Source organism: Pseudomonas sp. P97.38 (assembly GCF_001269745.1).
Classification (GTDB): Bacteria; Pseudomonadota; Gammaproteobacteria; order Pseudomonadales; family Pseudomonadaceae; genus Aquipseudomonas; species Aquipseudomonas chlororaphis_E.
Window position 1 is genome coordinate 169992 of sequence record NZ_LHVJ01000010.1, and the last position, 57671, is coordinate 227662.

The window sequence follows — 57671 nt, forward strand, 5'->3', positions numbered from 1 at the left end:
GGCTGCCCGCCAGCGTCTTCACCGGGCTGGCACTGGCAACGACCACCACCACCTCAGCCATCGCCAGCGTGCTGCCAGCGGACAAGACGACGCCTGCCACCGCACACCCCATGTGCCTGAGAAAGCGCATGATCGGGCCCATCAGAACACGAAATCCACGGCGACGCTGAGCAGGCTGAACGAACCACCGGGCTCGAAGTCCGGCTGGAAATTGGTCAACGGTCCGGTGGCGGTGCTGCCAAGGCGCGTGTGGTCGTACTGCAGCTTGGCGTCCATGTTCTTGGTGAAATCCCAGCGCACGCCCAGGGACAGGGTCTGCTGGCGGCTGCCTGAGCCGAGGATGCCGTTGAGCGCGCCGTTGAGCTCACCCGCCGGCCCCACGAGTTCCGGCGGCAGGTTCGAGGTGTCCAGCCCCTCGGCGGACGTTTCGCTCAGGGTCTTGGAACGTGCATAGGTGACATAGGGTGTGAACGCATTGATCCTGTAGCCGCTGCTGACGTACCAGGCGCTCATCTCGCCAAACGCCGCGTGGCTTTTGAAATGCCCCCATTCGCCCATGACGAACCAGTCGCCCGGATCGTAGATGGCGCCCACGCCGACGAAGTTGAAATGCTTGCCCTTGGTGTCATAGCGGTCGGCAATGTCGTTGCCCTGCGCGCCGAACTGCCGGAAATCATCGAACAGCGGGTTGAAGGGCTCGTAGGTCAAATGCGTCTGCTGGAAGGTGATGCGCGTGGTCAAGGCGCCGTATTCGGTCAGGTTGGAAACGCCCCACGATTCCCGGGCGCGGGTTTCACCCGTGCCATGGGGCATCTTCACCGTGCTCTGGCCCACGTTGCCCTGCACCGTGTTGGCAACATCGCCCACGTGCAGCCGGTAGCTGAGGTCCATGCCGTCGGTGCTGGTCACAGGGATCATGCTGTAGACCTCGCCCGGCGGCCGTACCCAGGGAAGCGTGTAGCCGACCTTGCGAGTGTCGGAAAACAGAAAGGCCGGCTGCACCGTGCGACCGATGCGCAGGCTGAAATCCGGCGTGACCTGGTACTTGAAGTTCGCCCACTCCAGGGAGGGCCGGTAACTGTTGTCGTAACGTTGCTCCGAAATGACCTGCACCACCGCAGAAAGCTGCGGGTTGAAACGGGCGGTCAACTGGGCCCCGATCAGGCTGTCGACATCGGCACTCCAGTCGCGGGTGTGCCCGGCACCGTTGGGCTTGTAGATGCTGGAGGTGTAGTCGGCCTTTTTCTCGTTGGAGTGAACCATCCCCACCGTGCCGAAGCTGCTCACTGAAAACGTCGGGCCCTGGGCGTCGGCGGCGTGCGCGGTGCAGGCGTACAAGGCCATCACAGCCAACGCCAGGGGGTTGAGTCGTGGCGTCATCGGTTAGTGCAGCCCTATGGCAAGGGAGATTTCATCCAGGCTCGCTGGCGCCCTGGAACGTGTAACGACATTGATTGCGCAATTGCCCGGGGAGACTGCCACCATGCGTTCTAATCCTTGTAACGTTGGCTCAGTAGGCATTCGGTGATGCCACGAACGACATTGTAGTCGACAAACCGCCACCCGCCCGGCTCATGCCCGGCCGGTCGGGCCCGAAGGCTGGGTGGGCAGTTCCAGGGTGAAGGTGGCGCCCTGCCCCGGCCCGGCACTCTGGACCTTCAATGCCCCGCCCATCTCCATGGCGGCCAGCACGCAACTGTGCAGGCCGAAACCGTGGCCATCCTTGCGGGTGGTGAAGCCGTGGGCAAAGATGCGCGTCAGGTTGTCCTCGGCGATCCCCTCGCCGTTGTCGATAACCCGGATGATCAAGGTCTGTTCCGCATTCAGCTCGCCCTGCAAGGTGATCACCGGGGGCCGATCCGCCATGTCGACCATCGCGTTGCCGGCGTTCTTGATCAGGTTGACCAGGATCATCAGCACCCGGTGCTTGTCCAACTCAACCGCCGGCAAGCCCGTGAACGCTTTCTGCACCGTGACCCGGCGGGTCGTGAGCACGCCGGCGTTCATGCGCAACGCATCCTCGATCAGTTGCTGGACCTGCACGGTCTCGCGCAGGCTGGAAGCGCCTGAATACGATTGTTGGGCCGCCACGACTTCCTTGATGTGATCGATGCTCTTGGTCAACTGCTCCAGCTCTTCGGCCATGCTTTTCTGCTCGACCGCCAAGGCCTCCACCACCTGGTTCAGGTAGCCGGGCAGCAACCTGCCTTTCTCATCCTGCGAGATGAAATGGCCGAGGTCCTCGGTGTGCTGGTTCATCAACTGCATCGCCTTGCCCAGGCCCAAGGCTTTACTGGTGCGCAGTTTTTGCGTCAGCACCTCGGCGCAAACGTTGACGCTGTTGAGGACGTTGCCCACGTTGTGCAGCACGTTGGTGGCGATCTCGGCCATGCCGGCCTGGCGGGCGACGGCCACCAACTGGGTCTGGGCTTCGGCGGTGCGCAGGCGACTCTGTGCCAGTTGCCAGCTCATGCGGCTCAGCAACACCACCAGGAACATCAACACCAGGCTGCCGGCCGCGGCCCGCCACACATAGGTTTGGGCTTGCTGGGTGACGGCCGCCAGTTGCTCCTGCTCGGACAACCCGACGATCACCGCCAGCGGCAGGTCATAAAGCTGCCGAGCGCTGGTGTAGCGCCGCACGCCGTCCCAATCGTTGGTCAGCAGCAGCGCCTGGGTGTCCTCGGTGTCCGGCACCAGCGCCGCGTAATCCACCGTATCACCGGCCTGCACCGTCTCCCCGGTGCGCCGCACCCGGAATACGCCGTCGGTGCCCAGCAACCCGAAGACGCCCTGCTCGCCGAGCTTCGAGGCATCGTAGCTGCTGACGAAATAGTTCGCGTCAACCTCGACCCTGGCGACCCCCGCGAACCCGCCATCGGCCGAACTGAGGCGCCGGCTGAAGCGCAACCGCCATTCGCCGTTGAGCGGGTTTCTCCAGGGGCGGCTGATCAATAGCGTGTCGTCGCGCCGCAACGTGCGCAGGTCGTCCGCGTCGTCGACCACTTCCGTTTCGTTGGCCCGGGTGCTGGCCACCAACCTGGCATCGGCGTCGATCACGCTCACGTCAAACAACAGCGACGGCGGCAACAATGCCCGCTCCTTCAGCCTGGGCAGCGGGTTGCGCTGGCCTTCGGCCTCGTAGGTGTACTTGACGAGCTTGAGGGTCTGGTCGATTTCATGGACCGCCCGCAGCATCTGGGCTTCATAGGTCGCGCTGACTTCCAGGCTGACTGCCGCCGCGTTATGCCGCGCCCGGGTCAGTTCGCTGGTGATGAGATACAGCGTCGTCAGCCAGATGGCCAACAACAGAAACACCGCCAGCAGCGGAAACAGGACATAGGCCTCCTTGGCATGACCGAGCCCACGCCGCAAGACGCGGCCCATGGCCTGGGAGACCGTCTCCGCGGACCTGGCGATATCAGAGGCCAACCTCAGTCCATCTGGCCGTTGAAACGACATGATGCGCTCCCTGCGTTGAACCGGCGTGTTCCTTTGCGGCGTTCGGGCAACACGATTGACTGGGGAAACTATAGATCACAAAACCGGTGCGAGCGTCGGGTGCCCAACAGCGAATGAGCGAACGAAACGCGCCCGAAAATCTCGCTGAAACCCACCCTGCCCGCTCCCACAGAGGATTGAGGGTGTAAGCCGCCTTCGCATACACCAGCAAGACCTGTGGGAGCGGGCTTGTTCGCGAAGACGGCGGCACATTCAACATCTTCATGACAGACATGCCGCTTTCGCGGGCAAGCCCGCTCCCACACGGGATTTGGGGTGTACTCAGCCTTTGCATGCACCAGCAAGACCTGTGGGAGCCGGCAAGCAAGCTTGCTCGCGATGTTCAAGCGCGCACAAAATGCTCGTCTCTTTCTGGCTGCACCTTGATCAGGACGAAAGACTCCATGCACATCAAACCGTTCTCCATCGACATCCCCGAAGACGCGCTGGCGGACCTGCGGCATCGCCTGTTGAATGCGCGGCTCCCAGAGCCGCTGGCCGGGCAAGGCTGGACTGAGGGCATGGACATCAACGTGCTACGCGACCTGCTCGCCTATTGGTCGACAACATTCGACTGGCGCGCCAAGGAAGCGGCGCTCAATCGCCTGCCGCAGTTTGTCGCCGATGTCGACGGCCAGCGCGTTCACTTCATTCATCAACGCGGTGTGGGCCCGGCTCCCATGCCATTGATCCTGACCCACGGCTGGCCCGGTTCCTTCATCGAGATGCAGCACATCATCGCGCTGTTGACCGACCCGGCCAGTCATGGCGGTGACCCGGCGGACGCCTTCGATGTGGTCGTGCCGTCCCTGCCCGGCTACACCTTTTCTGCGCCATTCCAGCAGCCCGGCAACGGCCCTTACGAAGTGGCCCGTTTGTGGGGCGAGCTGATGAGCGGGTTGGGTTATGAGCGCTTCGGTGCCCAGGGCGGAGACATCGGCGCAGGGGTTTCGACCTGGCTCGGCGTGCGGTTTCCCGAGCGGGTGAAGGGTATCCATCTCAATTACATCCCGGCTTCCTACCGCCCACCCCTTGGCGAAACCGAGCCACCGCTGACCGAAGCCGAAACCGCCTTCCTGCAACACGCCGCTGCTTTTGCCGATGCCGAAGGCGCCTACGGGCATATCCAACGCACCAAACCCCAAAGCCTTGCGGTAGGCCTGAATGACTCGCCGGCCGGTTTGCTGGCCTGGATGGGCGAGAAGATCCTGTCCTGGTGCGACACCCGCCCGGCCATTGATCACGATTGGCTGCTGACCAACGTCACGCTGTACTGGCTGACGAACTGCATCGGCTCGTCGTTCCGGCAGTACGTGGAAGGCAGCAAGCGACCGCTCGCGTTCGGCCATGAGGAGCGGGTGAGACCTGCGGTCGGCGTGGCGGTGTTTCCCAAGGAACTGCCCATGCCGCCCCGCAGTTGGGTAGAACGTTGCTGCGATGTGAAACGCTGGAGCGTGATGCCGAAGGGCGGGCATTTTGCGGCGTTGGAACAGCCGCAGTTATTGGCCGAGGACATCAGGGCGTTTTTTCGGGATTTGCGGTAATGCCACTCCGGAAAACCTTGGACTGAAGATTGGAGTTTTTAATCCGGTTCAAAAGATCGCCCCGGACTGGGCCGAACCTTTTCATCAAATGGAGGGATCCACATGAAAGTCCATACCCCGCTGCAACCTTCGCAATGCGCAAACATGGAAGATATCCGGAGCGAAATCGACGCCTTGGATCGAGCCGTTATCAAGCTCTTGGGCAAGCGCTTTCAGTACGTACTGGCGGCCTCGAAGTTCAAGACCTCCGCCACTTCGGTACGCGCGCCGGAGCGTTTCCGGGCGATGCTGGCGACGCGCCGCGAATGGGCCCAGGCCGAAGGGCTGAGTCCGGATGCGGTGGAGAAGATGTACACCGACCTGGTGAACCACTTCATTGCCGAAGAGATGAAGCACTGGTCAGCGCATCAACCTCAAAGCTGACGACAGATGTGCGCCTTTACCTACTCACAACGCAGGAATACCGCTCTTTTCCCATAGAGAAATCAACCGCACCAGAAGCGAATCAAAGCCCTGCAAGCGCTGCGTTTCGCTGTGCTTGGCCGGCGTCAAGAATTGGAAGTTTGACACTACAAAGCCATCACCTATCGTTCCTCCCCGAGACCACACCCAGGGACCGGGTGGCCCGGACGCCCTTTGAGGGTGAGGTCGTCAATGCTGTTCTATCAAGGAGCGATAAACATGTCTGGAGCAACCCAAACCATTGATGTGCTCGTCAACGTTGATGCCGATTACCTGCTCGCCCACCCCAACGATGTAGGCGGCGCAATTGCCATGCTGGTAACCCGCAGTGCCGTCGACAGCCATGCCAACATCACCAGCGGCGAAGGCGAAGGCGGTAACGAGTTGTGGTTCGATGTAAATCCCGGTGACATCATTCGCTGGCGAGCCACCACGCTGTCGCGCAATTTCGACCGCATCGCGTTGATCAAGGACGTCGAGATCGGCAACCCTCACCAGGGCGGTGATTACAAGGGCACCATTTCGAAACCGACACCCTTCAATATCCCCGGCATCCCCGTGCCTTATCTGGACAACGGTGCCCCCGGCGGTATCTCCAAGACCGATGTGACCTATACCTTCTGGCAGTCCACTGCATTGAGTCCGGGAAAGCTCTGGTACCAAATCTACTTCGTGCTGCTGGACCGCAACCTGAACCAGATTGGCCCGACCAACACGTGGGACCCCTACGTCACCGTCAATAACCAATAACCGAAAGGCAAAAAGCCCCGTGGGTGCACAGTCAGCTGTGCGCCCACGGGGCTTTGCGGACTGACGCTGCTGGCTTCCTAGGCCGCTTTTTCAAACTCCATCAATGCCGCCAATACCAACGGATGCAGGACCGCCTCGGGATGTTTCGTTTGCCAGGCCGTCAAGTCGCGACACATGGCTGGCGTCCAGAAGCTCTTGATGTGTTGGTACACGCCACGCACCGCCACCGCAGGGTCCGGTTCACTGGCGAAGTACTGACCAATCTGGTTGGCCATCTTGATCAAGTTGTCAGAACTCATCGGCGCACCTCGGCTTTCTCGGCATGACGGCGTTCCCTCAGCAGGCGGCCTTGTTCATCACTGAACGCCTGGTAGCGTTTCTGCCATTCCGAAGGCTGGCTGACCCGCACGATCTCCACCGCCGTCACTTTGTATTCCGGGCAGTTGGTGGCCCAGTCGGAGTTGTCGGTGGTGATCACGTTAGCGCCCGATTCCGGGAAATGGAACGTGGTGTAAACCACGCCCGGCGCCACCCGCTCGGTCACCTTCGCCCGCAGCACGGTCTGCCCGGCACGGCTGCCGATGCCGACCCAATCGCCATCGACGATGCCACGGTTCTCGGCGTCGGTCGGGTGGATTTCGAGGCGGTCCTCCTCGTGCCAGGCGACGTTGTCGGTGCGCCGGGTCTGGGCACCGACATTGTACTGGCTGAGGATACGGCCGGTGGTCAGCAGCAATGGATAGCGACTGTTGACCTTTTCCTCGGTGGGCACATACCCGGTGAGCATGAACCGACCCTTGCCGCGCACGAATTGCTCGATGTGCATGGTCGGCGTTCCGTCCGGCGCGGCATCGTTGCACGGCCATTGCAGGCTGCCGTGACGATCCAGCTCGGCGTAGCTGACGCGGGTGAAGGTCGGTGTCAGGCGGGCGATTTCATCCATGATCTGCGAAGGATGGCTGTAGTCCATCTTGTAGCCCAAGGCATTGGCCAGGGCGATCGTGGCCTCCCAGTCAGCCTTGCCGGCCAGCGGGTCCATGACCTTGCGCACCCGGGAGATGCGTCGTTCGGCGTTGGTGAAGGTGCCGTCCTTCTCGAGGAACGAACTGCCCGGCAGGAACACGTGGGCGAACTTGGCCGTTTCGTTGAGGAAAATGTCCTGGACGATCACGCATTCCAAGGCACTCAGCGCCGCGGTCACGTGCTGGGTGTTGGGGTCGCTCTGGGCGATGTCCTCGCCCTGGCAGTAAAGGGCCTTGAAGGTGCCATCCAGCGCGGCCTCGAACATGTTCGGGATGCGCAGGCCCGGATCGGGTTGCAGGGTCACGTTCCAGGCCTGCTCGAACTCGGCGCGGACCGTTTCGTTGGAAATGTGCCGATAGCCCGGCAACTCGTGAGGGAACGAGCCCATGTCGCAGGAGCCCTGGACGTTGTTCTGCCCACGCAGCGGGTTCACCCCGACGCCCTCGCGGCCGATGTTGCCGGTGGCCATGGCCAGGTTGGCGATGCCCATCACCGAGGTACTGCCCTGGCTGTGCTCGGTCACGCCGAGGCCATAGTAGATGGCAGCGTTGCCACCGGTGGCGTAGAGCCGTGCAGCGGCGCGGATCTGTTCGGCCGGGACGCCGCAGACCGCTTCCAAGACCTCGGGCGCGTTCTCTGGCAGGCTGACGAAATCGCTCCAGCGGGCAAAATCGGCCGCCTCGCAGCGCTGCGCGACAAACGGCTGGTCAACCAACCCTTCGGTGACGATCACATGGGCCAGCGCGTTGAGCATGGCCACGTTGGTCCCTGGACGCAGTTGCAGGTGCAGCTCGGCACGGGCGTGGGGCGAATCCACCAGGTCGATGCGACGTGGATCGATGACGATCAGCCGAGCGCCCTGGCGCAGACGACGCTTGAGCTGGGAACCAAAGACCGGGTGCGCATCGGTGGGGTTGGCGCCCATCACCAGAATCACGTCAGCCTTCATCACCGAGTCGAAATTCTGCGTGCCGGCCGATTCGCCCAAGGTTTGCTTGAGGCCATAACCGGTGGGCGAATGGCAAACACGGGCGCAGGTGTCGACGTTGTTGTTGCCGAATGCGGTACGCACCAGCTTCTGCACCAGATAGGTTTCTTCGTTGGTGCAACGGCTCGAGGTGATGCCACCGATGGAGTCGCGTCCGTACTTGAGCTGGATGCGGCGCAATTCGCTGGCGGCGTACGTCACCGCCTCGTCCCAGCTGACTTCCTGCCACGGGTCGTTGATGTGCTTGCGAATCATCGGCTTGGTGATGCGGTCCGGGTGAGTCGCGTAGCCCCAGGCGAAACGGCCCTTGACGCAGGAGTGGCCGTGGTTGGCCTGGCCGTTCTTGTCCGGGACCATGCGCACCAGTTGCTCGCCTTTCATCTCGGCACGGAAGGAACAGCCCACGCCGCAATAGGCGCAGGTGGTGATGACGCTGCGCTCCGGCTGGCCGATCTCCACCACACTCTTGTCGATCAGGGTGGCTGTCGGGCAGGCCTGCACGCACGCACCGCACGACACGCATTCGGAATCGAGGAAATTCTCACCGCCGGCCGCTTCGACCCGGGAGTCGAAACCACGCCCGCTGATCGTCAGCGCGAAGGTGCCCTGGATCTCTTCGCAAGCCCGCACGCAGCGGCTGCACACGATGCATTTGCTCGGGTCGTAGTCGAAATAGGGGTTGGAAACATCCTTGGCATCGCTCAGATGATTGGCGCCCTCGTAGCCATAGCGCACCTCGCGCAGGCCCACCTGCCCCGCCACCGTCTGCAACTCGCAATTGCCGTTGGCCGGACACGTCAGGCAATCCAGCGGGTGGTCGGAGATGTACAGTTCCATGACGTTGCGGCGCAACGTGGCGAGCTTGGACGTCTGGGTGCTGACCACCATGCCCTCGGTCACCGGGGTGGTGCAGGACGCCGGATAGCCGCGCATGCCCTCGATCTCCACCAGGCACATGCGGCAGGAGCCAAAGGCTTCCAGGCTGTCGGTGGCACAGAGTTTGGGAATGGTGGTGCCGAGCAAGGCCGCCGCGCGCATCACCGACGTACCGGAAGGTACGCTGATTTCACGTCCGTCGATGGTCAGGCTGACCTGCACCTCGCTTTCGCGCGCCGGGGTACCCAGGTCGATATCGCTGCTGGGATCGAAGATGTTGATCATTGGTCGGCCTCCGTGGTCGCCAGACCGAAGTCGGCGGGGAAGTACTTGAGGGCGCTGGCCACGGGGTAGGACGTCATCCCGCCGAGGGCACAGAGCGAGCCGTATTGCAGGGTGTCGCAGAGGTCTTGCAGCAACAGCACCTGTTCCTGGCGAACAGCGGTATCGGTACTGGCGATCAAGCGATCGACCACCTCCACTCCACGGGTGGAGCCGATCCGGCAAGGCGTGCATTTGCCGCAGGACTCTTCGGCACAGAATTGCAGGGCGAACCGGGCCATCTGGGCCATGTCGAGGCTGTCGTCAGCCACCACCACGCCGCCGTGGCCAAGCATCGCGCCCATGGCGGCGAAGGCCTCGTAATCCAGCGGGGTATCGAATTGCGAAGGCGGCACCCAAGCCCCCAGTGGTCCGCCCACCTGGGCGGCTTTCAACGGTCGACCGCTGGCAGTCCCGCCACCGTAGCCTTCCACCAGTTCCCGCAGGGTCAGGCCGAACGCGCGCTCGACCAAACCACCCTGGCGGACGTTGCCGGCCAGTTGGAACGGCATCGTGCCCAGGGAACGGCCCATGCCAAAATCGCGATAGAACTGCGCACCCTTCTCCAGGATCACCGGTATCGAGGCCAGGGTCACCACGTTGTGGACCAGCGTCGGCAGGCCGAAGAGGCCTTGCAGCGCGGGCAACGGCGGTTTCGCTCGCACTTCGCCGCGCTTGCCTTCGAGCGATTGCAGCAGCGACGTTTCTTCACCGCAGATGTAGGCCCCTGCCCCCACCCGGACTTCCAGTTCGAAGGTGCGACCGCTGCCGGCCACGTCCTTGCCCAGGTAACCGGCGGCGCGAGCGATGCCCAGGGCGTCGTTCAGCGTACTGACCGCGTCCGGGTATTCCGAACGCACATAGATGTAGCCCAGGGTGGCGCCGACCGAGATGCCGGCAATGATCATGCCTTCGATCAACAGGAACGGATCGCCCTCCATCAACATGCGGTCGGCAAACGTCCCGGAGTCGCCCTCGTCGGCGTTGCACACCACGTATTTCTGCGGCCCCACCGCATCGCGCACGGTGCGCCACTTGATGCCCGCCGGGAACGCCGCCCCGCCCCGACCGCGCAAGCCGGAATCGAGGACACTGGCGACCACGTCCCCCCCATCCATCTGGACGGCGCGGGCCAGCCCGAGGAAGCCGCCCTGGGCACGGTAATCGTCCAGGGACAAGGGCTGGGTGATGCCGGCACGCGCGAACAGCAGGCGCTGCTGGCTCTTGAGATAAGGCATGTCTTCCACCGGCCCCAGGGCCAGCGGGTGGCTGCTTGGGTCGCCGGCCAGCGCATCCAGCAGGCTCGGCACGTCCTGCGGCGTGACCGGGCCGAAGCCCAGCCGGACGCCATCGCGTTCCAGCTCCACCAGCGGTTCCAGCCAATAGAGCCCACGGGAACTGGTACGTCGCAACGCCAGCGGCTGTTGTCGGCGCTCGGCCTCCGCCGCCAGCGCTGTGGCCACCTTGTCCGCGCCCACGGCACGGGCTACCGAGTCACGAGCAATGCAGAGCGTCAGCATGCGCCATCCTCCAGGCAACCATTGACCAGTTGGCGCAGGCGTTCCGGGGTCAGGCGTGCATGCAGCTCACCGTCCAGTTCCAGGGCCGGCGAACAGACGCAGGCGCCCAGGCAATAGACCGGCCGCAGGCTGATGCGGCCATCGGCACTGGTGCCGTGGTCGTCCAGGGACAGGTGTTCGCGCAATTGCGCGGCCAGGCCCTCGGCGCCCATGCTCTTGCAGGACTCCGCGCGGCACAGGCGCAAGGTATGGCGGGCCGGCGGCGTGGTACGAAAATCGTGGTAAAAGCTGATCACCCCACGCACTTCAGCCTGGCTGAGGTTGAGGGCATGGGCGATTTCAGGGACGGCGACGTCGGGCACATACCCGCAGCCTTCCTGGATGGCGTGCAGGATTGGCAGCAAGGCACCGGGGGTGTCCTTTTCAAGCGCCAATACACTCTGAATCAAAGGCAGGTGAAGCGTCTCATCAGGCATAAACGTACCTCGGCATCTCGAACGACACCGCCGCCTGGCGGCAGCCGTCCGGAGTCTTGGCTGCGGCGTCCGGCCCACGTCACGGTAGCGTGGCAAATCCGGTCGCCATTCTCGCTCACCGGCCAAGTGTCTTTGGCGCACTCGGTCCGGGGCATCATCACAGCTTGCCATTCCCGCCGCTGGGCAATAGCACACAGGCGACTAAACGTGTTCTGAAAGCGACTTGGGCTGGGAAGTCGTCCTGTGCCTACAGGAAAGTCAGATAACCCTTTCAGTGTAGGCGAACCCCAGCAAAGGGTTGGAGTGACGGGCTGACGGTCGTCCGCCGGGATGGCAGGGAAAACAGGCGCGCCGCAGCATCCCAACATCAGGTTACAAATGAGCGACAAGCGTCGTAGCGATATTCAACCACCACAACACCATGCCATCCCCGTCTGGATCGAGGTGACAACACAGGCCTGGCTGCAACAATATCGCCAGCAATCGCCAGACAGGACGCCCGCCATGCCCAGCATTCATTTCAACCGAATCGTCAACCTCAGCCACCCGATCCACCCCGGCATCGCGCTGTGGCCCAATGACCCACCGGTGGTGTTCAAGACCGAGGCTTCGCTGGAAAAGGACGGTTACCACCTGCGCAGTTTCAGCATGGGCGAGCACAGCGCCACCCACATGAATGCGCCGAACAGTTTCGACGCCGGCGCCATGGGCATCGACGGCTACACCGCAGAATCCCTGGTACGGCCCGCCGTGGTGGTGGACTTGGCGAGCCGTGTGGGGGATGAATCCGACTACGTCATCGGCATTCAGGACATCGAGCGCTGGGAGCAGGCACACGGCCGGATCCCGGAGGGTTGCGTGGTGCTGTTCCACACCGGTTGGCAGTCGCGCTGGGCGGATCCGCAACGCTTCATCCAGGTCGATGCGCACGGCCTGCACTTCCCGGGCATCGGCGCCGCCACCAGTCGATTCCTGCTGGAGCAACGCGCCATCGCCGGCGTCGGCATCGACACCCACGGGGTTGACCCGGGCCAGGAAACCACATTCGCCAGCAATCGAGGGGTGTTGCAACGCGGCGGCATCATCCTCGAATGCCTGGCCCAGCTCGACCAGCTACCGGCCACCGGCAGCACGTTGGTGATTGGCGTGCTGCGCCTGGAGGCGGGATCTGGCTCGCCGGCCAGTGTGTTGGCGTTTGTGCCCTAGGGGATGGTGAACGTTCGGTACTCAGCCCAATCTGACACCTGCCCACCCGATGTCTGCCTTGCTGTCATCCTGTAAGATCCCGGCGCCAACCCGGCCCCTTCAATGATCCAGTCTCCGCGCCCATCGGCGATTGGTTTGCCAAAACAGTAGCCCGCCCCCTCAAGGCACACATCCACCATCGCGCCCGCAGCGCTTTTTCCCGAAATGGTAAAGGGCGGGGTTATATGACTGGCCTGCGTCGGACTCAAAATCAATGGAGGGGCTGGGTACACCGGTGTCGCTCCGCTCCCGGTGCCCACACCATTATTACAGCCATTCTGGATTGAAACCTCATGTGACACATCGGGCCTATAGGGTTCCAGATTCCACGGTGTTTTACTTCGAGCAATCGCCAAGTGACACACCAACTGACGACGCATGCCTCCCCCATCGTGATATTTCCACTGCCAATCGTTACCGAATTTTTGAACCAACTCGGCGTACTCCGCATTGGTCTGGTTGGACTGTATCGCCCGGCCACACTCAGTGGGTATCACAGACAAACTCCATTCGTTTTTTTGCGTTCCGGGATCGTAACGCTCTGACCAGACCGCTGACTCAATGTATTGTGCACACGCGCCGCCCGCTCCTTGATCAGCACCATAAGCGACCTGGACAACTAACAATAATAAAAGCACATTAACTTTCATCGCCGCGCCTCTGCTTATCCGCTGAGTGCTCATCTTTTTTTCCGAGATCCGGCAGAAAAAATTTCACTTTTTTCGCTAATCAGGGGACCTTGATCGTTCGGTTATTTGCCCACGCTGACACTTGGCCATTCGCTGTCTGTCTTGCCGTAAACCTGTAGTTCCCAGGGCTCAATTGCGCACCGTCGATAAACCAATAACCATTTGCGTCAGCGACCACGGGAGCACCGAAACAATACCCACCGCCCTCCAAACATACGTCGACGGTTGCGCCAGGTGCACTTTTCCCGGAAATTCTGAAGGGTGGCGTTACGGTAGCCCCCTCCATCGGGCTCACTATCCAGGGCTGCTCCGAATAGGACGGTGTGGTCCCTTCTCCTGCCATCACTTCCTGATCATTAGGAGCAAAATTGAAAAGCACGTCCTGATCCGCCGTCATGGGTAAACGGACGCTTATGATAGGAACAACGATGCCTCCGCTATCGCTATAGAATTCTTTTTGATTGGTTCGCGCATCCGCCAGGCCGGCAGGATCCGAATAAAAGAAGGCTTGGATGGGTAGCGTGCGAGCGCTGCCTTGGGGCCAGGTAGTGATCTGTAATTCGTTCCACTCATAAAAGCCATTGACTTTCTGCTTGGCTTTGACTGACTCATAGAAAAAAACAGCGCCGTTAGCCGTACCGCTCGCGACATCGAAGCCACACTGTTCCAAGTGGGGATTGCCGCTCACCGATTGGTTCCAGTGATTGGCCCACTGATCTGAATTGGTGATGCCTTGCGATTGGCAGGGTCGACTGACTTCGTAGTATTTGTTTCCCTCTAACGTTATTCGTCCGCACAAAGAATCGCGATGCCAATCCCACGAATCCATCGGGAATGAGCAAACAACGCCAAGCGAAAGTTTATTGGCCGGTGCCAGAAACTTGGGATAAAGAACATAGCCATTATTGAACCCCCAGGCAAACGTCTGAAACTTGGCATCCGCTCGCAAATAGGAAAACGCCACCCCTCCTCTTTGTTGCGAAGCAGGACTGGGATCCCAAACCCTGTAGTTATTAGATTTTTTGGTCACCCTCAAGACAACGCCACTGCAGAGAAATGCCGGGCGATTATTTGTGCCACAATTCTCAGCCGCATTAGCGTATTGATTACGAATGGCAGCCAATGTCGCCTGCCCCTCGTCCCAGGAGTTGCCCGCATTACCCGCAACCCATTGCGCATTCACCTGATAACAAACAGCGAGCAAGCCAAGTCCGGAAAAACAAAGTATCGTTTTCATAAGCGGGCCTCGTTAATGACTCAACGGTGAAGTGCTCACCACCTTGCAAACCAAGCGCCTCATAAAACGATACGAAATTCAATGACTCAACCCATGCTTATCAGCCCCGACATCAGGCACCAACTTCATCTAAGCCATATAACGCGATCAGTCTTGAATAGTCATGACACGCCCTGCACTTTGGTAATCAGCCTATGACAAGCCCCGTAGCCACTCTACTGTCAGATATGACAGCGCTGACGAGTGGAACGATGTGTAGTCGCCATGCTGGCCAGGCAGATCGATTTCGACACGAAACCGCTGCCGTCATCTGCGTTTCAAGGCGTTGCTGCTGCCGTAAGAGACGCAACGTTTCCTGATGCGTCGCCAGCGCCAATGATCTGAAGAAGTCAGCGGCAGCCCACTCGATCTGAGCCCCCCCTACCGCTACACGCCGGCCCGCCTCAAAACTTGAAGAGCGCCTGGGGCGCCTGGACCATCAACGCCTGCATCAACGACGCCGAACACTCCAACCCTCGCAACTGTGCCATGACCGTCTCGAAGCCGACGTGTTCTTCATGCTGCGTGTGCGGCCAGTCACTGCCCCACACCAGTCGCTGGGGGCCGAAACGCTGCTCAAGGACAGCCAATGCCGCCTGGGCGAACTCGAGGTTCTGGCGATCCGTTCCAGCCAATCGATAAATGCCGGACACCTTCATCCACACCTGCCCGCTCGCACCCAGCGCCATCAGCTCGGCGAAGCCCGGTTGACCAAGGCCCAGGCGTGCATCCGGACGGCCGAAATGATCGACCACCAGCCGGATGCCGAGGGGCAACAATTGGCGAATCAATTCCGGCAGGTCTTCGACATGGCGGTGCAACTCGACATGCCAGTCCAGCTCGGCGATGTGAGCGAAAAAGTCCTTCCAGGCAGCCTCGCGAAAATCCGGCAGGGCCTGGCCCATCAGGTTCAGTCGCACGCCGACCACGCCTGCCCGGGCCATGTCTTGCAACTCGGCGCGGCTCACGCCCCGCTCCAGCACCACCACCCCGCGCAATTGCTCCGGCGCCTGGCGCAACGCGGCCAGCAGGTAGCGGTTGTCGGTGCCGAGAAAGCTCGGCTGCACCAGGACGCCATGGCTCAGGCCATGGGCGTGCAGGTGGTCGAGGTATTGCGCCAGCGTCGCATCATAGTCGGGTGTGTAGCGCCGCGCGGCGACCAGCGCCAGCTCGCGGCTGAACACATGCGCATGGGAGTCGATGCCGGTGATCGGCGAACGCGTATCAGGCATGGGCGCTCTCGCTGGGGGTAACGGAATGTTCCGGTTGCTTCGACGCTTCCAGGCTACGGCCACGGGTCTCCGGCAGGCACAGCGCGGCGATCACCGCCACGCCATAGGCGATGCCGGCGTCGATGCCAATGGCCGATCCCAGCGACATCGAATCACTCATGTGCCCGACCAGGAACGGGAACACCGCCGACAGTACGCGGCCGAAGTTGTAGCAGAAGCCGACGCCGGCACCGCGCACATCCGCCGGGTACAGCTCGTTGAACAGCGCCCCGAGGCTCGCCGGGATGCCGGCCGCGAAGAAGCCCAGCGGGAAACCCAAGAACAGCATTTGGGTGTTGGTCAGCGGCAAGAATACGTAGCACTGCACGGTGACCACGCAACACAGCGCGAACAGCACGATGTTCTTGCGGCGGCCGATGCGATCGATCAGCAGGCCGCTGACCACGCAACCGCACCAGAAAGCGAAGATGATCACCGCCAGGTAGCCGCCGGAGTTGAGTACCGACAGGTTGCGCTCGGTCTTGAGGAAGGTCGGCAACCAGGTCATCACCGCGTGATAGCCGCCGTGGGCACCCAGGCCCAGCAGGCCGCCAAACAATGTTACGCGGATCAGTTCAGGCCGGAAGATGCCGCCCAAGGACTTGAAGAAGTTCTGCGGGATGGCCTTTTCCTTTTGCAGGCGCTGGAAGCTGTCGGGTTCCTCGACGTTGCGCCGCACCCAGATGATCAGGAACGACGGCAGCAGGCCAACGATGAACATCACTCGCCAGGCCATGTCCTGGGGCACGAACGAGTAGATCAGCGTGAAGACCCCGACCGCCAGGCCCCAACCCACTGCCCAGGCACTCTGTACCGTGCCCATGACCTTGCCGCGATACTTGGGGTTGATGGTCTCGGCCATCAGCACCGCACCGGCGGCCCATTCGCCGCCAATGCCGAAACCTTGCAGCGCCTTGACCACCAGCAGTTGATGGAAGCCGGTCACGAACGCCGACAGGAAGGTGAAGAAAGAAAACCACAGGATCATCCATTGCAGCGTACGCACCCGGCCGTAGCGGTCCGACAGCGTGCCGCCGACCCAGCCGCCGAGCGCCGAGGTGACCAGGGTCACGCCGCTGATCAGCCCCGCATCTCCCTTGGACAAGGCAAACGCGGCGATCAGCGCCGGTATCGCCAGGCCAAACATTTGCACTTCTAGCGCGTCGAGCGACCAGCCGCCGAAGCAGGCCCAGAACGTTTTGCGCTCCCGCGCAGTGACTTGGCGATACCAACTGAACATGTTTTTTATCCTTATAGTCGAATCAAAGGCAGCCGAGAGCGAACCGCGCCGCTGCAGGGCCAGTGATGGCAAAAAAACGGAACCGGCGCCGAGCTTCGCCGCCGGGGCTGTATCAACCCGTCATGGGTCAGCGAATGTCCACGCTGTAGCGGAAATGCTCGGCATGCCCGCGTGAGCGCCGCCACTCCAACGGCGTGCCGGCGTAATCACGCGCCAGCCGCTCGATCACCACCACCGGGCTGTTGACCGGCACTTGCAGCAATCGCGCATGCACGCCGTTCACCGATTCGGCGGTGAGGGTTTCCTGGGCGTAGGCAACCACCTGGCCGCAGGTTTCTTCGTAGATGGGGTACAGCAATGGGCCTTTCTGACTCAGGTCGATTTCGAGCAACGATTGGAACCGGTCGCGCGGCAGCCAGATTTCTTCGGCGAGCACCGGTTCGATATCGAGCAGACGCAGGCGGACGATGCGGATCACCGGGGCATCGGCGGGCAGCCCCAGCGCCTGGGCCACCGCCGATGGCGCGGCCACCGGCTCGATGGACAGGATGCGGCTCTCGGGAATCCGACGTTCGCCCGAGGCGCTCTGGAAACGGAAAAAACGAAACAAGGAAGATTGAAACTGTGGCCGGCGAATGAACGTGCCTCGCCCTTGCTGGCGCTCCAGGATGCCCTCGCTGACCAGGGCATCGATGGCTTTGCGCACGGTGCCGGTGGACAGTTGATACTCCGCCGAGAGCGCGGCCTCCGTGGGGATCGCCTCCCCCGGGCGCCAGCGGTTGTTGGCAATCTGCTCGGCCAACTGGTCGCGCAGGCGTTGATAGAGCGGCAGGCGCACATCACTGGAAAGGGAGTTCATTGACCTTATTCACCTTGTTATCTAGTCATATATATGAATATTGCGGCGAGTATTTCCCTTGCCCGTCCGGCTGTCAAGCCAGGCTTGACGGTGAGACGGACGAATGGCGGGTCAATCCATGCACAACGACAGGCCCGCTCAATAGACCCGTCGAACGCCACGTAGTACAGTGCGCGAAAACCGATAAATATCCATCTTGAGGAGACTGAAGTGACCCGATTCCAACGTGACGCGACTGGCCTCGCCCGGTCAGTTGGGGTGAGCACCCCATGATCGAAATCACCGAAGTCTCCATTGCCCACCTGCGCGCCGCGCTTGAATCCGGCCAGACGACGGCGGTCGAGTTGGTGCAGGCCTATCTGGCCAGGATCGATGCCTATGATGGTCCGTACACGTCCACGGCGCTCAATGCCGTGGTGGTGCGCAACCCCGAGGCCCTCAAGGAAGCGCAGGCGTCCGATGCGCGCCGGGCCAGCGGCCAGACCTTGGGCCCGCTCGATGGCATTCCCTATACGGCCAAGGACAGTTACCTGGTCAAGGGGCTCACGGCAGCGTCCGGCAGCCCGGCCTTCAAGGACCTGGTGGCCTATCGCGATGCGTTCACCATCGAACGGCTGCGCGCCGCCGGTGCCATCTGCCTGGGCAAGACCAACATGCCTCCGATGGCGAATGGCGGCATGCAGCGTGGCGTGTATGGACGGGCAGAAAGCCCCTACAACCGCGACTACCTGACCGCGCCTTTTGCCTCGGGCTCCTCCAACGGCGCCGGCACGGCCACCGCGGCCAGCTTCGCGGCCTTCGGCCTGGCGGAGGAAACCTGGTCCAGCGGCCGCGGCCCGGCGTCGAACAACGGCCTGTGCGCCTACACGCCCTCGCGTGGGGTGATCTCGGTTCGCGGCAACTGGCCGCTGACGCCGACCATGGACGTGGTCGTGCCCTTCGCCCGCACGATGGCCGACTTGCTGGAAGTGCTGGACGTGGTGGTGGCAAGCGATCCGGACACCCGTGGCGACCTGTGGCGCCTGCAACCCTGGGTGCCGATTCCGAGTGTCGAGGCGGTTCGCCCCGCCTCGTACCCAAGCCTGGCCAGCCAACCGGGCGCGCTCGCCGGCAAGCGTTTCGGCGTACCGCGCATGTACATCAATGCCGATCCCGAAGCGGGTACGGCGGATGCACCAGGTATTGGCGGCCCGACGGGCCAGCGCATTCACACCCGCGCCTCGGTGATCGAGCTCTGGGAAGCGGCGCGCAAGGCCATCCAGGCCCATGGCGGCGAAGTGATCGAGGTGGATTTCCCATTGGTGTCCAACTGCGAGGGCGATCGTCCTGGCGCACCGACCGTGTTCACCCGGGGCCTGGTGTCCAAAGCGTTCCTGCACCATGAGCTGTGGGACTTGTCGGCCTGGGCCTTCGATGATTTCCTGCGGGCCAACGGGGATCCGACCCTCAACCGCCTGGCCGACGTCGACGGGCCGAAGATCTTCCCTCACGACCCGGGCACTCTGCCCAACCGCGAGGATGATCTTGCCGCCGGGATGGACGAGTACGTGAAAATGGCCGAGCGCGGCATCACCCCCTGGGACCAGATTCCGACCCTGCCCGACGGCCTGCGCGGCCTCGAAGAAACGCGCCGGATCGACCTCGAAGACTGGATGGACCGGTTGGGCCTGGACGCGGTGATCTTCCCCACCGTTGCCGACGTTGGGCCGGCGGATGCGGATATCAATCCGGTATCTGCCGACATCGCCTGGAGCAACGGCGTCTGGGTCGCCAACGGCAACCTCGCCATCCGCCACCTGGGCGTGCCCACCGTCACCGTGCCGATGGGCGTCATGGCGGACATCGGTATGCCGGTCGGGCTGACGTTTGCCGGTCGAGCCTATGACGATTCGAAGCTGCTGCAACTGGCTTCGGCGTTTGAGTCGATCGAGTCCAAGCGTCTGATTCCGCCGCGTACACCGCCGTTGTCGACAAACGCCTGAGGCTGTGGGAGCTTGCTCGCGATCGCATTTGCACAGCCGACATCTCGGCAAGCTGATGGGTCGCTTTCGCGAGCAAGCTCGCTCCCACAAGGATCTGGGGTTGTTCATTGCATCTGCGCACGCACCAAATCCTGTGGGAGCGAGCTTGCTCGCGAAGGCGTCGGCACGGCCAATCTAGAAACCCACGCCCCAACCGCCCCCTAATTAACAACGTTTAACTCGCCCCTCCCCGCCTCGACACGAAGAATGACTCCCGCCGTTCGGCCCGGCTTTCCCACCGGAATCAGCCAAGCCGAGGCAAGTCATTTCTCACGCGGGGCATCACCCATGTTGCTTGCATCAAAAAATCTCACCGGGTTCAAGCCGGTCTGGCTCCTGGCCTGGTTGGCCGGCGGGGCTGCACCGGTGATGGCGGCGGGGTCGGGGCAAGAGTCGGCTGGCGTTCTCGATGGCGCCAAGCTGGACGTGCTCAGCCGCAACTTCTACCTCAATAACGACTATCGCTCCGCCAGCCCCTCAGGCAAAAGCTACAAGGCGGAATGGGCCCAGGGATTCATCACATCTTTCGAGTCCGGATTCACCGCCGGCACGATCGGCGTGGGCCTCGACGCCCACGGTTTCCTCGGTCTGAAGCTGGACGGCGGCAAGGGGCATTCCGGCACGGGATTGCTGCCGCTCGATGATGACGGCCGTAGCGAGGACCAGTATTCCAGCGCCGGCGGCGCGCTGAAGTTCAGAACCTCACGCACCACCCTGGCAGTGGGTGAAATGACCGTGGAAACCCCGGTATTCGACACTGCAGACAAACGCCTGCAACCGGAATACGCTACGGGCACGCTACTCACCAGCCACGAGCTCGACGGCATCGGCCTGCAAGCGGGCCATTTCAGCGCATTCAAGAACCAGGACGCCTCCACCGGCAAGGGCGACTTTTCCGGTTACGGCGCCACGACTCGTCACAGCACCATCGATTTCATCGGCGCCGACCTGCTGGCCGGACAGCCCCTGGGTGGCGCCCTCTATGCGTCCGAACTGAGCGATACCTGGCGCCAGTACTACGCCAACCTGCACACCACCTTCGGCGCGCTGTTTGTCGACGGCAACCTGTACCACACCCGCGATGAAGGCCGGGCTGCCGCCGGCCAGATCGACACCACGGCCTATAGCCTTTCCGGTCGGTATCGACTCGACGCCCAGGCCTTCACCCTGGCCTACCAGAAAATCAACGGCGACACGCCCTTCGATTTCGTCGGCGGCGATTCGATCTACCTGGCCAACTCGATCAAGTACGCCGACTTCAATGGCCCGGGAGAACGCTCCTGGCAAGCACGCTACGACCTCGATCTCGGCGCCCTGGGCATTCCCGGCCTGAGCTTCATGGCCCGTTATGTAACCGGACGCGGGATCGACGGCAGCCACGCGCCGCAAGGCGGTGCCTACAACCCGTTCGATGCGGACAGCGGCACCTACCGTCCGCAACAAGGCGATGGCGGACGCCACTGGGAGCGTGACCTGGACCTGCACTACACCGTGCAATCAGGCCCGGCGAAAGACCTGTCATTGCAACTGTCCCATGTCACCCACCGCGCCAACAGCGCCCAGGCCGGGGATGACATCGACAGGCTGTATGTCGTCATCCAATACCCGCTCAAGCTGGGGCCGTTTTGAACCAGCGAGCCGGGTTCACAGCCGGAAATGCTGCTGCAGGGCCCGGCCGAGCAGGTCAACCGCTTCGTCGGCGTGTGAGGCCTGGGACCTGACGAACACCACCTCATGGTCGGCAATGGCAGGCAGGTCGTCGAGGATTCGCATGCTCGACGTCACCCGCGCGCGGTCTATCAGGCTGATCGCCAGGCCCGCTTCCACACACGCCTTGACGGCCTGGTTGGAGGGGCTTTCGAGGACGATGCGCGTCTTGTGGCCGCTTTGCCTGAGGGACTCGATCATCGCCTGGCGATAAGGGCATTGCGTCGCATGCACGGCCAACGGCAACGGCTCCATCGAGGCGATCGCCATCTGGGCCGGGCCCACCCAGACCGGCTTGGTGGACACCAGCACCTGCGCCTGGGCATCCGGCTCGCCCTTCGGCTGGGTCACGACCGCGGCCTGAAGCTTGCCGCGCTGCACCAGGTCGCGCAGTGCATAGCTGGGCGCGGTCTTGAGCTCCAGCACTACGTTGGGCCAGGCCGAGGCGAAAGTCGGGAGGATGTCGCGAATCACATGGTCGGCGTATTCGTCCGGCACCCCCAGTGTGATGCGTCCCGCCAGCCGCGTCCCCTGCAGGTCGGCCAGCACTCGATCATGGGTGCGCAGCAACTCCGTCGTCGCCAGCAGCAGCCGCTTGCCCAGTGTCGTCAGGGAAACGGCCTGATTGTCACGATTGAATAAACGGCCACCGGCAACCACCTCCAGCCGTTGGATGTGTACGCTCACCGCCGCCGGGCTCTTGTGAAGCAGTTGCGCCGCTGCGTTGAACTTGCCGATCCGCGCCACCGCATGGAACGTGCGGACCAGGTCGATATCGAGTATGGCTGTCATGGTTCAACCTTTTTGAACAACTGATGCACGATATTTTGATTTATTAGATTACGCCGGTTTCGTAGCCTGGGGCTATGAACTTGCCAAAATCGATGACCTGCTCTTTTCCCCCACGGCCCGACTGGTGCCAGGCCATTCCGTTGCCCCTACTGGAGGCGGCGTTGCTGTTGACCTGGAGTTCCGGCTTCATCGGCGCACGTTTCTCCCTCGACTACGCACCGGCGTTGCTGGTGGTGTTCTGGCGCTGCGTGGTGGTCACCATCATCCTGTTTCCGTTCGTCATCAGTCAGTTGCGGCGCGCCTCCCCCGGCGTGCTTCTGAAAAATGCCGGCATCGGCCTCCTGGCCATGGCCGGCTACCTGGCCGGTATTGTCCAAGGCATTGCCCTGGGTGTACCCGCAGGCTTGGCCGCTCTGGCGGCCGACCTGTTGCCCATCGGCATGGCCCTGCTGGCGGCCGGTGTGTTGGGGCAACGACTGGCGTGGCCAGTCTGGGCAGGCCTGGTCATCGGGCTGCTGGGCGTGTCCGTGGTCACCCACGGCGCGCTGGCGTGGGGCAACGCGCCATGGTGGGCCTATAGCCTGCCGCTGCTAGGCATGTTGTCCCTGGCCGTCGCCACCCTGTGGCAGAAGCGCCTTCCGGCGTCCGATTCACTGGGCCTGCTGCCTAACCTGTGGCTGCAATGTTGCGTCTCAGGCGTGGCCTTCGCCGGCCTTACGGGCGCCCAGGGCAGCCTGGCCCCGATCCCCAGCGCAGGGTTTGCCATAAGCGTGCTGTGGACCGCCGGGTTGTCCACCCTGGGCGGCTATGGGTTGTATTGGCTGTGCCTGCGCCGCGCGACCGCCACCCGGGTCGCCAGCGTGCTTTATCTCAGCCCACCCATCACCCTGCTGTGGGCCTGGGCCATGTTCGGCGAGCCACTTTCCTGGCAAATGGTGTCTGGCCTGGCTGTGTCCGCCCTGGGCCTCTGGCTGGTGGTGCGCACGGAAGCGCGGCAGGCCCGACGCCGATAGCGACCGCTCTCAGGCGTCCGAAGCTGTCACCGCAGGGTAATGCAGTGTCGTCCCGCAGACCTTCGCGGCTGGGTTCAACACGGCCTTGTTCGCCTTGTCCTTGTCTAGGATATGGATGACTTCAACCCCGCGCAGCAGCAGATAATCCGCGATGATCCGCCGATGGCAGCGCCACCAGACAGCCTCCGCGCACATGATGACGCAGCGTTGGTGCTGGCTCAGTTCCAGGAGGCGAGCCAGCCCGTGCTCGAACTCGTCCGAGAGCGCGTAATCGGCATAGTTGTGGAAGCTGCGATTGTCCCAGAACCCATTGACCTCATCGGCAACGGTCCTGGACTTCTTGCGCAAGCCACCCAACTGCTCGATCTGCTCGTGACGCAGACCCACTTCGGCCAGCCGTTGGGGAAAAGTATCCAGGTTGTATTGCGGGTTGGTGCGTGAGCGTGGAACCGTCCTGACGTCGACCACGGTCTCGATTGCAAACCCTTTGACGATGTCCACGAACTGGTCGAAGGTCCGGGTGGAATGACCGATCGTGTAGATGCTTGAATGCTCCATCAATGAAAACCCGACGCTGATCCTGGTATTCGCATTAGGTCCGCCGTTCCGGCAAAGGTTTCTTGATCGTTTCACCGTGGCGAGGGCGCCGGCACTCGCTCGACTGCGTGGCCTTCGCCACGGTGAAGGTGGGGCCAGCGATCACGCCGGGGCTTTGAGCGTGTCGTAGGCTTCCAGCGTGCGCAGCGAATAGATGTACGCAGCGCCGGCGTTCAACGAGATCGCCGTGGCCAGGGCTGCGCTGACCTCTTCGCGGCTTGCGCCGGCCTTGATTGCGGCGTCCGTGTGGGCGGCGATGCATCCGTCGCAACGGGTGGTGACGGCGACCGCGATGGCAATCAGTTCGCGGGTCTTGGCATCGAGTACGTTGTTTTCACTGGCGGCCTCCCCCAAGGCCATGTAGGCCTTGACCATTTTCGGGTTGCTGCGGCCCAGCGCGCCGAAGGCTTTTTGAAGGGTGGGCAATAATTCGGACCAGTTATGGAACATGGCATTAACTCCTGAGTGGGTTGGGTGTACTGTTTCAACGCCTTCAGTTTTCCACTCCTGCGCAGGTCGGGTTTGTCCAATGCTCTCAGCGTTTTTCGCGAAGATCTCAAATGCATGCCATCGATAAACTCATCAGCCTGGCCAACGTGCGCGGCAGCCTGGACCTGCGCTGCCAGTTCGACGGCGACTGGGCCCTGGATCACGGGCAGCAAGCGTTGGGCAAGGCGCCCTATCACATCGTGCTGGCCGGTGAATGTCGGGTGGAATTTCCGGATGGGCAGCGCTTGCCCATGCGCGCCGGCGATATCCTGCTGCTGCCGCGCGGTGCCCGGCACGTCATGCACAGTCCCGGCAAAACCGTGGCGCCGGTCACGCCCACTCAAGTGATGGGCGGCACCTTGCCGATTCATCGCATCGGCGGTGCCAGCGTGGAGCTGGACATGCTTTGCGGCGGCTTCTCCTTCAACCGTGCCTCGCTGCTGTTCGCCGCCTTGCCCGACTACCTGGTGATTCCCAGTGGCGCACTGCCCGCCAACGGTCCGCTGCCGGCGCTGGTCGAAGTGATGCGAGGGGAAGCGGACGGCAACCGGGTCGGTGCGGGGTTTATGCTCGATGCCCTGTCCCAGGCACTGTTCACCCTGATCCTGCGGGCGCACCTGGCCAGCCAGGGGCAGGACAGCGGCTCGCTGGCCTTGCTGGGCGACAAGCGCCTGGGCCGGGCCTGGCAGGCGATGCTGGATGATCTCGCGCACCCGTGGACCATCGAAAGCCTGGCGCAGATCGCGAACATGTCCCGGGCGAACTTCATGCGCGCGTTCGTCAGAGTCGCCGGCGTCTCGCCCTGGGTGCTGCTGACGCACATGCGCATGGAGCAGGCGTTCAATCTCCTGCACCAGTCACACCTGGGGTTGAGTGACATCGCGTTGCAGGTCGGCTACCAATCCCAGGCCGCGTTCAGCAAGAAATTCAAGGAGCTCCACGGCCAAGCCCCCGGCAAAGTGCGGCGCGGGCTCTAGCTAACCGGGCGCCTGTTCAGATCTCCAGCACCAGGGGTTCACTGCCTTGGGCCGGCACCGCGCAACAGATCAGCACTTCGCCTTCGCCAACCGGTTCGGCCGGCGGTGTCAGGTAATGCACCTGGCCCTGGCTCAGGCGCGTCTTGCAGGTGCCACAGGAACCGCCACGGCAACTGAATTCCGGCTCCAGCCCTCGCGCCTCGGCCAGTTCAAGCAACGTCCCGCTGCCTGGTTCCCAGCGCCCTTCCTTGGCCGAACCGGCGAACAGGATCTTCACCGGCTCGGTCGCCGCCGGTACTTGCTGCGCCGCCGGGACACGGACCTCGACGTCCCGCACCAGGGTGGACGGGCCGAAGGTTTCGGCATGGATGCGATCGTCCGGAATGCGCAGGCCACGCAGACCATCGTACAGCGCCTGGGTAAAGCTGCCTGGCCCGCACAGGTAGTAATCGTAGTCATTCAACGGCAGCCACTTCTTGAGCAGCTCGATATCGATCCGACCCGGCAGGTCGTAGGCTTCGTTCGCGCCCGCCGCCACAGGCGGCTGGCTGACCATGCGCAGCACCTGCACCTTGTCGCCGGCACGCGCCGCCAGTGCATCGATCTCATCACGAAACGCCAGTTCAGCCACCGTCCGCGCGCTTTGCACCAACCAGACCGGGCGCAGGCGGTTGATGCGCAGCCCTTGGTAAACCACTTCGCGCAACATCGACAACAGCGGCGTGATGCCAACGCCGGCCGCCAGCAACACCAGGGGGCGCCGTTCGGTCGGTTGCACCGTGAAATGCCCCTGGGGCGCGCGCGCCTCGATCGTGTGCAGTGGCAGGACCTGATCATGCAGGTGGGACGACACCGAGCCATCGCGCTTGACGCTGATGCGCAGAAAATCATCCGACGGCGCACTGGACACGCTGTAGGTCCGGATCGACGGGGCTTTGTGCCCAGGCAACGAAACCCGCACCGGCAGATGTTGCCCGGCTTCGAACCGCGGCATACCGACCCCGTCGCTCGCTTGCAGGTAGAACGAGCGAATGCCGGGGCTCTCATCCACCACCCGCGTGACCTGCAGCGAACGCCAGTGGGTCCGCAAGGCCTCGGCCTGCAAACGCTCGGTGGCATGCTCCCAACTGCCGGTCATCCGCGAATTGGGCGATTCCCCTTCGGCCTTGTCTTTCCAGCGCAATGGGAGTGCGGCCGGCCGGTGGACGATGCGCTGGGGCGTGAAGCGCAACAAGCGCTCGGCGCCCTGGAACGCGGCGATCTCGGGATCGTCCAGCACCACCTGCGCCGTGCCGCTCATCTGCAGCAGATCGCCGGTCTGGACATCGACGAACACCAGCCCGGCCCGAGGGTTGAGCAGGATATTGCCCAAGGTGTTGAAGAACAGGTTTCCGGAAAAGTCAGGCACCGTCAGTGTCCCGTCCTCATCCATGCGCACGAATCCCGGTTTGCCGCCGCGGTGGGAGGCATCGACCTGCCGCTCGCCGTCGCGCACCACGTAAGAGGCGATGTAGAACGAATCGGCGGTCGTCACCAGGCGCCGTACCAGGGGGTCCGCCACGGTCAACTCGCGGGGTACGCCGGCCTGCTGCTCGACAAAGGCATACTCGCGCAGGTTGATGTAGCGCGGGCAGTTGCCATAGGCCTGGCGCACCGAAATTTCGAGCCCCTGCTCGAGCTGGCGTCGCACGACCCCATTCATGCGGTTACGCCGCCGGGTGTGCAATTCGATGCCCAGCATGCCGATGGCGTCCCCTTCGCCCAGGCCTTCCTGGGCCGGGTCGTCGGGTTGCGGTTGGACATTGATGTGCAGGGTTTGCGGATCGGGCGAGTTCATGAAGCCGGGCCGACCCGCACGCAGGGTCGCCCAGACATCGCCCTGGCGATCCACCGCTCCGAGCACCACGAACGGCAACTGGGCGTAGAACTCGCGATGCTGGTCCGGCATCCAGGTCCGCGCCAACTGACGCTCGCCGACACCGGCCATCATGTCCACCGCGCCCACCGAACGCTGCAGGGTCAGCTCTCCTTCGTGCCAGGGCGAGGGTTGTACGGTCGTGGCTTCGTCCATCATCAGCTCCTCGCGCCCGCAGCGTAAAGCCGCGCCATGGCGCCTCGTTCAGGGATACTCCGCCACACCTGTGGCCAGGCGTGCAGGTCAGTGACGTCATCTTCTGCCCAAAGCGCCGATACAGGAATACGCACACGCTGCAATCCACTCTTTCACACCGTGCAAGGGTGATGGGGCCGCGTCGGTCCACGGCGTCATACCCTGAGGCTGGCGAAATGCTTGGTCAGCTCCATCAAGGTGGCGCGCAGTTCCGGGGGCCGCACGGGCTTGGCCAGGATCGAGATGTTCATGTGGTGCAACGCATGGCGGATCCGTTCGATGTCGTGGCCGGTCATGATCATCGCCGGGACCTCCCAGCCACGTTGCTCGCGGATCGCCGCGATGCACTCGGAACCCGAGACCTTCGTCCCGAGATCGAAGTCGGCAATGATGATGTCGCAGTCGCTGGTCACGCCCACCCCGTCGCTGTGGGTCTCGACTTCGCAACCCCACTTTTCCAGCAGCGCCGAGGTCGCCATCAGCACGTTGGCGTCATCCTCCACCAGGCACACCCGCAAGCCCTGCAAGCGGCTCTGCGTGGGCGGCGTACGCGCCAGCGCCGCCCGGGGCGCGACCTTTTCCAGGCCTTCGATGGCGGCGCAGGTTCCCCTGCCGACCCTGGAATCGAGCCGGATCTGCAGGTTGATCAGATGGCTGATGCGCTTGACGATCGACAACCCCAGGCCCAGCCCCTCGACGTCCTTGTCGCGGACGTGACGCACCCGGTAGAACTCCTTGAACACTTCGGGCAGATGTTCGGCGGCAATGCCGCGCCCCTTGTCGTAGATGACGATGGCCAGGCCATTGCCCCTGGGCCGCACGCAAATCAGCACCGGTTTGCCGGGGGCGTACTTCAGTGTATTGGAAATCAGGTTCTGCACCATGGTCGCCAAAAGGCCGGCATTGACGTTGACCCACTGGTGGCAGGGCCGCAGGCGCAACTCGACACCGGCCCAGCGCGCCGCCTCGGTGTTCTGCTTGACCACGTCCTGCAGCAGCGCGCCCAGGTGCACGGGCTCCGATTGCGGCTCCAGTTGCCCGTTGTCGAGGGTGTAGATGTCCAGGATCGAGCGAAACAGTTGCGACACGATGTGCAATGAGCGGTCGATGTTATCGACCAGCCGCAGTTCTTCCTGGCCCAGCCGGGCATCGCGCAGGCATGCGGTGAACAACCCGATGGAGTGAATCGGCTGGCGCAGGTCATGGCTGGCCTGGGCCAGGAAGCGCGACTTTTCCTGGTTCGCGGCAATCGCTTCTTCCGAGGCAATGCGGGTCCGGGTCAACAGGATGTGCGCATAGGCCGGCACGACGACGGTGGTGACGATCAGCATCAGGAACATGTAGGGCTGGCCCCGCCAGAACGGCGTGAGCAGGAAGATCATGACCAGCATCCCGAGGGCAATCAGTGTGGCGGCCGCCAGATAACGCGAACCGAAGCGCATGCCATTGCCCAGGGTGACCCAGAGTAATGCCGCATACACCGGCAGCGCGCCTTCGCCCCCGACGATCATGGCAAACGAGATACCCGAGTAGTCGTGTGCCATGGCAAAGAGCCGACGCAGGAAAAAATGCCCCGGCCAACGCTTTATGGCCATGCGCAACGGGACTGCGACGCTGATGAAAAAGGCCATGTACCACATAATCGGGATATACGTGGCAAAGTCACTGGAAGGCAGGCACGCCACCACGATGATGTAGAGCGAAGCGCAGGTGCTGACCGTCAACCTCAAAGTGGCCTGGTCCAGCTCGCTATTCTTTTCTGTCATGGTCACAGGATTTTCCCAACATGAAAGGTTGTTTCAAACTTGAAACCCAAGGGGGCCGTTTAGGTTACGATGCGCTGACTTGAAGGTCAGGAGGATCTGGAGCATGACGTGCAGAGTAATTGTGGCCGATGACCATCCTTTGTTTCGCGAGGGCATGCTGCGGACCGTCGAACGATTGATACCGACGGCCACCATCGAACAGGCCGGCAATCTGGACGAAGTATTGGCCCTGGCGCGGGCCGGGCTGGAAGTGGACACCCTGATACTCGACCTGCGCTTTCCCGGTATCACGTCGCTGCAAGTCATCGGCCAATTGCGCAGTGAATTCAAGCGCACCTCGATCATTGTGGTTTCGATGGTCGATGACGTGGATGTCATTACCCAGGTCATGTCGCTGGGGGCTGACGGTTTCATCGGCAAGAACATCGACCCCGCCGGCATCGCCGACGCCATCATGGCCATCCGCGAAGGCGAAGTGGTGGTGAAATACCAGGCTGAAAACTCGGTGCTGGACGATGCACTGGCCCAACTGACTGCACGCCAGCGGGAAGTGCTCGGCTTGATCGCGGCCGGCAAGACCAACAAGGAAATCGCCCGGGACCTGGGCATCTCGCCCTTCACTGTACGCATCCATGTCTCCAGCCTGCTCAAATCCCTGGGCGTGCCTACCCGTGCGGCGGCAGCGGCACAATTCTCCAGTTTCCCCGTCAACGGCGGATGGCCCGTCAACTCACAGAGCTGAACCCGACACCGGTAGACCGACGGTGGGATTTATCCTCCCTGCCAGCGCACCATGCCATAGAACACTTGTACTATAGCCGCGTCCTACCCTCCCCTCCTAAGCTGTGAACGCCCCTGAAAGGTGGCTGGAATGGCCAAACCTGCAACCGCCAACACTCCCGACTGCGCGCCGAAACACCAGGGTGCATGGATCGTATCGAACAGAGACATCCAATGGCCCGTTCGAACGCCGGGCGTCGCCTCACCCGTGGACGCTCCAACCGCCGGCCTCGCTCACTCCTTCCAGGTACCGCCACTCACAGTGCACCCCTTGCGGGTGCTCTCCAGCAGCTCAGCCGTGCGCTTGTAGTAATAGAAATCCACCCCCTGTCCGTTGACGTTCAGGCAGGTGGCCTGGGGGTTTTGCGGGCAGGTTTGCGAATAGGTGATCCGGCCCGCCTCTCCGCCCAGGGCGACCGGCATGTTGGCATAGGCTTCACAGCTTGAACGGAACTTGGCCACCGGCTGCTCATCGCTGGCCTGCACGCAGTCCTTGGCCTCGATATGCTGGCCCATGACCGTCATCTCACCTTCCATCGTGCAGGCCTGGCTACCGGCATGGGCCACTGAAACACACAGCAGCGTGGCACTGATCACACTGCAAAAACGAACGACTCCGTTCATGTACTCTCCCGAGATCCTGGATGGTCACAAGCGCCAAAGTATCCAGGCTCGGAAGTTCATTCTGAATAGCACAGATGGGCTAGTCGCTACGCCTGCAGGGCTCAGCCCACCCAGCCGATGGCCGTCTTGGGAATGACCTCGGACTCGTCGAGCTTGGAGGCGAACATGCTCACCGCCTCAAGCGCATCGGTGGTGCCGGCCCGTATCTGGACGATGACCGAGCCGGCCTGATCCGCCAGCGTGACCCCGCGCAAGGCCCCCTCGTGGGTCTCGTTCATGCTGGTCACCGCGTCACGGGTTTCGGACAGTATCTTGCCGATCATCTCGGCAATCTCCGACGTCGAGCGGCTGGTACGCCCGGCCAGTTGCCGGACTTCGTCGGCCACTACCGCGAACCCCCGACCCTGGTCACCGGCCCGTGCAGCCTCGATGGCGGCATTGAGGGCCAGCAGGTTGGTCTGGTCGGCAATGCCGCGGATGGTGTTGACGATCGCCGTGATCTCTTCCGAACGCGCGCCCAATTGACCGACCAGACGTGCGGAAGCGCCGATGTTGTCGGCGATCTCGCGCATTTCCTTGGCTGTCTGGTGGATGACCTGAGCCCCCTGCTCCGCGACGCGCTCGGTCTCGGCAGAGATATGGTAGGCACGGGAGGCGCCGCGCGAGTCTTCTTCGAACTTCTCCACCCGCTCGCTGATGTTGCTGGCGAACTTGACGATCTTGCTCAACTTGCCCTCGGCGTCATACACCGGGTTATAGCTCGCTTCCAGCCACACCACCTTGCCGTGCTTACCCAGGCGCTTGAACTGGCCGCTGAAGAATTCACCGGCGTTCAGGCGTCGCCAGAAATCACTGTATTCGGCGCTGTTGACCAGGTCCGAGTCGCAAAACATCCGATGGTGCTTACCTTTCAGCTCGCCCAGTGAGTAATTCATGACGTGCAAAAAGTTGTCGTTGGCGGTCAGGATATTGCCGCCCAGGTCGAACTCGATCACCGCCATGGCTCGGTCGAGCGCGGCCAGCCGGCCACGGGTTTCCGCCTCGCTCGCGACCTTGGCCGTGACATCGAGTGCATACTTGACCACTTTGACGACGCGGCCCTGTTCGTCGACGACCGGGTTGTAGCTGGCTTCCAGCCAGATGTTCTGGCCCTGCCCACCGCGACGTTGGAACGTACCGGAAACAAACTGACCAGAGCGCAGCTGGTTCCAGAATTCGCGGTACTCGGCACTACCGGCCAGCGCCGGGGTACAGAAATCGCGGTGCGAGAGCCCTGCCAGTTGGTCGGCACGGTAGCCCATCGTCTTCAGGAAATTCTCGTTCGCACGAAGGACTTTGCCATCGGGACTGAACTCGATCACGGCCATCGACCGTTCAAGCGCGCCGACTAATCCCTTGTATGTTGCCAGTTCGGCCGTCCTGGCCGACAGTTCACTTTTCAGTGCTGTGTTAAACATGGCATACCCTCTGCGAACCCGAAATTTTTATTGGACTTCAAAAGGGCTATCGACCCGCGGATCAGGGGCTTTATACACCGCAACACAATTATGTTTTGACGTCAGAAAAACGCTGGTCGCGTCACCCGCGCAAGTCACTGAATGCCGGTCTGTCGGGGCCTCTGACCTGCTCCAGCAGCCAGGTCCTAAACGCCTGCACCGTTTGGGTCCCGGCCGTTTCATGGGGGCTCACGAGATAGAAACCGAAATCGGATTTCAACTTCAGGTCAAAGGGCACTACCAAGCGCCCGGCCTTGAGGTCGTCCTCGACGTACGTCGAGCGCCCGATGCACACCCCCAAGCCATCCACCGCAGCTTGCACCGCCATCATCGCCAGGTCGAATGTCAGGCGTGAGCCCTCGGCAAGCCGCGCCGGCTGGCCGGCGGCCTCCAGCCAAGCGTTCCAGTCGCCCTGGGTCTGCCCACTGACCTGCAACAAGGTATGGCTGGCCAGATCGCCCGGGTTGCGCAAGGCGCCGGAGCCCTCCAGCAACCGCGGGCTGCACACCGGGAAGATCTCGTCGCACATCAGCCAGTCGGTCCGCAGTCCCTGCCAGTCACCGGCCCCGTAGCGGATAGCAGCATCAATGCCCGTTTTGCGAAAGTCCACCAACTCGGTGGACGCAGTGATACGCACATCGATGCCGGGAAATGCCTGCTGGAACGACGCCAATCGCGGCAACAGCCACTTGGAAGCAAATGAAACCAGGGTGCTGATCGTCAGCACGCTGTGATTGCGCGTCTCCAGCAGGGCCTCGGTGCAATGGCGCAGCTCGTGGAACGCCGAACGAATGCCGGGAAAGTAAGCCTGGCCCTCACGGCTCAGGGCCAGCCCGTCCTTGAGCCGCAGGAACAAACGCACGCCCAACTCCTCTTCGAGCCGCCGGATCTGATGGCTGACGGCGGTCTGTGTCACGTTCAGCTCTTCGGCAGCCTTGGTAAAGCTCATGTGCCTGGCGGCCGATTCGAACGCCTTCAGGCCATTGAGGGAGGGAATTCTGCTGATCATGGGGCGACACGATGCTCATGAGGTTTTGTCATACGCTAGCACCGCAAATGTCCTTTGAACATGTTGCCGTTGCCAGGGATTCTAGGGACGCATGCCAAGGCAATCGCCCCAGCGAACCTCCACCGTCCCTTAGGAACACCATGAAACTGTACTTTGCCCCCATGACCTGTTCATTGTCCCCGCACATCGTCCTGCGGGAACTGGGCCTGCCATTCGAGTTGGTCCGGGTCGACAACCAGACCAAGCGCACCGCCGACGGGCTGGACTTCCTGAGCATCAATCCCAAGGGCTATGTCGCGGCCCTGGCGCTGGATGACGGCAACGTGTTGACCGAAGGACCGGCCATCGTCCAGTACCTGGCCGACCAAGTCCCGGGCAACTCCCTTGCGCCGGCCAATGGCACCTGGGAACGGGTGCGCTTGCAGGAGTGGCTGAATTTCATTGCCACCGAGATCCACAGCGGTTGCGCGCCACTGTTCAACGCCGGCATGGCCGCCTCGGCCAAGGTCATCTTCCGGGAAAAACTGTCCAGGCGTTTCGACTACCTGAACCGGGCTCTCGAACAACAGGCGTACCTGATGGGCCGCTTCGGCTTGGCCGACAGCTATCTGTTCAGCGTACTCGAATGGTTGCCACGGCTCGGCATCGAGATCAACAACTGGCCGGCGCTGATGGCGTTCATGGAGCGTATCGAAGCACGCCCCTGCGTCCAGGCGGCCATGGCCGCCGAAGCAGCCTGACCTACGTCACATCGAAACGGCAGGTGGGCAGGCGCCCTATTTCCGGCCGCGCGTACAGGTAGCCTTGCATCAGCTCGATGCCCAGCCCCACCAGCGCAGCGCTTTCCCCTGGGGTCTCGACCCCTTCGGCAATGACCAGGATCCCCAGGCGCCTGGCCACCAGGAGAATCCCTTCGACAATGGCCTGTTTCACCGGATCCTGGTCGATACCACGGGTCAGCGCCATATCGATCTTCAGCACCTGCGGCTGGAACATCGCCAACAGGTTGAGACCCGAATAGCCGGAGCCGAAATCATCGATCGCGGTGGTGAACCCCTGGCGCTCGTATTCGGTGAAGATCGACTTGAGGTGGTCAGGGTCGTCGACTTTCTCGCCCTCGGTGACTTCGAACATCAACCGATCCAATGGAAAATTGGCCAGACGCGCCGCCTCCAGCGTAGCCCGGATGCAGGTCTCGGCCCGGTAAACAGCGTTGGGCAGGAAGTTGATGCTCAGCAGGCATCGAGGGAGGTCCAGAAGGCCCAACCGGGTAGCCTCTTCGATCGCCTTCACGCGACATGCCTGGTCGAACCGGTAGCGGTTGCCGTCATTCACCTGCCCCAGGATGTCGCTCGCCGATTCACCGTTGATCCCTCTGACCAGCGCTTCATAGGCAAACGCAGCGCCAGTACGCAGATTGAAGATCGGCTGGAACGCCATGGTGAAATCGAACCCGAGCGCCTCATGGTTGCGGCACTCGGCACAGCCAAGGGACTTGAAGGTTTGACGGGGGGAGTGTTCGGTCATGATCGATATTCCGTTGCGTTGACGGTACGTCCCTGCCGGTGCAAAGACTCTAGTCAGCCCTCCCTGAATCGGCAAAGGCCTGGCTTTCTGGAGCGCCGTCGATCACCGGCATCGGTTTGCACCCAAACACCTAGCCGGGTTTTACGGCCACGGGCATTGCCATTCGCGTGCACAGATACAGCAGACCTCCCACACCGACCAAGGCGCCGCCGCGCAACCAGGTTTCCAGGCTTTGCTGGCTGAGCAAGACCAGGCACGAGACGATCGCAAGGAGGGGCACCCAAGTGGGCACCCGAAAATGCGCTTGCGCCACCGGATCGCGGCGCAGCACCAACACCGCCAGGTTGGTGCTGAGGAAAACAAAAAGCAGCAAGAGCACGACGGTCTCGGCCAATGTGGCGAGAGAGCCTGTCAGCGTCAACGCGATGGAGACCAGGGTGGTGGCAATGATCGCGACCCACGGTGTGCGCCGTTTGTGCAGGACTCGCGCCAAGCCCCCCGGCAGCAAGCCCTGGCAGGCCATCCCATAGGCCAGTCGGCTGGCCATGATCATGGTCAGCAGCGCGCCATTGGCCACGGCGACCAGGGCGATGAAGGCAAAGACCCGCGGCGAAACGCTCAACCCCGAGGCGCGGACGACTTCCAGCAAAGGCGCCGAAGTAGCGACCAATTCATCCATGGGCAGCACCGAGGCAGCCGCGACGCCCACGGCCATGTAAACCACGCCGGCGGTGAGCAACGCGGCGAACAAGGCGCGCGGATAAACCTTGCGCACGTCGCGTATTTCTTCGGCGAGATTGGCCGAGGTTTCGAATCCGACGAACGAATAGAACGCCAACAATGCCGCACTCAACACCGCCAGCCATGGGCTGACGCCCGGTTTGAATTGCAGCGCACTGTGCAGATGGGCATCACCGGAACGGAAAAACCAGGCCGCGGCGACGATGACCAGTATCAGGCCCGACAGCTCGATGACGGTCATGACCAGGTTTGCCCCCAGGGACTCCTTGATTCCCCGGGCATTTAACAAGGCGATCATCACCAGGAACACCAAGGCAGCGATGTGAGGCGAGACGTGAATGAAGGTTGCCAGATAATCGCCCGCGAACGCCAACGAAAGGCCGGCTGCACTGGTCACCGCCGCAGCCAGCATGCAAAAGCCGACCAGAAAGGAGAGAAACGGCGAGCGGAACGCCTTTTCGGCGAACACCGACGCCGCGCCGGCCTGCGGGTACTTCGTAACCAGTTCCGCATACGAGCCGGCAGTGAGCATGGCGAAGAACAGCGCCACCAATAAAGGCACCCAGATCGCTCCCCCCACCTGTCCGGCGATGGTCCCGGCCAGCGCGTAGACACCGGCACCCAGCACATCGCCAAGGATGAAGAGAAACAACAAAGGTCCGGTCACGGCGCGCCGCAGCGGGGTTCTGGAGGATTTTGGGGTCACATTCACTCTCGGCTCTGGCGATCGTTCGAAGCCTGCTGGCTTGGGCCAGGCGGCTGCATCGTGGTGCTTAAGCAATGGAAATATCGGCCAGGGGAAAGTTCAGAAATGTTCCGGGGATGGCGCTTGAAGCCGGCTGAAGCCTTTTCTTCGCGAGCAAGCCCGCTCCCGCACAGGGAATCCGTGGTCGACACACATCCTGTGTCCACCCAATAACGCTGTGGGAGCGGGCTTGCCCGCGAAGGCGGTGGGTCAGCCAACCTCTTCATCAACTGATTCACTGCATTCGCGAGCAAGCCCGCTCCCACACAGGGGATCTGTGGTCGACACACATCCTGTGTCCACCCAATAACGCTGTGGGAGCGGGCTTGCCCGCGAAGGCGGTGGGTCAGTCGACTTCATTGGCACTGACAGAGCGCATGCGCGAAGATGTTCACCGTTAACTTTGAGCCTGCTCCCCCAGAACCCTCGCGTACACCGGCCGGTCAACGTTGCCGCCCGACAGGATCACCCCCACCCGTTTCCCCGCCATCGCGTCACGCTCCTGCATGAGCGCCGCCAACGCGGCGGCGCCGGCACCTTCGGCGAGGTTGTGTGTGTCGGTGTAGTAGACCCGCATGGCCTCGGCAATTTCACGATCGTCGACCGCCACGATCCGTGCCGCCGCGGTCCCATAGAGGGCGAATGCCTCGGGTATGGGCTTGCGCACGGCGAGGCCGTCGGCGAAGGTGTTCGCCGAGGGGGTCTCGCACAGGGTCCCGGTCTCGAACGACTGCTTCGCCGCCGCAGCCTCAGTGGACACCACACCGACCACCTCGGTGTTCAAGCCCAAGGCATCACGGGCGGCGATGACGGCGCAGATCCCCGACCCGCAGCCGATCGGCACGTAGACCGTGTCCAGGTCCGGCACCGCCTTGAACAACTCCCACCCATAGGTCGCCACGCCCTTCACCAACTCGGCGTGAAACGGCGGCACCAGAAACAAGCCCTGCCGCTGCGCCAAGCGTGCGGCCTCCTCGCGGGCCTCATCGAAATCGCGACCGAACTCCACCACCTCGCCACCGAAGCCGCGCATGGCTTGGTTCTTCTCCAGCGAATTGCCCTGGGGCACGACGATCAACGCCCGCAAGCCCAACGCCCTTGCCGCCAATGCGAGGCTCTGGCCGTGATTGCCCCGGGTCGCGGTGACCACGCCCTTCACCTCGGGGTGCTCGCGCTTGAGCCAGTGCATGAACGTCAGGCCACCGCGAACCTTGAATGCCCCGGTGGGCGTGTGGTTCTCGTGCTTGACCCACACCGTGCAACCCAGCCGTTCAGCCAGCAAGGGCCAAGCGTACTGAGCCGTGGCCGGCATGGTTGGGTATATGTTGCGCGCCGCTTGTTCGATATCGTCGAGCGTCAGTTGGTGCATAGGGTCACCTCCAGGTTTTGCCCAGTCTAGTCATGGGCGCCACCGGCGGGCTTCCAGAAAACTGACCTGACTTTCAGCCCTCTTCTTCACTACTATGTCGCTCATGCACCGCCGCAATCGCCTGCCGCCGCTCCAACCCGAACCGATCCGGCGTATCGAGGCAGGCCCCTGGGCGATTGAATTGCTGCCGGGCTGCGCCTACGCGACCCGCTATGTCGCAACCCAGGCCTCGATCGGCTTCGCCTTCGACAGCCAGTGCGGCCTGCACGCCATCGGCAGCGACCGGGTGCATCCGTTCGAGGCCATGCCCAACGGCCTGGCCTTCGTCCCGGTGGGGTGTGATGTGTTCTCCGAATCACCCCAGGGCGGTGAATACCTGCGCATCCTGCGCACCGACGGCGTTGCGCTGGAGGACGAACGGGCCTTCAACAATCGCATCGACCCGCCGGCCATTGCCCTCGCCCACCGCATGCGCGGCGCGCTGTTGCGGGCTTCGGCGCAGGACGACTGGGAATCCTGGGCGCTGGGATTGGCTGAACGGGTGACGGGCCACCAACGATTGCCGGCGCCTCCTCCCGGTTCGATCACCGGCCGACGCATGCGCCTGCTCGACGAGTTCATTGACGCAAGTCTCGCCGGCCCACTCGGCGTACCGGCGATGGCAGCGCTGCTGGGGTTGTCCGAAGGCTACTTCATCCGGGCATTCAAGCTCGCGACGGGAAAAAGCCCTCACAGCTACCTGATCGACCGACGTCTGGCCAAGGCCCGGACCTTGATGAGCGACACGAGCGCCAGGCTGACCGAGATCGCCCTCGCCTGCGGCTTCAATTCCCAGGCGCACATGACGACGCTCTTCAGGCAGCGTCTGGGCATCAGCCCGGCACAGCTACGCGGGCACTCCAGAAGTTGAGTTAGGCACTGATCTGAAAGATGCTCGGCGAATGAGCGCCTAGAGCGGCTCGGCTGTTTGAATCAGCGAGTTCAACACCAACTTGATTTCTGCCGCCGGATCTTTATGCCCTTGCAATATCAAACCTTCCGACAAGGCAGTGAAGGTCTTTGCAAGCGTGGCATTTTCCATCGGCGGTTTCTTGCCCGCATGATTGAAGATGATGGTAATGAGCTTGCCCAAGGCAATGCTGTTTTCTTCATGCAGATCATTGTAGAGCGGTGAAAACTCGGCATCGCGCAGTGCAATCAACTGCAACTCGACGTCGAGGATCGCGCAATTGGCGTTATCTTTCAGGGTGTCGATGTAGGCATTCAGGCCCTGCGTCAACTGCTCGGACGTATAACCGGCCGCCAGGGTCGAGCCCAACCGATCGATTTCCACTCGCTTGAACCGCTGCGCCAATTGCAACAACAGGTCGGCCTTACTTGAAAAGTTGGAGAAAAATGCCCCTTTCGAATAACCAGCCTCCTCGGAAATGGTGTTCACGCTGGCCGCGTGAAAGCCTTTCTTGATCATCAGATCAATGGCCGTATCGAATAATCTGTCTCTGGTTACTTGCTGGCTTTCCTCTCGACCTAGTCTCTTTTTAATCACGCCCTCGGCTCCTTTAGCCAACGAAAATATCTATTTGTAACTGAATGCAAGCATTGGCTCCTGCCGGCAAAAAACCCGTGACGGCCATCATATCTTATACGCGCTCGTATTAATCACCCGCATCTAAACTTTTAAGCAGGTGCCATGTAATCGCCATGTATTGGGGCAGCCGAAGACGAATGCAAGATGAGTCGTCGGCTGCGACTTACTGTGCCATTAGAACAGCGTCGCCTGGCCTCGACACCCATTGGAAAATGCCCCGCGACCACGTGCGGCCACCGATGATCCCTTGGGTAAAACCCGGTTTTTTTCAGGCCCGCGGGCGCTTTTGCGGTGAACCACAAAAGCTTCACATAAATACCGCTTGATTTTCAGATACCGAATGGTTTTTACTTGCGCCGTTGGTGAAGCCCAACGCCTGGTCCGCGCTTCGCGTCAGCGACAGCCATCCGATGCAACGCCAGGGTCACCCCAAAGGAGCTGGATCTTAATGGAATATGCCTTCGTTACAGGCGCTACGGGCCTGCTTGGGAACAACGTCGTCCATGCGCTGCTACAGCGCAAAATCAAGGTGAAAGCGCTGGTTCGCTCCCTCGAAAAGGGGCGCAAGCAGTTCGGCGACCTGCCCGTTGAACTGGTGGAAGGCGACATGCTCGATGTCGACGCCTTCAGCCATGCCCTGCAAGGTTGCGACGCCCTGTTCCATACGGCCGCCTATTTCCGCGACAGCTATAAAGGCGGAAAGCACTGGCAAAACCTCTACGACACCAACGTCACCGGCACCGAACGCCTGCTGCAAGCCGCTTATGCCGCCGGCATCCGTCGTGCCGTGCACACCTCTTCCATTGCCGTGCTCAAGGGCAACCGAGATCAAGTCATCGACGAAACCATGTCTCGCAGTGAGCAGGAAGCGGACGATTACTACTTGAGCAAGATACTGTCCGAGCAGAAGGTCCAAGCGTTTCTAGTGCAGCACCCCGACATGTTCATCGCCATGGTATTGCCGGGCTGGATGTTTGGTCCCGGTGATATTGGCCCGACCTCCTCGGGACAGTTCCTGCTCGATTTTGTAGGACAAAAACTCCCTGGTGTTCTTCCTGGAAGTTTTTCCGTGGTCGACGCCCGTGACGTGGCTGAGCATCAGATCGCAGCCATCACCCGGGGTCGTTCCGGCGAACGTTACCTGGCCGCCGGCAACCACATGGACATGAAGAGTATTTTCCAGGCGCTCGCCAGTGTCAGTGGAATCAAGGCACCGGAACGCAAAGTGCCTTTGCTCATGTTGCGCATCATCGCCCTGGTCTACGAAGGTTATTACCGTCTTACCAAGAAACCGGTGTTGATCAGCACTTCCACGGTCAAACTCATGGAACAAGAGCAAGGCCGCACACACTTCAGCCATCAAAAGAGTTCAAGGGAGCTGGACTGCAAGTTCCGCCCTGTCAGTGAAACCCTGACCGATACGCTGAACTGGTATCGAAACAATAACTACCTAGATGCTTGATGACAAAGAACAACTATAGCCTGCCTCTGTAGCACTTTTCAGACACGCCATACATCCAAGGATTGAAAGAGGTTGGTATATGAAAAGCCTTTCCAGTAAAGAAGGTTTTCTGCATCGTTTTGTCGGTTTTTCGGAATCTTTCCCCGATCAGATAGCCATCAAGTATCTGGACGCGGAAGAACAAACCGTCACTTACCGTCAATTGCGAAACATGGCACAGGGCTGTAATGGTGTGCTCAAAACGCTCGATGTTGTCCCCGGCGATAAAGTTGCGTTAGTGCTGCCCAATAGCGTGGCGTTCATCGCTTATTACCTGGCGATCATCGGCCGCGGCGCGGTGCCGGTCATCCTCAACCACAAGCTGACGCCGTTCGAGATGTCCAACGTCATCGGCCTGGCCGGGCCAACGCTGGTGGTCACGACTGCCGCGCTGGCGGTGCAGCACAGCGAGCTGTTCCACCCGGACTCCGGCATCCGCCATACCTTGGCGCTGGAGGTTGGGGACGAGCCGTCGGCGGCGCTGCCAGCCCATGCGACTGCCGTCGCGCAGGTGCCGCACGAGGCCGAGCCCTTGATGTTGCCCGAGGACAACCCGGTGGTCTCGGTGCAGTTCACCTACCGGGGCCTGGGTAAACCCCTGGCCGTGGCCCACCGCTATCTCGACCTGACGCAATCGAGCGACGGGCTGCACGAGCAATTCCATCTGCAAGGCGTCGGGTCGGTCCATCTGGTGACGCTGCCGCTCTACGCCATCTTCGGGTTGTCCGTGATGATGGTGTTTCCGTTGAGCATCTGCGCCACCCTGCTGATGACCAACACGCTGCTCAACCGCGACCTGGCTGAAGTCCTGTCCGAACATCAGGTCAGCTTCGCCTGCCTGGTGCCCGACGTGATCCGCTACTTCAACACGCGCCTGGCCAAGCGCAAGGGCGCGCTGTTGCCGATGCACCCGAAATTGATGGTCTATTCCGGCGGCAGCCACCTGCCGGCCGACGAAGCCGAGAAGCTGGGCAAGTTGCTCGGCTGCAACGCGGTGCTGCAAGGCTATGGCTTGACCGAAAGCATGCCGGTGATCGTCCAGAGCTCGATTGGCCAGGTCCACCGCGGTGCCATGGGACGCGCGATCAGCGGTGTGGAACTGCGAGTCGTCGACGCCGAGGGCCGTGACGTTGCCCGCGGACGCATCGGTGAATTGCTGATCCGCGGTTCGATGGTAATCGACGGTTACCTGGATGCCGATGACGCCAACGCCCGGTTCTGGCGTGATGGCTGGTTCCACACCGGAGACCTGGTGTGGCAGGACGAAGACGGCCATGTGTTCTTCTATTGCCAGCGCCTGCGGATCTCGAAGATCAAGGCGCAAATGGTCGACCTGACGGAAATCGAATCCATCGCCCTGAAACACCCTGGCGTAACGCGCGCCAAGGCCTACATCGTCCCGGACAACAAGGAAGTGAACGTCTTGCATCTGTGCGTGGAAGGAAGCGCCGACCTGACCCAGAACGCGATCGCCACCCTGCTCTCGCGCTACCTGTCGGGCTTCAAGCTGCCCAGGACCATCGAAATCATCGCGCTCAAGGAAGTGGCTTATGCAAGCTGACAACACCCGACCGGTACTGGCCGTCTTCGATTTCGACGGCACGTTGACCGACCGACACACGTTCTGGCGCTACATGCGCTACATCGCCGGTACCCGGTCGTTCTGGCTCAGGATCATTCCCCTGTTGCCGAAAATGCTCAGCGTGGTCGTCGGGATCACCCCGTTGATGCAAGCCCGGCTGGCCTTCATCGCCTGTTACCTGGGCGGCCTGTCCGTGGACGATGAGCGCGCGCACGCCAAGTACTTCATCACCGAGCTGTTGCCACTGTGGCTGCGGCCCGAGGCCCTGCGCCGGTTGCAATGGCACCAGTCCATGGGCCATGTCACCGCGCTGGTCAGCAACTCGCCCGAGAATTACCTGATCCCCTGGGGCCAGGCGGTGGGTTTCGACTATGTCTGCGGCACTCGCCTGGCCACGGCGAAAAACAAACTGACGGGCGGCATTTGCGGCACCAATTGCGTTGAGAGAGAGAAAGTCACACGGCTCAAGGGCTGCTTGAGCAACCTCGATGACTTCTACATTTATGCCTACGGCGACTCATCTGGCGACGATGCCCTGCTCGGCATCGCTCACTCTCCCTTCTACAGAAATTGGTACTGACCGATGAACACTCTGAGCACGTTGGCCCCCACGTATTTCAAGCGCCCTGGCAGCGCCCCCACCGTCATGATCGTAGGCGCCGGCCCGATTGGCCTGTCCCTGGCAATCATGCTGAAAAAATGGGGGGTTGGCTTTCGCATCATCGAAAAAAACGCCGGCCCTTCCACCGCGACCAAGGCCATGGCGATCCATTCGCGCACCCTGGAAATCTTCCGCGACCTGGGCATCGCCGACCAAGCCGTCAGCGATGGGTTCACCATCAACCAGTTTTCGGTACAGTCGAACGCCAAGCGGGTGTTGAACTACAACTTCTCCTACCTGGATGCGACGTACCCGTTGCTGCTGAGCCTGCCGCAGCCGCAGACCGAGAAACTGCTGCTGGAGCGGCTCAATGAACTGGGCGCGCAGGTGGAGTGGAACACCGAGCTGGTGGACCTGCAAAACCAGCCCGACGCCGTGAACATGACCCTGCGGCACGCCGACGGCCACGAAGAAACGCTGACCACCCGCTGGGTGGCCGCCTGCGACGGCGCGCGCAGCAACATCCGCAAACGCCTGGACATGACGTTCGAAGGTTCGTCCTACGACCGCTTCTTCATGTTGGCCGACGCCGACATCGAGTGGTCCGGCAGCAAGGACGAAGGCGCCTTCTTCCTCGGTGCGCAGGACGGTTACGTGGCGGTCGCGCCGATCAGCGCCCAATCCCGCTATCGCCTGTTCATCGAGATGCCCTACAACCTGCCGCCGGAAGGCGAGCGCCCTTCCCTGAGCCTGGAAAACTTCCAGCGGTTGTGCGAAGGACGCGGGCAGAAGATGACGCTGTCCAACATCTCCTCGACCACCATCGCCTCGTTCCAGCATCGCCGCGTGCAGACGATGCAGCAGGGTTCGGTATTCCTGGTGGGCGACTCCGCGCACATCGGCAGCCCGATCGGCGGGCAATGGATGAACCTGGGGGTTTCCGAGGCCTACAACCTGGCGTGGAAGATGGCCTACGTCGAGCAGGGTCTGGCGCAGCCCTCCCTGCTCGACAGCTATAACGACGAGCGCTACCCGGTCGCCCTCGAAGTCGAGAACACCGCCCACCGCCTGACCGGCCTGATCACCGTCCGCCAACGCGCGCTGGTCTGGCTGCGGGACAATGTCCTGCCGCTGTTGAGCAACCGCAAGAAGGTCCAGCGCAAGCTGCCGTCGATGATTTCCGGTCACCAATACCACTACGCTAAAAGCGATTACATCCAGGAGTCGCTGACGAAGAAACAGCGCAAGAACTGGTACCGCAAAGGCCAGAAGCCCGAGTTCCAGAGCGCGGCGCCGCGCGCGGGGCAACTGGCGCCGGATGTCGAGCTGTGGCAACTGCAAGGGCTGCCGGCAAAACGCTTGATCGACCTGTTCCACGGCACCTTCACGCTGCTGGTGTTCACCGGGGCCGATCAGTTTTCACCGCTGCTGCCGGGCTATTACACCCTGGCCCAGACCGTGGAAAAAGACTACCCGGGCATCAAGGCCTATTGCGTGATCGACGCCCTCAGCAGCGCCGGATTGCCCGCCTGGCACTCGACGTTGCTCGACCCTGACTGGCGGCTGCACAAGCGCTACCACGCCAGCGAGGGCACGCTGATGCTGATTCGTCCTGATGGCTACATTGCCTTCCAGGGCGCCGACGCCATGACCCTGGTGGCGTATCTGAACCTGAGGTCCGGGTTACTCAAGGGTGCCACAAGAACAACACCGTCCGAGGTTGACGCAGTAGAACTCCAACTTTAAGTCGCCCTGTCGACTACTGCCCGTTTGATGGGTGGATTCACCCAAGGCCCGGCCCTGGGCCATGACTTTTTGATTTTTCTTATTGACAGAAACGTCTACCGACTTCGGTTAGGAGAACCTCATGCGCTTGCAACTTAACGATGTTGTGCAGGAATTCATCGTGTCCAATGGAAAAATAGCCCACAGCTATTTTTCCCTTTCGGAAAAGATCATCGATTCACTGTGCGAATCCAATGTCGCCAAGGAATCGATCCTGATGCGCCTGCTGGAGCAGGCCGAGTCCGTCACCGCGCATTACTTCAGCGCGCACAAGCAAGTCATCGAAGGGGTCTATGCCCAAGGCATCGATGCCCCGGTGAACAAGCCGGTTGCGGTGCTCGAAACGGTCCACGCCACGGCGCCGATCTTGGCCGCGGCGCCCGTCGTCGAAGCACCTGCGGCACTCGACTACGCCCAATGGTTGCGCGCCGAGATCGCCTCGGCCACCGGCTTCAAGCAGGAGCAGATCGACTTCGATCAAAGTTTCGAGAGCCTGGGCATCGACTCCCTGGGGCTGGTGGACATCTTCGAATCCCTCGCCCAGCACTTCCCGGAAAAGCAGGCGCAAACCTCGCAGCTGTTCGATGCGCCCACCCCGACGGCCCTGCTGGCTCGCCTTGAAGCCGACCCACAAGCGCCCGCGGTGGATGTGCAAGCCTGGGTACTGGCGCAACTGGCGACCATCACCGGTTTTTCGGCCGAGCAGATCGACCTGAACCAAACCTACGAAGGCCTGGGCCTCGACTCGCTGGTGCAACTGGACTTCCTCGAATCCGTGGTCGCCACGTGGCCACAGCTCAAGGCCAACAGCTCCGAGTTGGCCAACGCCAAGTACCCGCAGGCGACCATCGCCCTGATCGATGCCGCCCTTGCCGGCCCAGGGCCCGAGGCCTGCGAACCCGCCCCGGCGGCGGTCACGGCCGAGACGCCGGCGCCGGCCCACAACCTGCTGCTCGACACACTGTCGCCGCTGGTCGCGGACACCGCGCAGTCGATCGATGTCCAGACACCTTTCGCCCAATTGGGCCTCAATGGCTTCAGCCGCGAAACGCTCTGCCAATCCATGGCCCAACACTGCTCGGCCAGTGAGTTTGCCGGCGAAGCGCTGATGTCCCGTCGCACGCCCCAGGACGCCCTGTCACTGCTGGCAAGGCTGGGCTGAAACACGCTGCGCAATACAGGAATGGAATCCGGGTGATCGAGCCGATCACCCAGCATTTTGGCGATCAGGAGACAAGGTATGAGTGGCGCAGTGACCACAGCAGGCGATTTCTGCTTCAGTGCGATGGCCGGTGAATTTCCAGGGGCGTCGTCCATCGACGCGCTCTGGCACCTGCTGTCCCAGGGGCAGATAGCGCCTATCGAATCGATGCCGGCCCGTTGGGAACTGGACAAGGCGTCGATCTATTCGGCAAAACCGGGGGAACGCAATCGCGTCTACCTGGACAGGGCCTTTTGCCTGACCGATGACCCCGAAACCCCTTCGCGACATGAAGGGCGACAAGTCGCTATCGGTCAGAAAGTCCTCCAGACACTGCTCGGCCAACTCTCCGCTCAAGGTTCGACCCTGGCCCGCGAGCGCACGGCCCTGGTGGTGGCGACGTCCTGGAGCGACGAGAGCTTCTTCGTCAGCGGCATGGCCGCCAAAGCCGCTGCAGAGCAAGGCTATACGCCGGGCGAACAGGTGGCGGAACTCGCCGCGGCGGTTGGCCTGGGCGGCCCGGCGCTGTCAGTCGACACCGCTTGCAGTTCGTTTCCCTACGCCATCGACATGGCCCAGGCGCTGGTCAACAGTGGACAGGCCGACAACGCCATCGTCATGGCGCTCAACACGGTATTGCCGCCGGCATTGTTCCTCGGATTCTCTCAACTGACGGCCTTCTCTGCCCGCGCCCAAATGGAAGCCTTCGGCCAGGATGCCGACGGCATCGTGCCGGGCGAGTGCGCGGTGGCCTTTCTGGTCGAGCCCGTCGCCCAGGCCTTGCTTGCCCAGCGCCAACCGTTGGGGGTCCTGCGGGCCCTGGGATTGTCCGCCGACGGCGCCGAAGGCTCAGTGTTCGCGCCCGGCAAACAGGCGCAGTTCACCGCTTACCAGCGCGCCTATGCGGACCTCGACCCGAGCGACGTCGACTACATCGAAACCCACGGCACCGGCACCCCGCTGGGTGATGCCACCGAGCTGGCTTCGCTGAACAGTTTCTTCGCTGGCCACCGCCCAGACGAGCGGAAAATCACCATCGGCTCGATCAAGTCGGTCATTGGCCACCCGCTGGCGGCCGCCGGGGGTGCTTCGCTGGCCAAGGCCTTGATGATCCTGCGCCACAAAAGCATTCCACCCCAGCCTGGCTATCGCCCCAGTGCCAAGGTCGATGAGACGTGCCTGCGGCTTGCCACCGGGCAGGTGCAGACGCTGGCGGAGCGCTCCTCGGCGATCCGCGTCGGCATTTCCAGCTTCGGCTTTGGCGGGGCCAACGCTCACCTGGTGGTGGATGAATACGTGCCCGGCCACGCGCCCGCCGCCCCTCGGGTTGCTCCCGGCGTGCTGATGCTGGACCTTGCGATTGTCGAGGCCGAAGCCGCGCTGGGCAGCCACAGTTCCTTGCACGCCTTCCAGCAACAGCTCGACCAGCCGGCGGCCCCTTCGGTGGTGTTCCCCTACGGGCGTTTCGTGGATTACACCGTGACGCCCGAGCAACCATTGTTGCAGGGAAAATTCCTTGCCCGAGACCAGCTCATCGACATCGACGGTTTCGGCATGGGCCCCAAGCCATTGGCCCATGTCGATCCGTTCAAGCTGTTGATCACCGACCGCGTCAATCACCTGCTGCGCCGCCTGCCGGGTGTCGCCGGCTCGCCCGCCACGGCGATGGTCATGTGCTGCAACATGGGCGGCGAGCGTTTCAGCAACGCGTACAGCAGCGCCCATCATTTCTACGGCCATGCCGAAGGGACGCCACCGGGCGTCGAGGTCACGGACGTGGCAACCATGCTGCCGAACATGCTGTCCGGGTACCCGGCGCAGATCTTTGACTTCAGGGGTTTCCATCAGACCCTGGTGGGCACCACGGGCCTGTTCTGGCAAACCCTGCTGGCTGCCCCGCAATGGTTCAACGACGGCATCACCACGCTGCTGCTCGGGGCCGGACGCTTTATCAGCGGTGAGATCGAGGTCGAACGGGCCCAGCGCTCCCCGGCCTTGCAAGGTGAAGGGCTGGGTGTACTTGCCCTGCGCCGTCATCAGGCAGATGCCCGCGAAAAACCCTTGCTGGTGATTCGCGCGGCCGTGCTGGCCCACGCTGCCCGTTCACTGGACGAAGCCTGCCGCCTGGCCGGCATGCCGCGCGATCAATACCCCCACGTCGAGGTCTGCGAGCTGCAACCTGACCCAGCGCCTGCACAGGGTTCGCTGCGGGACATGACCGGTTTCCTGGCTGAAGCCACGGGCATCGAAACCCTGTTGGCGGTGACGTTGCGCAAGGCGAGCCATACCGTGATCGAGGTGCGCGACGCCGGCAAGACAGTGATGTGGTTGTTCACCGAAAAACTTCGCGAATGGCACCAGGACGCAGACGCCACGACCGCCCCCATCAAGTTGCCGTTCATGCTGCGGTTCGCCCATTCAGCGTCCCACGAACTGCAACAACTCATCCCACCCGTGCGGCCGGTCAACCGGGTGCGCGAGCCGCAGCACGACGGTGTCGATGTGTTGCAGCTCAGCGACATGCTCACCAGCACGCTGCTGACCGGGCTACGGGTCCGGGTCCGCGCCATGGAAGGCCTCTTCGCCCTGCACCGGGGGGCTGACGCCCAGCGTCCGGCGCTGCGGCCGCGTCGCAAGGAAAATATCGTGATCGCCGACGTCCGGCGAGGTCCGCATGCCTTGCAGGCGCAGCTGGTGGTCAACGAGGCCCACCCTTACTTCTTCGATCACCCGCTGGACCACGTCCCCGGCATCCTGTTGATCGAAGGCGTGCTGCAATTGCTCGAACTCGCCACGCCGCCGTCGGGTGGCCGCGCCGCCTACATCAAGCGCCTGAGCATCAAGTTCCAGCAGTACGTGCAAAAAGAAACACCGATCCAATTGCACCTGGAACAGGGCCAGGATGCGCAGGCGTTCACCGCCAAAGTCATGCAGGGCGGCCAGTTGATGTGCACCTGCGTACTCGAAATGGCCCACAGCTCGGCGTTCGAGACCTCGCCGGCCGTGGCGTTCACCGCCGCGCCCTGCCGCGACAAGGCGCTGCTGCACAAGGCTCGGGAAGAAAACGTCATCGTCAGTGAGATGAGCGGAATCGCCCAGGGCTTGAGCGTGGACACGGTGGAACTGCCTGACCGGCACTTCTTCCATGAAGGCGATCCGCACCACCATTCGATGGCGTATTTCCTCGAAGTGGCCCGCCAGTGCTACATGCAGATTGCCCACACTCACCTGCATATCCCGCTCAAGACCCCCATGAACCTGCTGGCCTTGAGCTTCACCCTGGAGCGGCCCATTGCGCGCAACAGTCCGCTGTCACTGGCGCCGCAAGCCGGGTTCGATGCGCAGTTGCGGTCATTCAAGACCAACCGCATCTACATCGACCTGTTCAACCGTGGCGAAAAAATCGGTCAGGCCAGCATCACCGCCCAGGTGCTGAGCCAGTCCGCGCCCGCTGCCTGAGGACGTTGAATGACCGCTTCCCTGAACCTCATCGAGCCCCCAACCAAGGTGACGCCGTGAACGATGTAAACGTGCAAATCGTAGTCAAATCGCCGCCTTCCGAGATCTGGAAGATCTGGAGCGATTTCTCCCAAGCGCCGCTGTGGGACACCGACGTTCGCCACTGCGAACTCGAGGGTCCATTCCAGGCCGGGACGCACGGCAAATGTGTTCTCAAGAACGGCTTGAACATGCCCCTGAAACTGGAGGCCGTGAGCCTGCAGGAGAGCTACCGCAACACCGCGAAGCTGCTGTGGATCGACCTTGAGTTCGATCATCGGATGCGCAGGCTTGGCGCCGAACAAACCCATGTCATCCATAGCGCGAAGATCTCCGGTCCATTGAGTTTTCTCTACCGCGGGCTGTTGCGCAAAGCACTGACGGCGGCGATGACCAAGGCACTGGACAACCTCTGCACCCTGGCTGAGCAGCGGACGAACGCCTCCCGAAGCCCGGGAGCCGAGCGAACCGCAGCGCACCTGCACCTCGTATGAGTACGCCGGGGGCCGTGCACCGGTCCCCGGACACGCTTCGTTGACTTTTCAATCACAGAACACTTCGGATCGAGCATGAACCTAAAGCAAACCACTCACTCTTTCGTCATGGGCATCATCGGCCTGGGCCTGATCGCCCCCGCGTCCAGTTTCGCTGACACGCTTGGCCCTTATGTCAGTGCCATGGGTGGCCTGAACTGGGTCGCCGACCAGGACCTCAACCAGAACGACCTCGATTTCGTCGAGATGCAATACAACCAACCGCTGCATTCCGGCTACGCCACCGGGTTGGCGCTGGGCTGGGGCTTGCCGATCGGGCTGCGACCTGAACTGGAATTGAGCTACCGCAAGAACACCCTGACCCAGTTCAATCACCGGGTCTATGAAGGCGGCGGCAGTATCGACGGCGAAGGGAAAGAGGAAGCCAGCAGCCTGATGGCCAACCTCTGGTACGACGTCTCGAACCTGCCAGCGCCGTTGAACCGGGTCACGCCTTACGTCGGCGGCGGGCTGGGCTATGCGGTGTTGACCATCAGCGGCCTGGAAGCCGGCGGCGTCCAGTTCGGCAACAGCCACCGCGATACGGTCCCGGCCTACCAACTCGGTGCCGGGGTCGGTTTCGAACTCGCCGAGCACTGGTCCATGTCCCTGGACTACCGCTACTTCAAGACGCGTGAAGCCCATTTCGGCGACATCCAGAACCTGCCCCAGGGCGATGTGAAAACCGAGTACAAGGCCCAGTCCCTGATGCTCGGGCTGCGTTACTGGTTGTAAGCCGACACCGAACACCGAAGTCCCCCTTGGTGGGAGCGAGCCTGCTCGCGAAGGCGTTGGCTCAGTCGGCTTGTTTGCTGGCGGGTCGGCCGCTTTCGCGAGCAGGCTTGCTCCCACATTTTTTAGGGCAGGCATCGACATGGCGGGCTGCTACACCGCCTCTTGACCGCTGGTCGGATAATACCGACCCCATAAACCACACAAACATCATGGGCTAGTATCAATCCAGGTCGGCTGGAGATTGCCCATGTCATTGGCTGAAGATCGCAAACCCGAACGCCGCAAGGAAACCCGGCTGTTCCTGTTCCTTGTTGTCTGTCTCTTTCCGCTGTTATCGGTCGCCATCGTCGGCGGCTACGGGTTTCTCGTCTGGTTTTTCCAGATGCTCTACGGCCCGCCCGGTCCGCCTAACTGACGGATGACTTTTGCTCAACGCGCTGGAGCCCGTTCATGGACGAAGCCCTGCACATTGCCAGTCTTGTCGTACTCGCCCGGCCCTCGTTGTTCGAAGCGGTCAAGGCGAACCTGTGCTTGCTCGAAGGCCTGGAAATTCATCAGCAAAGTGCTGCCGGAAAACTGGTGGTGGTGCTTGAGGCCGTGGATGAAGACCAGATTCTGCAGCGCATTCAACAGATCAACAGCCTGCCAGGCGTTCTCAATGCCGCGCTGATCTATCACGAGCTCCTCGAACCCGAAGGTGACCCCGAATGAGCCTGACCCGCCGAGCGTTCGTCAAGTCCCAGGCCGCCGCCATTGCCGCCGCCGCTGCCGGTCTTCCGATCATGACGTCGGCCAGCAACCTGGTGACCGAAGCCGACATGGTCACCCTGGACTGGAACAAGGCGCCCTGCCGGTTCTGCGGCACCGGTTGCAGCGTCATGGTCGCGACCCGGGACAACCGGGTGGTCGCCACCCACGGCGACATCAAGGCCGAGGTCAATCGCGGGCTGAACTGCGTGAAGGGCTATTTCCTGTCGAAAATCATGTATGGCTCCGACCGCCTGACCCAGCCGCTGCTGCGCATGAAGAACGGCCAGTACGACAAACAAGGCGAATTCCAACCGATCAGTTGGGAGAAGGCCTTCGACATCATGGCGTTGAAATTCAAGCAGGCCCTGAAAGACAAAGGTCCCGGCTCGGTCGGCATGTTCGGTTCCGGGCAATGGACGGTATGGGAAGGCTACGCCGCCAACAAGCTGATGAAGGCAGGCTTGCGCTCCAACAACATCGACCCCAACGCCCGTCACTGCATGGCCTCGGCGGTGATGGGCTTCATGCGCACGTTTGGCGCGGACGAACCGATGGGGTGCTACGACGACATCGAAGCCACCGACGCCTTCGTGCTCTGGGGCTCGAACATGGCCGAGATGCACCCGATACTCTGGAGTCGGGTCACCGACCGGCGCCTCAGCCAGCCGACCGTGAAAGTCGCGGTGCTGTCCACCTTCGAGCACCGCAGCTTCGAACTCGCCGATATTCCCATGGTGTTCAAGCCGCAAACCGACCTGATGATCCTCAACTACATCGCCAATCACATCATCGAAAGCGGCGCCGTCAATCAGGATTTCATCAGCAAGCACACTCGCTTCGCCAAGGGCGCGGATGACATCGGCTACGGCCTGCGCCCCGACGATCCAAGGGAGCAGAAAGCCGCCAACGCCACCAAGGCCAACACCTGGACGGACATCTCCTTCGAGCAGTACGCCGCCTTCGTCAAGCCCTACACGCTGGAGCGCACCGCCAGGGAAACCGGGGTTCCCGCCGAGCGCCTGAAAAGCCTTGCCGAGCTGTATGCCGACCCCAAGCGCAAGGTCGTATCGTTCTGGACCATGGGCTTCAACCAGCACACGCGCGGGGTGTGGGCCAACAACCTGATCTACAACATCCATTTGCTCACCGGCAAGATCAGCGAACCGGGCAACAGTCCCTTCTCGCTGACGGGCCAGCCATCGGCCTGTGGTACGGCACGGGAGGTGGGTACATTCTCCCATCGCTTGCCTGCCGACCTGGTGGTGACCAACCCCAAGCACCGCGCCACCGCCGAAAGAATCTGGAAGCTGCCCGCCGGCACCCTCCAGGAAAAGCCCGGTTTCCACGCGGTGGAACAAAGCCGCATGCTCAAGGACAGTGTGCTCAATGTCTGCTGGACCCAGGCCAGCAACAACATGCAGGCCGGGCCGAACATCATGCAGGAAGTCCTGCCGGGATGGCGCAACCCGGACAATTTCATGATCGTTTCCGACGTCTACCCGACCGTTTCCGCCCAGGCCGCCGACCTGATCCTGCCCAGCGCCATGTGGGTGGAAAAGGAAGGTGCGTTCGGCAACGCCGAACGGCGCACCCAGTTCTGGCACCAGTTGGTAAGCGCGCCGGGCGATGCCCGCTCGGACCTGTGGCAACTGATGGAATTCTCCAAGCGCTTCACCACCGATGAAACCTGGCCCGCCGAACTGCTGGCCCAGGCCCCCGAACTCAAGGGCAAGACCCTCTTCGAAGTGCTGTTCAGGAATGGCCAGGTCGACCAGTTTCCCGTCGAACAGATGGAGGCCGGCTACAAGAACGATGAAGCCAAGGCCTTTGGTTTCTACCCGCAGAAAGGGCTATTCGAGGAGTACGCCCAGTTCGGTCGCGGCCACGGGCATGACCTGGCGAACTTCGACCGCTACCACAGTGAACGTGGGCTGCGCTGGCCGGTGGTCGAGGGCAAGGAAACCCGCTGGCGCTACCGCGAAGGGCTCGACCCTTATGTGGAGAAAGGCAGTGGGGTGCAGTTCTACGGCTACCCGGACAAGAAAGCGATCATCTTCGCCCTGCCCTACGAGCCGCCCGCCGAAGCCCCGGACGCCGACTACCCGTTCTGGCTGTCCACCGGCCGCGTCCTCGAACATTGGCACACCGGCAGCATGACCCAGCGTGTCGAAGAGCTGCACAAGGCCGTGCCGGATGCATTGGTCTACATGCACCCCGACGACGCCAAGGCCCTGAAGGCGCGTCGCGGCAGCGAAGTGAAGCTGGTCAGCCGTCGCGGCGAGATCCGCGCCCGCATCGAAACCCGCGGTCGCAACAAACCGCCCCAGGGGTTGGTCTTCGTGCCGTTTTTCGATGCCAACAAGCTGATCAACAAAGTCACGCTCGATGCCACCGACCCGATCTCCAAGCAGACCGACTATAAAAAATGCGCGATACGCATCGAGTTGATCAGCGTGGCCTGAGGAGAACCGTCATGCTTTTTCGCACCCTGCCGTTGCTCCTGCTCGCGATCATGGGGATCGCGATCGCCGCCGACGTCGATTACCCCTTGGACGCGCCCGCGATGGACGGCCGCCGTCCCGGTGGCACCCTCTCCCAGAGCCTGCCGGCGCCTCCCATCGCCGAGGAAGAAAACAAAGACCTCAAGCGCGAACGCAATTACCCCGACCAGCCGCCGACCATCCCCCACACCATTCGCGGTTACCAGATCGACAAGAACGGCAACAAATGCCTGACCTGCCACAGCCGCGCCAACAGCGCACGGACCCAGGCAACCATGATCAGCATCACCCACTACATGGACCGCGACGGCCAGGCCCTGGCGGCCGTTTCACCGCGCCGGTACTTCTGCAACCAGTGCCACGTGCCGCAGACCGATGCCAAGCCGCTGGTGGGCAACACGTTCGAGACCATCGACAAGATCCTGCAAGACGACGCCAACGCGGCCCCCCGCAAGCCCTGAGGAGGCAACATGAAAGCACTGTTCGCCCTGCTCAAGGATTACTGGGGTGTCCTGCGTCGCCCCAGCCTGTACTACAGCCTGGGTTTCCTGACGCTGGGAGGGTTTGTCGCCGGGATCATCTTCTGGGGCGGTTTCAACACCGCGCTGGAGGCCACCAACACCGAGACGTTCTGCGTCTCCTGCCATGAAATGCGCGACAACGTCTTCGTCGAACTCAAGGACACGATCCACTACACCAATCGCTCAGGCGTACGCGCCAGTTGCCCGGATTGCCACGTTCCCCACGAATGGACGCACAAGATCGCACGCAAGATGCAGGCGTCCAAAGAGGTCTGGGGCAAGCTCTTCGGCACCATCGACACCCGCGACAAATTCCTCGCCATGCGCCGCGAGCTGGCCGAACACGAATGGGACAGGCTCAAGGCCAACGATTCACGTGAATGCCGCAACTGCCATAACTTCGAATTCATGGATTTCACCCGCCAGGGCAAGCGAGCCGCCGCCATGCACTCGACGTCACTGGCCAATGGCGAAGCCACCTGCATCGACTGCCACAAAGGCATCGCCCACAAACTGCCGGACATGAGCGGCGTGAAAGGCTGGTAGCGGCCCTCAAAGGTCTACAACCGACCACCCAGTACCCTAGATCAAGGAATTCTGCGACGATAAGCGAAATAAAACGCCAAGGACCCTGGCTTTGCGACTCAATCCATGGCGGCAAACGATGCATTTCCTTCCTTTCAACAGCCTCCGGGCGCGCTTCGCCATCGCAGTGGCCTCGGTCGTGCTGGTCCTCAGTTGCCTGTTCGGCGCCGCCATCGGCGAGTCTTCCATCTCCAGGCTCAAGGAGCACAACGGGCTGCAGTTGAGCGAGTACGCCTACTCGATGATCGACCGCCTGGACCGCGACATGAACAGCCGCTCCAAGTCGCTTACGGTCCTGAGCCAACTGCAAGCCCTGCGCGACCCGGCGAACACCGGCGAAGCCCGGTCGCTGCTCAACCACCTCAGCGACCAGTTTCCCAGTTACTCGTGGATCGGCCTGACCGACGCGCACGGCACGGTGGTGGCCTCCACCGATACACTGCTGGAAGGCGCGAACATTTCGGCGCGTCCGGTCTTCCTCCAAGGCAAGGACACAACCTTCATCGGCGACGTCCATGACGCGGTCATGCTGGCCAAGCTGCTGCCCAACCCTTCCGGCGAAGCGATGAAGTTCGTCGACATCAGCATGCCGGTCCGTGACAACGCCGGCCAGTTCATGGGCGTGCTGGCGACCCACCTGTCCTGGAAATGGGCGGCCGAGGTTGGCCGATCCCTGTTCGAGCCGTTGCAGAAGCGCTTGCCGGGCCTGGAGTTCCTGGTGGTCAGCAAGGACGGCACCGTGCTGCTGGGTCCCAAGGCGATGATCGGCAAGCCCCTGGGCATCCAGCTCGACGACGGCAGCGGGCAAAACTGGTCGGTGGCGCGCTGGCAGGACGGCAATCTCTACCTGGCCGGTTTCGCCCAGAGCACCGGTGTTGACGACTACCGTGGCCTGGGCTGGACAGTCATTACCCGGCAGCCAGCCGACGCAGCCTTTGCCGAAGCGCATCAGTTGCGCGATGAGATCCTGATCTGGGGCATCGTGCTTTCGGTGGTATTCGCGTTGGTTGGCTGGTTCGTGGCAGGCATCATCACCGGGCCGGTGAACCAGATCGCCGACGCGGCCGCGCGCCTGTCCCAAGGCGCTGATGTGCGCATCCCGCTGCTCAAGGGCAGCCGAGAGGTCGAGACGTTGAGCATCGCGATCCATCACCTCGTCGACAGCCTGACCCGAAAAAGAAGCCAACTGGCTGTGGCCGAAGGCATGGCCTACCGCGATACCGTCACCGGCTTGCCCAACCGGGCGGCGCTGGACAAATACGTCGAGGCAGTGGCCAGCGAAAGCGGCGAGCGGCCTGATTTCGGCGTGCTATGCCTGGACCTCGACGGGTTCAAGCCCGTCAACGATCGCTTCGGCCATGCCATGGGCGACGCGCTGCTGCAGGAAGTCGGCAATCGCCTCCTGATGGCGGTGCGCGACGGCGACATCGCCGTACGCCATGGCGGCGATGAGTTCGTCCTCCTGCTGCGCCTGCGCTCGGGAGAAACCCTGACCAACATCCAGGGCGCCGCCCAGCGCATCGTTGCCAAACTGGCCGAACCGATGCTGCTGGCCGGAGAAACGCTCCAGATCGGCTGCAGCATCGGCGGCGCCCTATGGACCGGCGGCGCGTTCAGCGAAGCCCTGGCCCAGGCTGATGAAGCCCTTTATCGGGCCAAGCGTGCGGGCAAGTCCCAGGCGAAGTTTCATGAGGCGTTGGAGCTGCGCTGACGGGCCTCGAGGCTGAGCGGCTGTAACCAAGGCCTGCACGGCCGAGCAATACCTGGTGGCGAGGGAGCAAGCTCCCGCTGGGACGCGAAGCGGCCCCTGTTGGACACGATTGATATCGCGAGGTGTCAGGGTAGATAGGAGGGCCGCTTCGCAGCCCAGCGGGAGCAAGCTCCCTCGCCACGGTTTGTGTGTTCTTCAGGGATCCGCTTAACTGACCGGGATTAACTTGCCTGCGGGGGGCATCCCATGACTGAATCACTGGAACGTTTCGTCCAGGCCCAAACTTCCACCTTTGAAACCGCCATGGCTGAGCTTGAGCGCGGGCGCAAGCAAAGCCACTGGATATGGTTCATCTTTCCCCAACTGCGCGGCCTGGGTCGCAGTGAAAACGCCGCCTACTATGGGCTGCGGGACATTGAAGAAGCGCGCGATTACCTGCAGCACCCCCTGCTGGGACCGCGTCTGGAACGGGCGACTCGCACCGTGCTGGATTCGTCAGTGCCGGTCCAGCGACTGCTGGGGGAGCTCGATGCCATGAAGTTCGCGTCGTGCATGACGCTATTCCGCGCCGCTGCTGGAGCGGACTCGGTGTATGCGCAGGCGTTGGACAGCACGGTGAGTGTCGATGTGCGAACACTGCAGATGCTGCAAAAGCAAGAAAAGAATGGCGTCTAATGGCTGGGCATCGAAAGCACAAACCGACACTCAGCCTTTTCGCCAGCAGACACTGCCTCAGCCACGAACCCGCACCGCTCAAGCACCTTCCTGGAACCGA

51 protein-coding genes and 1 pseudogene (2 of these 52 cut by a window edge) are annotated in these 57671 nt (G+C 62.2%); 26 read left to right on the plus strand and 26 right to left on the minus strand.

What is annotated here, in order from left to right; all coding sequences use genetic code 11:
- From AD664_RS05395 to AD664_RS05405, 3 genes are all read right to left on the minus strand, one after another.
- Positions 1-142: the start of a phosphate ABC transporter substrate-binding protein gene (locus AD664_RS05395; RefSeq protein ID WP_256207049.1), read on the minus strand. 308 nt of this gene lie to the left of the window's left edge; 142 of the gene's 450 nt are visible here — the first part of the coding sequence; the start codon lies at positions 140-142; its stop codon lies beyond the left edge, outside the window.
- Positions 142-1380: a porin gene (locus tag AD664_RS05400; RefSeq protein ID WP_053144939.1), complete on the minus strand. Its 1239-nt coding sequence runs from the start codon at positions 1378-1380 to the stop codon at positions 142-144. The genes AD664_RS05395 and AD664_RS05400 overlap by 1 nt, the downstream gene beginning before the upstream one ends.
- 192 nt (positions 1381-1572) lie before the next feature.
- A complete protein-coding gene (locus tag AD664_RS05405; RefSeq protein ID WP_053144941.1) occupies positions 1573-3462 on the minus strand; it encodes an ATP-binding protein in 1890 nt (629 codons plus the stop codon).
- Between the two features lie 443 nt (positions 3463-3905).
- Here AD664_RS05405 and AD664_RS05410 point away from each other — a divergent pair, with 443 nt between their 5' ends.
- The 3 genes from AD664_RS05410 (at position 3906) to AD664_RS05420 (ending at position 6257) form a co-directional block, all read left to right on the plus strand.
- Positions 3906-5045, plus strand: a complete 1140-nt coding sequence (locus AD664_RS05410; protein WP_053144944.1) for an epoxide hydrolase family protein — start codon at positions 3906-3908, stop codon at positions 5043-5045.
- Positions 5046-5147: 102 nt separating this feature from the next.
- Positions 5148-5468, plus strand: coding sequence for an isochorismate lyase (locus AD664_RS05415; RefSeq protein ID WP_053144947.1), 321 nt, complete (start codon positions 5148-5150; stop codon positions 5466-5468).
- Positions 5469-5726: 258 nt separating this feature from the next.
- Positions 5727-6257 carry an AidA/PixA family protein gene (locus AD664_RS05420; protein ID WP_053144949.1) on the plus strand — a complete coding sequence of 177 codons (531 nt, stop codon included), beginning with the start codon at positions 5727-5729 and terminating at the stop codon, positions 6255-6257.
- A 77-nt stretch (positions 6258-6334) separates the two neighbouring features.
- Here the strand turns inward: AD664_RS05420 and AD664_RS05425 are convergent, their stop codons facing one another.
- The 4 genes from AD664_RS05425 to AD664_RS05440 are packed head-to-tail and all read right to left on the minus strand — an operon-like array spanning position 6335 to position 11461.
- A complete protein-coding gene (locus AD664_RS05425; RefSeq protein ID WP_042731834.1) occupies positions 6335-6556 on the minus strand; it encodes a formate dehydrogenase subunit delta in 222 nt (73 codons plus the stop codon).
- Positions 6553-9429: a formate dehydrogenase subunit alpha gene (gene fdhF, locus AD664_RS05430; protein ID WP_053144951.1), complete on the minus strand. Its 2877-nt coding sequence runs from the start codon at positions 9427-9429 to the stop codon at positions 6553-6555. The genes AD664_RS05425 and fdhF overlap by 4 nt, the downstream gene beginning before the upstream one ends.
- The gene (locus AD664_RS05435) at positions 9426-10985 is read right to left on the minus strand and encodes an NADH-quinone oxidoreductase subunit NuoF (RefSeq protein WP_053144953.1); all 1560 of its coding nucleotides are present in this window, start codon (positions 10983-10985) and stop codon (positions 9426-9428) included. The genes fdhF and AD664_RS05435 overlap by 4 nt, the downstream gene beginning before the upstream one ends.
- On the minus strand, positions 10979-11461 hold the full coding sequence (locus AD664_RS05440; RefSeq protein ID WP_047735444.1) for a formate dehydrogenase subunit gamma: 483 nt from the start codon (positions 11459-11461) through the stop codon (positions 10979-10981). Before AD664_RS05440 ends, AD664_RS05435 begins: the two co-directional genes overlap by 7 nt.
- A gap of 504 nt (positions 11462-11965) precedes the next feature.
- Here AD664_RS05440 and AD664_RS05445 point away from each other — a divergent pair.
- Positions 11966-12667, plus strand: a complete 702-nt coding sequence (locus AD664_RS05445; protein WP_053144955.1) for a cyclase family protein — start codon at positions 11966-11968, stop codon at positions 12665-12667.
- Here the strand turns inward: AD664_RS05445 and AD664_RS26840 are convergent.
- The 5 genes from AD664_RS26840 to AD664_RS05465 form a co-directional block, all read right to left on the minus strand.
- The gene (locus AD664_RS26840) at positions 12664-13356 is read right to left on the minus strand and encodes a DUF2599 domain-containing protein (protein ID WP_172679696.1); all 693 of its coding nucleotides are present in this window, start codon (positions 13354-13356) and stop codon (positions 12664-12666) included. The genes AD664_RS05445 and AD664_RS26840 overlap by 4 nt on opposite strands.
- 79 nt (positions 13357-13435) lie before the next feature.
- Positions 13436-14632: a carboxypeptidase-like regulatory domain-containing protein gene (locus AD664_RS27480; protein WP_157061542.1), complete on the minus strand. Its 1197-nt coding sequence runs from the start codon at positions 14630-14632 to the stop codon at positions 13436-13438.
- 443 nt (positions 14633-15075) lie between these two features.
- Entirely contained in the window at positions 15076-15903 is an 828-nt protein-coding gene (locus AD664_RS05455) for an amidohydrolase (protein WP_053144959.1), read from the minus strand.
- Positions 15896-17182, minus strand: coding sequence for an MFS transporter (locus AD664_RS05460; protein WP_053144961.1), 1287 nt, complete (start codon positions 17180-17182; stop codon positions 15896-15898). Before AD664_RS05460 ends, AD664_RS05455 begins: the two co-directional genes overlap by 8 nt.
- Positions 17183-17309: 127 nt before the next feature.
- Positions 17310-18041: a GntR family transcriptional regulator gene (locus AD664_RS05465; RefSeq protein ID WP_053144963.1), complete on the minus strand. Its 732-nt coding sequence runs from the start codon at positions 18039-18041 to the stop codon at positions 17310-17312.
- 269 nt (positions 18042-18310) lie between these two features.
- Here AD664_RS05465 and AD664_RS05470 point away from each other — a divergent pair, with 269 nt between their 5' ends.
- Both AD664_RS05470 and AD664_RS05475 read left to right on the plus strand, forming a co-directional pair.
- Entirely contained in the window at positions 18311-20023 is a 1713-nt protein-coding gene (locus AD664_RS05470; RefSeq protein ID WP_053144965.1) for an amidase, read from the plus strand.
- Between the two features lie 327 nt (positions 20024-20350).
- Positions 20351-21691, plus strand: a complete 1341-nt coding sequence (locus AD664_RS05475) for an OprD family porin (RefSeq protein WP_053144967.1) — start codon at positions 20351-20353, stop codon at positions 21689-21691.
- A 15-nt stretch (positions 21692-21706) separates the two neighbouring features.
- On the opposite strand, the gene AD664_RS05480 is transcribed toward AD664_RS05475, so the two are convergent.
- Complete coding sequence (locus AD664_RS05480; protein WP_053144969.1) at positions 21707-22561, minus strand: LysR family transcriptional regulator; 855 nt, start codon at positions 22559-22561, stop codon at positions 21707-21709.
- A gap of 74 nt (positions 22562-22635) precedes the next feature.
- Here AD664_RS05480 and AD664_RS05485 point away from each other — a divergent pair, with 74 nt between their 5' ends.
- Positions 22636-23574 carry a DMT family transporter gene (locus tag AD664_RS05485; protein ID WP_083454141.1) on the plus strand — a complete coding sequence of 313 codons (939 nt, stop codon included), beginning with the start codon at positions 22636-22638 and terminating at the stop codon, positions 23572-23574.
- Positions 23575-23583: 9 nt separating this feature from the next.
- Here the strand turns inward: AD664_RS05485 and AD664_RS05490 are convergent, their stop codons facing one another.
- Both AD664_RS05490 and AD664_RS05495 read right to left on the minus strand, forming a co-directional pair.
- Complete coding sequence (locus tag AD664_RS05490; protein WP_053144973.1) at positions 23584-24132, minus strand: DUF488 family protein; 549 nt, start codon at positions 24130-24132, stop codon at positions 23584-23586.
- 141 nt (positions 24133-24273) lie between these two features.
- Positions 24274-24621 (minus strand): carboxymuconolactone decarboxylase family protein, encoded by a 348-nt coding sequence (locus tag AD664_RS05495; protein WP_053144978.1) that lies wholly within the window; start codon positions 24619-24621, stop codon positions 24274-24276.
- 110 nt (positions 24622-24731) lie between these two features.
- Here AD664_RS05495 and AD664_RS05500 point away from each other — a divergent pair, with 110 nt between their 5' ends.
- Entirely contained in the window at positions 24732-25637 is a 906-nt protein-coding gene (locus AD664_RS05500; RefSeq protein ID WP_053144980.1) for an AraC family transcriptional regulator, read from the plus strand.
- Between the two features lie 16 nt (positions 25638-25653).
- Here AD664_RS05500 and AD664_RS05505 read toward each other — a convergent pair whose 3' ends face one another.
- Together AD664_RS05505 and AD664_RS05510 are read right to left on the minus strand one after the other, a co-directional pair.
- Entirely contained in the window at positions 25654-27708 is a 2055-nt protein-coding gene (locus AD664_RS05505; RefSeq protein WP_053144982.1) for a pyridoxamine 5'-phosphate oxidase family protein, read from the minus strand.
- A gap of 194 nt (positions 27709-27902) precedes the next feature.
- On the minus strand, positions 27903-29513 hold the full coding sequence (locus AD664_RS05510; protein ID WP_053144983.1) for a hybrid sensor histidine kinase/response regulator: 1611 nt from the start codon (positions 29511-29513) through the stop codon (positions 27903-27905).
- A 103-nt stretch (positions 29514-29616) separates the two neighbouring features.
- Here AD664_RS05510 and AD664_RS05515 point away from each other — a divergent pair, with 103 nt between their 5' ends.
- Entirely contained in the window at positions 29617-30255 is a 639-nt protein-coding gene (locus AD664_RS05515) for a response regulator transcription factor (protein WP_053144985.1), read from the plus strand.
- Between the two features lie 272 nt (positions 30256-30527).
- On the opposite strand, the gene AD664_RS05520 is transcribed toward AD664_RS05515, so the two are convergent.
- The 4 genes and pseudogenes from AD664_RS05520 to AD664_RS05530 form a co-directional block, all read right to left on the minus strand.
- Positions 30528-30917 (minus strand): hypothetical protein, encoded by a 390-nt coding sequence (locus AD664_RS05520; protein ID WP_157061543.1) that lies wholly within the window; start codon positions 30915-30917, stop codon positions 30528-30530.
- A gap of 101 nt (positions 30918-31018) precedes the next feature.
- The gene (locus AD664_RS28130) at positions 31019-31603 is read right to left on the minus strand and encodes a methyl-accepting chemotaxis protein (protein ID WP_371260945.1); all 585 of its coding nucleotides are present in this window, start codon (positions 31601-31603) and stop codon (positions 31019-31021) included.
- 3 nt (positions 31604-31606) lie between these two features.
- Positions 31607-32374, minus strand: a pseudogene (locus AD664_RS28135) (PAS domain-containing protein); the annotation flags it as partial.
- 121 nt (positions 32375-32495) lie between these two features.
- The gene (locus AD664_RS05530; protein ID WP_053144991.1) at positions 32496-33422 is read right to left on the minus strand and encodes a transcriptional regulator GcvA; all 927 of its coding nucleotides are present in this window, start codon (positions 33420-33422) and stop codon (positions 32496-32498) included.
- Between the two features lie 140 nt (positions 33423-33562).
- Here AD664_RS05530 and gstA point away from each other — a divergent pair, with 140 nt between their 5' ends.
- Complete coding sequence (gstA, locus tag AD664_RS05535) at positions 33563-34162, plus strand: glutathione transferase GstA (RefSeq protein ID WP_053144993.1); 600 nt, start codon at positions 33563-33565, stop codon at positions 34160-34162.
- 1 nt (position 34163) lies between these two features.
- Here the strand turns inward: gstA and AD664_RS05540 are convergent, their stop codons facing one another.
- The 3 genes from AD664_RS05540 to AD664_RS05550 form a co-directional block, all read right to left on the minus strand.
- A complete protein-coding gene (locus AD664_RS05540) occupies positions 34164-34949 on the minus strand; it encodes an EAL domain-containing protein (protein ID WP_053144995.1) in 786 nt (261 codons plus the stop codon).
- 130 nt (positions 34950-35079) lie between these two features.
- On the minus strand, positions 35080-36402 hold the full coding sequence (locus AD664_RS05545) for an APC family permease (RefSeq protein ID WP_053144997.1): 1323 nt from the start codon (positions 36400-36402) through the stop codon (positions 35080-35082).
- Positions 36403-36832: 430 nt separating this feature from the next.
- The gene (locus AD664_RS05550) at positions 36833-37804 is read right to left on the minus strand and encodes a threonine dehydratase (RefSeq protein ID WP_053144999.1); all 972 of its coding nucleotides are present in this window, start codon (positions 37802-37804) and stop codon (positions 36833-36835) included.
- Between the two features lie 94 nt (positions 37805-37898).
- Between AD664_RS05550 and AD664_RS05555 the strand changes: the two genes are divergently transcribed.
- The gene (locus tag AD664_RS05555) at positions 37899-38714 is read left to right on the plus strand and encodes a helix-turn-helix domain-containing protein (protein ID WP_053145001.1); all 816 of its coding nucleotides are present in this window, start codon (positions 37899-37901) and stop codon (positions 38712-38714) included.
- A 39-nt stretch (positions 38715-38753) separates the two neighbouring features.
- Here AD664_RS05555 and AD664_RS05560 read toward each other — a convergent pair whose 3' ends face one another.
- On the minus strand, positions 38754-39350 hold the full coding sequence (locus AD664_RS05560) for a TetR/AcrR family transcriptional regulator (RefSeq protein ID WP_053145003.1): 597 nt from the start codon (positions 39348-39350) through the stop codon (positions 38754-38756).
- A 490-nt stretch (positions 39351-39840) separates the two neighbouring features.
- Here AD664_RS05560 and AD664_RS05565 point away from each other — a divergent pair, with 490 nt between their 5' ends.
- From AD664_RS05565 to AD664_RS05635, 15 genes are all read left to right on the plus strand, one after another.
- Positions 39841-40854, plus strand: a complete 1014-nt coding sequence (locus AD664_RS05565; RefSeq protein WP_053145004.1) for an SDR family oxidoreductase — start codon at positions 39841-39843, stop codon at positions 40852-40854.
- Positions 40855-40933: 79 nt separating this feature from the next.
- Positions 40934-42454, plus strand: a complete 1521-nt coding sequence (locus AD664_RS05570; protein ID WP_053145008.1) for a class I adenylate-forming enzyme family protein — start codon at positions 40934-40936, stop codon at positions 42452-42454.
- Positions 42444-43055 carry an HAD-IB family hydrolase gene (locus AD664_RS05575; protein WP_053145010.1) on the plus strand — a complete coding sequence of 204 codons (612 nt, stop codon included), beginning with the start codon at positions 42444-42446 and terminating at the stop codon, positions 43053-43055. The genes AD664_RS05570 and AD664_RS05575 overlap by 11 nt, the downstream gene beginning before the upstream one ends.
- A gap of 3 nt (positions 43056-43058) precedes the next feature.
- Entirely contained in the window at positions 43059-44822 is a 1764-nt protein-coding gene (locus AD664_RS05580) for an FAD-dependent monooxygenase (protein WP_053145012.1), read from the plus strand.
- Between the two features lie 121 nt (positions 44823-44943).
- Entirely contained in the window at positions 44944-46023 is a 1080-nt protein-coding gene (locus AD664_RS05585; RefSeq protein WP_053145014.1) for an acyl carrier protein, read from the plus strand.
- A 78-nt stretch (positions 46024-46101) separates the two neighbouring features.
- The gene (locus AD664_RS05590) at positions 46102-49521 is read left to right on the plus strand and encodes a beta-ketoacyl synthase N-terminal-like domain-containing protein (protein WP_053145016.1); all 3420 of its coding nucleotides are present in this window, start codon (positions 46102-46104) and stop codon (positions 49519-49521) included.
- Between the two features lie 56 nt (positions 49522-49577).
- Complete coding sequence (locus AD664_RS05595; RefSeq protein WP_053145018.1) at positions 49578-50054, plus strand: SRPBCC family protein; 477 nt, start codon at positions 49578-49580, stop codon at positions 50052-50054.
- Positions 50055-50129: 75 nt separating this feature from the next.
- The gene (locus AD664_RS05600) at positions 50130-50828 is read left to right on the plus strand and encodes an outer membrane protein (RefSeq protein ID WP_042728642.1); all 699 of its coding nucleotides are present in this window, start codon (positions 50130-50132) and stop codon (positions 50826-50828) included.
- 247 nt (positions 50829-51075) lie between these two features.
- Positions 51076-51243, plus strand: a complete 168-nt coding sequence (gene napE, locus AD664_RS05605; protein WP_042728643.1) for a periplasmic nitrate reductase, NapE protein — start codon at positions 51076-51078, stop codon at positions 51241-51243.
- A gap of 35 nt (positions 51244-51278) precedes the next feature.
- On the plus strand, positions 51279-51539 hold the full coding sequence (locus AD664_RS05610) for a chaperone NapD (RefSeq protein WP_042728644.1): 261 nt from the start codon (positions 51279-51281) through the stop codon (positions 51537-51539).
- Complete coding sequence (gene napA, locus AD664_RS05615) at positions 51536-54040, plus strand: nitrate reductase catalytic subunit NapA (RefSeq protein WP_053145020.1); 2505 nt, start codon at positions 51536-51538, stop codon at positions 54038-54040. The genes AD664_RS05610 and napA overlap by 4 nt, the downstream gene beginning before the upstream one ends.
- A gap of 11 nt (positions 54041-54051) precedes the next feature.
- On the plus strand, positions 54052-54540 hold the full coding sequence (locus tag AD664_RS05620) for a nitrate reductase cytochrome c-type subunit (RefSeq protein WP_053145022.1): 489 nt from the start codon (positions 54052-54054) through the stop codon (positions 54538-54540).
- 9 nt (positions 54541-54549) lie between these two features.
- The gene (locus tag AD664_RS05625) at positions 54550-55146 is read left to right on the plus strand and encodes a cytochrome c3 family protein (RefSeq protein WP_042728647.1); all 597 of its coding nucleotides are present in this window, start codon (positions 54550-54552) and stop codon (positions 55144-55146) included.
- Between the two features lie 118 nt (positions 55147-55264).
- Entirely contained in the window at positions 55265-56896 is a 1632-nt protein-coding gene (locus tag AD664_RS28020) for a sensor domain-containing diguanylate cyclase (RefSeq protein WP_053145024.1), read from the plus strand.
- 246 nt (positions 56897-57142) lie between these two features.
- A complete protein-coding gene (locus AD664_RS05635) occupies positions 57143-57571 on the plus strand; it encodes a DUF1810 domain-containing protein (protein WP_053145025.1) in 429 nt (142 codons plus the stop codon).
- Here the strand turns inward: AD664_RS05635 and AD664_RS05640 are convergent.
- A protein-coding gene (locus AD664_RS05640; protein WP_053145027.1) for a GNAT family N-acetyltransferase crosses the window boundary here: on the minus strand, positions 57568-57671 show its final stretch. 400 nt of this gene lie beyond the right edge of the window; 104 of the gene's 504 nt are visible here — the last part of the coding sequence; its start codon lies off the right edge, out of view; its stop codon occupies positions 57568-57570. The genes AD664_RS05635 and AD664_RS05640 overlap by 4 nt on opposite strands.

Bases quoted from the DNA above. Each gene is read 5' to 3' on its own strand.
- AD664_RS05400 (WP_053144939.1), bottom strand. From the start codon at position 1,380: ATGACGCCACGACTCAACCCCCTGGCGTTGGCTGTGATGGCCTTGTAC.
- AD664_RS05415 (WP_053144947.1), top strand. From the start codon at position 5,148: ATGAAAGTCCATACCCCGCTGCAACCTTCGCAATGCGCAAACATGGAA.
- AD664_RS05635 (WP_053145025.1), top strand. From the start codon at position 57,143: ATGACTGAATCACTGGAACGTTTCGTCCAGGCCCAAACTTCCACCTTT.
- AD664_RS05590 (WP_053145016.1), top strand. From the start codon at position 46,102: ATGAGTGGCGCAGTGACCACAGCAGGCGATTTCTGCTTCAGTGCGATG.
- AD664_RS05530 (WP_053144991.1), bottom strand. From the start codon at position 33,422: ATGATCAGCAGAATTCCCTCCCTCAATGGCCTGAAGGCGTTCGAATCG.
- AD664_RS05585 (WP_053145014.1), top strand. From the start codon at position 44,944: ATGCGCTTGCAACTTAACGATGTTGTGCAGGAATTCATCGTGTCCAAT.
- AD664_RS27480 (WP_157061542.1), bottom strand. From the start codon at position 14,632: ATGAAAACGATACTTTGTTTTTCCGGACTTGGCTTGCTCGCTGTTTGT.
- AD664_RS05495 (WP_053144978.1), bottom strand. From the start codon at position 24,621: ATGTTCCATAACTGGTCCGAATTATTGCCCACCCTTCAAAAAGCCTTC.
- AD664_RS05515 (WP_053144985.1), top strand. From the start codon at position 29,617: ATGACGTGCAGAGTAATTGTGGCCGATGACCATCCTTTGTTTCGCGAG.
- AD664_RS05610 (WP_042728644.1), top strand. From the start codon at position 51,279: ATGGACGAAGCCCTGCACATTGCCAGTCTTGTCGTACTCGCCCGGCCC.
- AD664_RS05405 (WP_053144941.1), bottom strand. From the start codon at position 3,462: ATGTCGTTTCAACGGCCAGATGGACTGAGGTTGGCCTCTGATATCGCC.
- fdhF (WP_053144951.1), bottom strand. From the start codon at position 9,429: ATGATCAACATCTTCGATCCCAGCAGCGATATCGACCTGGGTACCCCG.
- napA (WP_053145020.1), top strand. From the start codon at position 51,536: ATGAGCCTGACCCGCCGAGCGTTCGTCAAGTCCCAGGCCGCCGCCATT.
- AD664_RS05565 (WP_053145004.1), top strand. From the start codon at position 39,841: ATGGAATATGCCTTCGTTACAGGCGCTACGGGCCTGCTTGGGAACAAC.
- AD664_RS05555 (WP_053145001.1), top strand. From the start codon at position 37,899: ATGTCGCTCATGCACCGCCGCAATCGCCTGCCGCCGCTCCAACCCGAA.
- AD664_RS05435 (WP_053144953.1), bottom strand. From the start codon at position 10,985: ATGCTGACGCTCTGCATTGCTCGTGACTCGGTAGCCCGTGCCGTGGGC.
- AD664_RS05475 (WP_053144967.1), top strand. From the start codon at position 20,351: ATGTTGCTTGCATCAAAAAATCTCACCGGGTTCAAGCCGGTCTGGCTC.
- AD664_RS05490 (WP_053144973.1), bottom strand. From the start codon at position 24,132: ATGGAGCATTCAAGCATCTACACGATCGGTCATTCCACCCGGACCTTC.
- AD664_RS05465 (WP_053144963.1), bottom strand. From the start codon at position 18,041: ATGAACTCCCTTTCCAGTGATGTGCGCCTGCCGCTCTATCAACGCCTG.
- AD664_RS05540 (WP_053144995.1), bottom strand. From the start codon at position 34,949: ATGACCGAACACTCCCCCCGTCAAACCTTCAAGTCCCTTGGCTGTGCC.
- AD664_RS05440 (WP_047735444.1), bottom strand. From the start codon at position 11,461: ATGCCTGATGAGACGCTTCACCTGCCTTTGATTCAGAGTGTATTGGCG.
- AD664_RS05500 (WP_053144980.1), top strand. From the start codon at position 24,732: ATGCATGCCATCGATAAACTCATCAGCCTGGCCAACGTGCGCGGCAGC.
- AD664_RS05580 (WP_053145012.1), top strand. From the start codon at position 43,059: ATGAACACTCTGAGCACGTTGGCCCCCACGTATTTCAAGCGCCCTGGC.
- AD664_RS05575 (WP_053145010.1), top strand. From the start codon at position 42,444: ATGCAAGCTGACAACACCCGACCGGTACTGGCCGTCTTCGATTTCGAC.
- AD664_RS05420 (WP_053144949.1), top strand. From the start codon at position 5,727: ATGTCTGGAGCAACCCAAACCATTGATGTGCTCGTCAACGTTGATGCC.
- gstA (WP_053144993.1), top strand. From the start codon at position 33,563: ATGAAACTGTACTTTGCCCCCATGACCTGTTCATTGTCCCCGCACATC.
- AD664_RS05510 (WP_053144983.1), bottom strand. From the start codon at position 29,513: ATGACAGAAAAGAATAGCGAGCTGGACCAGGCCACTTTGAGGTTGACG.
- AD664_RS05410 (WP_053144944.1), top strand. From the start codon at position 3,906: ATGCACATCAAACCGTTCTCCATCGACATCCCCGAAGACGCGCTGGCG.
- AD664_RS05485 (WP_083454141.1), top strand. From the start codon at position 22,636: ATGAACTTGCCAAAATCGATGACCTGCTCTTTTCCCCCACGGCCCGAC.
- AD664_RS05425 (WP_042731834.1), bottom strand. From the start codon at position 6,556: ATGAGTTCTGACAACTTGATCAAGATGGCCAACCAGATTGGTCAGTAC.
- AD664_RS05625 (WP_042728647.1), top strand. From the start codon at position 54,550: ATGAAAGCACTGTTCGCCCTGCTCAAGGATTACTGGGGTGTCCTGCGT.
- AD664_RS05460 (WP_053144961.1), bottom strand. From the start codon at position 17,182: ATGTTCAGTTGGTATCGCCAAGTCACTGCGCGGGAGCGCAAAACGTTC.
- AD664_RS05570 (WP_053145008.1), top strand. From the start codon at position 40,934: ATGAAAAGCCTTTCCAGTAAAGAAGGTTTTCTGCATCGTTTTGTCGGT.
- AD664_RS05455 (WP_053144959.1), bottom strand. From the start codon at position 15,903: ATGCCTGATACGCGTTCGCCGATCACCGGCATCGACTCCCATGCGCAT.
- AD664_RS28020 (WP_053145024.1), top strand. From the start codon at position 55,265: ATGCATTTCCTTCCTTTCAACAGCCTCCGGGCGCGCTTCGCCATCGCA.
- AD664_RS26840 (WP_172679696.1), bottom strand. From the start codon at position 13,356: ATGAAAGTTAATGTGCTTTTATTATTGTTAGTTGTCCAGGTCGCTTAT.
- AD664_RS05620 (WP_053145022.1), top strand. From the start codon at position 54,052: ATGCTTTTTCGCACCCTGCCGTTGCTCCTGCTCGCGATCATGGGGATC.
- AD664_RS05550 (WP_053144999.1), bottom strand. From the start codon at position 37,804: ATGCACCAACTGACGCTCGACGATATCGAACAAGCGGCGCGCAACATA.
- AD664_RS05445 (WP_053144955.1), top strand. From the start codon at position 11,966: ATGCCCAGCATTCATTTCAACCGAATCGTCAACCTCAGCCACCCGATC.
- napE (WP_042728643.1), top strand. From the start codon at position 51,076: ATGTCATTGGCTGAAGATCGCAAACCCGAACGCCGCAAGGAAACCCGG.
- AD664_RS05600 (WP_042728642.1), top strand. From the start codon at position 50,130: ATGAACCTAAAGCAAACCACTCACTCTTTCGTCATGGGCATCATCGGC.
- AD664_RS05520 (WP_157061543.1), bottom strand. From the start codon at position 30,917: ATGAACGGAGTCGTTCGTTTTTGCAGTGTGATCAGTGCCACGCTGCTG.
- AD664_RS05470 (WP_053144965.1), top strand. From the start codon at position 18,311: ATGATCGAAATCACCGAAGTCTCCATTGCCCACCTGCGCGCCGCGCTT.
- AD664_RS05505 (WP_053144982.1), bottom strand. From the start codon at position 27,708: ATGGACGAAGCCACGACCGTACAACCCTCGCCCTGGCACGAAGGAGAG.
- AD664_RS05480 (WP_053144969.1), bottom strand. From the start codon at position 22,561: ATGACAGCCATACTCGATATCGACCTGGTCCGCACGTTCCATGCGGTG.